Consider the following 55,902-nt stretch of genomic DNA (forward strand, 5'->3'; position numbering starts at 1 on the left):
GGGTGGAGCAACGCTCCACCCGCCGCATCGTGGTGCTGCCGGCTCGCCCTGCGAGCCGCCGGGGCTACTTCACGTTCACGCCGGCCCAGGCCGCGTTGACCGCGGCGAACTCAGGGCTGGTCGCACCGTAGAGGTCGGTGGCGGCCGAGAGGGTCGCCAGGCGTGCGTCGGCGTAGTTCGTCGACGACGTCATGTAGGTGGTCAGCGCCTTGTACCAGATCTGGACGGCCTTGTCCCGGCCGATGCCGGTGACGGTGGAGCCGTCGTAGGTCGGCGAGTTGTAGCTGACGCCACCGATGGTCTTGGCGCCACTTCCCTCCGAGAGCAGGTAGAAGAAGTGGTTGGCCGGACCCGAGGAGTAGTGGACGTTGAGGCGCTTGAGGCTCGTCGACCAGTAGTCGGCCGAGTTGCCGTCCTTGCTCGGCTTGTCCATGTAGCGCAGCGGGGAGCCGTTGCCGCGGATGTCGATCTTCTCCCCGATGAGGTAGTCACCGGCGTCGGCGGTGTTCGCGGCGTACCACTCCACGGCCGTCCCGAAGATGTCCGAGGTGGCCTCGTTGAGGCCGCCGGACTCGCCGCGGTACGCCAGGTTGGCGGTGCGCGAGGTGAGCCCGTGGCTCATCTCGTGCCCGGCGACGTCGAGCGAGGTGAGCGGGTGGGTGTCGCCGTTGCCGTCGCCGTAGGTCATGCAGAAGCAGGAGTCGGACCAGAAGGCGTTGACGTAGGCGTTGCCGTAGTGGACGCGCGAGTACGCCGCCTTGCCGTCGTTGGCGATGCCGTTGCGGCCGAAGGCCGACTTGTAGAAGTCCCAGGTCATCGCGGCGCCGTAGGCGGCGTCGACACCGGCGGTCTGGACGTTGCCCGCGGTGCCGTCGCCCCACTTGTCGTCGGCGTCGTTGAACAGCGTGCCGGTGCCCGTGGTGCCGTGGTTGAGGTTGTAGGTCTTGTGACCACCGCGCACGGAGTCGATGAGATCGAAGGTGGAGCCGTTGGCGGTGGTGCCGACGGAGACCGAGCCGCTGTACATGCTCTCGCCGGTGCCGGTCTCGATCTGCTCCTCGCTGTCGAGCACCTTGCCGGTGGCCGCGTCGGTGACCACGCGCAGCTCGCTCGGGGTGCCGTCGGGCTGGACGCCGTTGACGACCGTCTCGTAGGCGAGCACCGGCTTGCCGGCGCGAGCCCAGACGACCTTGCGCGGGGCCTCGGCGGCGGTGCCGGTGTTGTCGGCGGCGACAGCGGTGGCGGTCGCCTTCTTCTCGGCGGTCGCCGAGGAGACGGCGGCGGCGGTCGAGGAGACCGCGATCTTCGCCGAGGTCGCCTTGTCGACGCCGGCGACGGCGCCGTCAGGGGCGACGTGGACGATCAGGTCCCCACCGAGCACCGGCAGGCCGGCGTACGTCCGCTCGTAGCGGGTGTGGACGGTGCCGTCGGCATCGGTGATGACATCGCGGGCGATCAGCTTCTCCTGCGACCCGAGGCCGAGCTCCTTGGCGGTGGCACCGGCCTCCGACTGAGCGGCCCGGATGTCGGCGGTCCGCTGCGAGGGGCTGACGGCCGTCGCTGCGCCGGGAGCGGTCGACTCGGCGGCGCCGGCGCTGCCGGCCTGGAAGCCGAGGCCCACGGTCATGACCGCGGCGGCTGCGAGGGCGGTGGTGCGGAGCACCACCTTGCGAGAGGTGATGAAGGAAACGTCGTTCACTGAGGCTCCTTGGATCTCAAGGGTGGGGTTGGCCCAACCCTGAGACGTTGCCCCCCGAGTTGGGTGACGTGAGACTGCCAGGAGCCGAATGCCTCAGTACATACTCAGGTAATTAATTTACCCGAGTATGCAGAATCGTTACCCGTGGGGGGATCCCGGATCAGAGTCCGACGGGGAGCTCTTCGCGGGTGGCGAAGGCCTCGATCGCCCGTCCGGGGCCCTGCTCGTCGATCATCGTGATGAGGTCGGCGAGGGCGTCGCGGCGGTCCTGCCAGACCAGCCAGGCCATCAGGCGCTGGCCACGCGGGACGGTGGTCTCCTCGAAGGGGACGCCTGCGTCGTACCAGAACTCGTGGACGGCGTCGCGCAGCAGCGACCAGTAGCGGTCCGGATCCTCGGTGGTGGGGATGACGGCAGCACGGAAGTGCTCCCACATGTCGATCGGGAGGATCTCGGTACGCAGCGTGCGCATCAGCTTCCCGGACCCCGATCCGGCCACCAGCTCGACGGTCTGGCGTTTGGTGTCGATCCGCTCGATCAGGTTGGCGACCTGAGCGCGCTTCTGGGTCGCGGAGGACTGGTCGGACCGGACCCGCCAGTCGTAGACGACGTCGGTGAGCACGTCGAAGGTCTTGGCGGCCAGGAACGCCTGGGTCAGGGCCACCTGGTCCTGGTAGCGGGTGCGCTCGGGGAAGGTGATGTCGTTGTCGGTCCAGAAGGCGCGCTGGAAGATCTTGTTCCACACGAACACGTCCGCGAGCATCAGCGGGGCGTCCTCGATCCGGCACCGGAGGCGCGTCCGGGTGTGGTTGCGGCGCATCAGCGGGGTGACGTACCTCCGCTCCTCGCCGTTCACGACGGTGAGGCGCTCGGCGGAGCCGACCGCGAAGTCCGAGCCCGTACGCCGCAGCGACTTCACCATCGAGCTCCAGGCGTCGCGGGGCAGGATGTCATCGGGGTCGACGAAGGTGAGCAGGTCGCCCGTGGTGGCCTCGATCCCGGTGTGACGGGCGATGGAGACGCCGGAGTTGGGCTGGGTGATCAGGGTGACCCGGGGGTCCTTCGCGGCGACTTCCTTGACGATCTCGGCCGACCCGTCGGTCGAGCCGTCGTCGACCACGACGACCTCGATGGCGCAGACCTCGCGCAGCGGTTGATGCAGGATGCTGTGCAGGCTGTCGGCGACGTACTCGGCCACGTTGTAGACCGGCACGACGACGCTCAGCAGCCTCGGCTTCCTCCGTCTGAATCCCCCCACGCGCATCAACTCTAGAGGGGTCTCCATCAACGCGACCTAGCGATGGTGAGCGTGTCGACCGCGGAGCCGTCGGAGGCGATGACCTCGAGGTCGAGCCGGGCCTGCCCATGGGCGTCGCGGGGGTGCGCGTCGAAGAACGCGACCGAGTGGGTCGCGTCGCCGACGGCGCGGTAGGTGGTCGGCTCGGGGACCTTCAGGCCGTTCTTGTCGGTGTAGTAGGAGAGCACCGGCAGGACGTCGGGGTAGGTCGAACCGCCACCGCCGCCGGCGGTGATGTAGATCGTGCCCTGGTTGGTGCTGACCGTGGCGCCGCGCGGCGCCTCCTGGACCGGCTTGCCGCCGCGCATCAGGTGGGTGCGCTCGTAGCAGTGGTTGTGGCCGTTGATCACGACGTCGACCTGGTAGCGGTCGAAGAGCGCCTCCCAGCGGTCACGGATGCCGCCGTCGGAGGCGTGCGCGATGTTGGTGCAGTAGGCGCACTGGTGGAAGCCGACCAGGATGAAGTCGATGTCGTCACGCGCTCGGAAGGCGGCCAGCCGGTGCTCCAGCCAGCTGTCCAGGGTCGCGCCGAGGTAACCCGCGTTCCGCGTGTACTCGTACGTCGCGTCGTTGCCGTCGAGGGCGATGAAGGCGACGTTGCCGCGGACGAAGGAGTAGGTCTCCTGCCCGCCGCCAGCCCCGTTGCCGGGAAGGTGGAACCGGGCGCGGTAGCCGTCGTAGCCGAGCTCGCCGTTGCCGTTCTCCATCTCGTGGTTGCCGACGACGGTCATCCACGGGATCGTGTTGGCGCTGGGCTGTATCTGGTTGAGGAACTCGTCCCAGACGCCGAAGTCCTGCTGCGCCTCCCCGCTCTTGCCCTGGCCGCCGGTGTCGGCGTAGGCGATGTCGCCGACGACGAAGGCGAACTCGGCACCCTGCTGGCGGATCAGGTTGACGTTGCGCGCGGCGTCCTCGGCCACGCCCATGTCACCGAAGGCGGCGAAACGGAAGCTCCCGTCCGACTTCGGGGCGGTGGTGAAGGAGCCCCTGGTCGGCGTACCGCCGTCGTGGCTGAGCCGGTAGTAGTAGCGCGTCCCGGGCCGCAGGTCGCTGAGGTCGACGTGGTGGTAGACGCTGTCCACCCGGATCGAGGAGACCGACTCGGGCTGGAGGGTGAGGCCGTAGTCGGGCGTCACGCCGAGGTCGAGCCGCGGCGCCTGCACCGACCCGGCGGTCGACCAGGTCACGTTCATCTGCCGCAGCGGGTTGGTGCCGTAGGACAGGTGTACGCCGGCGGCCGGTGCGGCCGACCTGGCAGCCTGGGTCCACAGCATCGGGCCGGCGACGACGCCGGCACCACCGATCAGGCCGGCCTTGAGCAGCGTACGCCGGGACGGGGCCGTCCTGGACGGGGCCGTCGTGGTCGGGCCAGCGTGGGGGCTATCGGTCACGGGAGGATCAACGCATAGGTAGGCGAGACGTTAGGCCACGTCCGGTGTCTCCGGGATGAACGAGTGGTGGACGTTCCTCATATCGCAGCGTGGGATGCAGCCATTTGCGCACCGAAGGCCGCGTTGTCGCGTACCAGCGCGATGTTGGTCGCCAGCGAGTCACCGCCGGTCAGCTCGACGATCCGGGCCAGCAGGAACGGGGTGATGTCCTTGCCCCGGATGCCCCCGGCATCGGCGTCGGCGAGCGCCTGGTCGATGTGCGTCCCGATCACCTCGGCAGGGATCTCGTCGGCGACCGGGACCGGGTTGGCGACGACCAGGCCGCTGGGAAGGCCGAGGTCCCAGGTGGCCTTCATGACCTTCGCCGCCTCCTGGGGGCCGTCGATGCGCAGCGGCGCCGCGAACCCCGAGCTGCGGGAGTAGAAGGCCGGGAACTCGTCGGCCCCGTTGACCAGGACCGGCACCCCGTAGGTCTCCAGCGTCTCCAGGGTCAGGCCGATGTCGAGGATCGACTTCACCCCGGCGCTCACCACCGCGACCTGGGTGCGGGCGAGCTCGGTCAGGTCGGCGGAGATGTCGAAGGTCTCACTCGCACCCCGGTGTACGCCGCCGAGCCCACCGGTCACGAACGTCCGGATCCCGACCATGGCCGCCAGGCGCATGGTGGCCGCGACCGTGGTCGCGCCGTGGAGCCCACGGGCGACGACGTAGGGAAGGTCGCGGACGCTGACCTTGGTCACCTCGGGGTCGGAGGCGAGGAGCTCGAGGTCGTCGTGGTCGAGGCCGGCCCGGGGGATGCCGTCGAGCAGGGCGATCGTCGCCGGGACGGCACCGTTGTCGCGCACGATCTGCTCGACCTCGACGGCCATCTTGACGTTGTCGGGATAGGGCATGCCGTGGCTGATGATCGTCGACTCCAGCGCGACGACCGGGCGGCCCTCGGCGAGCGCCGTGGCCACCTCCTCGGTGAGCCTCACCTTCACGCGAGCTCCCGCACGAGGTCCTCGCTGAGGTCCATGCGGACCGTGTCGTGGGTGCCGCAGGTCAGCGCGGCCGCGGCGTGGCCGAACCGGGCCGCCTCGACCAGGTCGACGTCGCGGAGCACCTCGTGCATGAACGCGGCGAGCATCGCGTCGCCCGCGCCGGTCACGTCGACGACCTCGGTCGGCATGGCGGGAAGCTCCTGGTAGACGTCGTTGTAGCTGATCACCGAGCCACGGGCGCCGAGACGCACCCAGACGACGCCGACGCCGCGGTCGTGCAGGGCGTGGACGGCCTTCTCGATCTCCGCGTCGGAGCCGGCGGGCAGGTCGGTCAGCGCGGCCAGCTCGGCCTGGTTGGGCGTGACCAGGTAGAGCTCGCGGTCGGCGCGGATCAGGTCACGCGCCCGCTTCGCCTTCGGCACCGAGACCGGGTCGAACCCGACCGGCACGTCGAACTCGTGGGCCAGATCGATCGCCACCTCGGCCGTGCGGACCGGGATGTTGCCCTCGACGAGCACCCCACGGGCCGTCCTGATCAGGTCGCGCGCCGCCTCCACCACGAGCGGGGAGAACTCGTCGGTCGCGGCCATGTCGGCCACCGCGACCACCAGCTCACCGGAGGAGTCGAGCACGGCGTTGTAGGTGCCGGTGCGTACGTCTGCCCGGCGGCGCACATAGGTGCAGTCGACGCCGACGTCCTCGGTGTAGCTGATCACCTCGTCGCCGATCGGGTCGTCGCCGACGACCGAGACCAGCGCCACCGCGTCACCCAGCCGCGCGAGGTTCTCCGCGACGTTGCGGCCGACGCCCCCGGGCGAGAGGCCGGCGGATCCGGACATGCTCGAACCCATCACCACCTGCTCGTGTGCCCGAGCGTGGAGATCCATGTTGGAGCCGCCGATCACGACGATATCTGGCGGTATGTGCGGGTTCATCACCTGCATCGTAAGTGGGGTTCACAGATAGCGCCCCCTCATAAAGTATGAACTTGGCCCTGCGAGAGGACGATGACGCAACCACGTCGGGCTAGTACGTCAGCCGGTCGGCGCCGCTTCCTCCGGAAAGCTTGTCGGTTCCGGAGCCACCGATGAGCCGGTCCCGGCCATCTCCGCCGGACAAGATGTCGTTGCCGGATCCACCGGAGAGCCAGTCCCAACCGGCTCCGCCGAACACCTGGTCGGCGCCACCGCCGGCCTCGACCTCGTCGTTGCCACCCTCGCCCCAGATCCGATCAGCGCCGCCACCGGCGTTGATGGTGTCGCCGCCGGACGATCCCCAGATCCGGTCGTTCCCGTCCGCCCCGTTGATCTGGTCGGCCCCTGCGCCTCCGTAGAGCCGGTCGTCTCCCCCGAGGCCGGTCATCAGGTCGTTGCCATCGCCACCGTAGACGTAGTCGTGATCCGATCCGCCCACGAGGAAGTCGTCCCCGAGACCTCCGTAGACGCGGTCGTTGCCCGACCCCGCCCACATCGCGTCATTCCCGGCACCGCCGTAGACGAGGTCGTTCCCGGCACCGCCGTAGACGTCTCCGCCGCGGGCTCGGACGTATACCGTGTCGGCACCGTCGCCCGCGTTGATGTAGGTCCACCCATTGCTGCCGTAGATGGTGTCGTTCCCATCGCCACCGTAGATCTCGGGCCCGGAGTACTCAACGATCCCACCGTAGATGACGTCGTCACCATCGCCTCCATAGATCTTGCCGCGCGGGCCGTCCTCCACGCGACAGATCGTGTCGTCGCCCGCAAGACCATATGTCTCGTAGACGTCGTACCCGGTGAGGATCACATCGTCGCCATAGGTCGGCCTCTCGCCATACCTCATGTCGACGGTGACCGTCTTACCTCCGCAGGTCGCGCCCTCGGCTGCTGCGGCAGGTCCGAAGCCTCCGGTGACACCAGCAGCGGGAAGGATCAGGGCAAACCCCACGACGCGACACCAGCGCAGACGCATGAACGAACTCCATCTATCCGAACGAGCGAGTTGGGCAGTCACCTCGTCCCGGAAACGACCGAACTGCGAGCGGGAACGCTAGCAGCGTAGGTGTGCCCCTGGGGGTGAACCCGTCGTCCGTTCACGACCTGTGCCCGGCACGAGCAACGCCAGTGCCTCGTGTCAGCCGAGGAGCTCGCGGCCGATCTCGTCGACGGAGCGGCAGCCGACCAGACCGAGGGAGAGGTCGAGCTCGGCGAGCATGTGCTCCAGGACGGCCTGGACACCGGCGGCGCCGGCGAGGGCGAGGCCGTAGACGTACGGGCGGCCGAGGAGGACCGCGTCGGCGCCCAGGGCGAGTGCCTTGAGGATGTCGGCGCCGGAGCGGATGCCGGAGTCGAAGAGCACCGGGATACGGCCGTCGACCTCGTCGACGATGCTCGGCAGGGCGTCGATGGAGGCGATGGCGCCGTCGACCTGGCGGCCGCCGTGGTTGGAGACGATGATCCCGTCGACGCCGTGCTCGAGAGCGCGGCGGGCGTCCTCGGGCGCCTGGAGTCCCTTCAGCACGATCGGCAGGTCGGTCATCTCGCGCAGCCGATCCAGGTCGTCCCAGATCAGGTCGGAGCGGGAGAAGACGTCGAGGAAGGTCTCGACCGCTGCGCGGGCCTGGCCGGAGCGGAGGTTGTCGACGAGCTTGCCGGGGTGGTGCTGGGCCATCGAGGCGACCGCCCTCAGGGCCGCGGGGATCTCCCGGATGCCGGGTCGCACACCGGCGCCGCCGCCCGCGATCCGCTCCTCGACGAGGGCACGGAAGGCGGGGTCGGAGGTGTACTGGGCGATCCCGAGCCCTCTGGCGAAGGGCAGATAGCCCAGATCCAGATCACGCGTACGCCACCCCAGCATGTGCGTGTCGAGCGTGACGACCAGCGCGTCGGAGCCGATGGCTTCGGCACGGCGTACGAAGGACTCGACGATCGACTCGTCCTTCGACCAGTAGAGCTGGTAGAGCCGCGGGGTGTCGCCCAGGTCCTCGGCGACCTCCTCCATCGGGACGGAGGCCTGGGTCGAGATCACCATCGGGATGCCCGTCGCGCGGGCCGCCGCGGCGACCTCGTGCTCGGCGCGGGGGTGGGCGAGCTCGAGCACGCCGACGGGGCCGAGCATCAGCGGCGCCGGCATGTCCACCCCGAACAGGGTGGTGCGCAGCTCGCGGCTCTCCACGTTGGTGAGCATCCGGGGCACGAGCCGGTAGTGGTCGAAGGCCGCGGTGTTGGCCTCGACGGTGCGCTGCTGCCCGGCGCCGCCGGCGACGTACGCCCAGGCCTCCTTGCTCATCGCCCGATGGGCCGCCTCGGCGAGCGCCGACGGCTCCGTCGGCACGACTGAACGGTGGCCGAACAGGCCCTTGCGGAAGATCGCCGACTGGAGGTCTCTGCCGATGCTCACGCGCGAAGGCTACTCGCGGGGACCTGGCCGCGGCGGTGCCCTGCGGAGATTTCCCCACCGCAACGGAGGATCCCCACGCTCCGGTGAGTGGGGGACGTGCGGCTCGGTGGGGAGATGTCCGCAGAAGGTGGGAAAACTCAGCGCGCGGCCGGGTCCGCGACGATCTGGGCTGGCGGCTCAGCGCCGGAGAGCGCCACGATGAGCCGGTAGCAGCGCTCGGTCATCTGGCTCGGCGTCACCTCGGGATGGTCGAGCCACCAGGTGACCAGCGTGTCGACGACGTTCATCCAGACGGCGGTCATCGCCGAGACGTCGAGCGGGTCGTCGTCACCGACGAGCGCCATCAGCTCGCCGACGCCCTCCATCGCGAGCCGGGTGATCCGGTCGGTGTAGAACGCCCGAGCAGCCGCGACGTCGCCCGATTCCGGAGCGGTGCGGTCGAAGAAGAGGCGCCACAGCCACGGCTGGGGCTCGAGGATGCGGAAGATCCCGTCGAGGGTGCGCAGACCGCGCTCGAGGCCGACCGAGTCGTCGGCGGCGACCCGCTCCATGTCGCTGGCGAGCAGCTCGGCCCCGTGGGTGAGGCAGGCCGAGAAGAGGCCCTCCTTGGAGCCGAAGTACTGGTAGACCAACGGCTTCGAGATGCCGGCGTCGGCCGCGATCCCGGCGACCGACGCCTTGGCGAACCCCACGGTGCCGAAGACCTCGCAGGCAGCTCGCACGATCTGCAGCTCGCGATCGGCGCGTGGGACGCCCTTGGTTCCAGCGTTGGCCCGTGACATGACCTGGAGTCTAGCGGCGGCATATGACCTTGAGGTAACTTACCCAAAGGTCATATCCCTGGGAGGTCCCCCATGAACGACATGCTCGACCCGTTGAAGAACCCGCTGACGTACGCGATCCCGTTCTTCGCGATCTCGATCCTCATCGAGCTCGCGGCGCTGAAGTGGCTCGACCACGACGACAACCTGGCCGGCTACGTCTTCAAGGACGCCCGTACCTCGATCCTGATGGGCGCGGGGTCGATCGTCTCGATGACCGTGTTCAAGGTGCTGACCTTCGCGGTCTACTCGGCGATCTTCGCCTACGCCTCGCTGTGGCAGATCCCGGGGACGTGGTGGGGTCTGGCGATCTCGGTCGTGGTCGTCGACCTCGCCTACTACTGGAACCACCGCTTCGTGCACCGGACTCGCGTCGGCTGGGCGGCGCACCAGGCGCACCACTCCAGCGAGTACATGACGTTCGCGACCGCGCTGCGGCAGAAGTGGAACCCCTGGTTCGAGTTCTTCTTCTTCCTGCCGCTGCCGTTCCTCGGCATCTCACCGGCGGCGATCTACATCGCCTTCTCGATCAACCTGATCTACCAGTTCTTCGTGCACACCGAGACGATCGGCCGGCTCTGGACGCCGCTGGAGTGGGTCCTCAACACCCCGTCGCACCACCGCGTCCACCACGGCTCCGACCCCGAATACCTCGACAAGAACTACGCCGGCATCCTGATCGTCTGGGACCGCCTCTTCGGCACGTTCCAACAGGAGCGCCAGCGCCCGACGTACGGCCTGACCTACAAGGTCGACACCTACAACCTCCTCCGGCTGGAGTACGGCGCCTTCCGCGAGCTCTGGAACGACGTACGCAACGCCGACGGCTGGCGGCTCAAGCTGAGCTACGTCTTCCGGCCGCCGGGGTGGGCGCCGGAGGAGGCTACGCCGGCCGCCGTCGCCCGAGAATCTGCACGATGATCAGGCCGAGGAGGCCGACGACGACGAGCACGAAGCCCGGGGCGGCGACCTCGACCAGCTTCTGCCCCTCGGGGGACACGGGCTTGCTGAAGTTCACCTGCTGAGGCTCGGGGGCGATCACGTCGGGGAACTCCTTGGCGATCTCGGCCTGGAGCTTGTCGGTGTATTCGGCGACGCGCGGCGCGCTGCCGGCGGCGAGGAGGGTGTCACCCTTCGTCTGCACGAAGAAGTAGTAGTCCTCGTTCTCGGTCAGCGACTTCTTCTGGCACACGCCGGGGTTGAGCGTGACCTCGAGGCTGCTGCCGCTGGTGACGCCCTTGAGCGCCTTGACGACGGTCACCGGGTAGACCACCGGGCCCCCCTTCTTGGTCGCCTTCCCGGGGCCGGTCACCCGCGCGTGGAAGACCAGCGGCTCCTTGACCGCGTCGGCGAGCTTGAAGGTCGGGCACTTCGTGGGAGCCGTCACGGCCGAGGTGGCCGGGGCTGCGGAAGCAGGTGCGGGGCTCGTCGTGACCACCGCTGTCGCGGCAAGAGCAACGGCAGCGAGGAGCTGGGGGACGCGGCGCATGGCGAAGATCAAACCAGTCACAGGCCGAAGACTCCAGCCAGGACCCGCGCGACGCCGTCATCTTCGTGCCCGGGCGCGAGATGGGAGGCACAGGCGACCACGCTCGGGTGGGCGTCGGCCATGGCGTAGGACGTCCCGGCCCAGGTCAGCATCGGCAGGTCGTTGGGCATGTCGCCGAAGGCGATCACGTCCGCGTCGGAGATGCCGAGCTCGGTGCAGACGAGCTCCAGCGTGGAGGCCTTGGTGACCCCCGGAGCGCTGATCTCGAGCAGCGGGAAGGACGAGTGGGTGACGTTGACGCGGTCGCCGACGGCGGCGGTCGCTGCGGCGAGCAGCTCGTCGGCGTCATCGTCGTCATGGCGTCGGGCGAGCAACTTGATCAGCGGCTCGTCGGCGAGCTCCTCGATCGCGGCGACGCGCCTGGCGGGCCGGAGGGCGTCGGAGGTGTGGGTCGCGAACTCCGGCTCGCACGACCAGCCCTCGAGGGACTCGGTCGCGAAGACCAGGCCGGGCAGGGTGGCCGTCAGCGTCGCCGCCACCTCGGCGGTCAGAGCGGGCTCGATCAGCCGGGTGAGTCGGGGCTTGTCGGTGGCGACGTCCCAGACCAGCGCTCCGTTGGAGACGATCGCCAGTCCGACGCTGCCGATGTGCTCGAAGAGCTCGCGGGTCCAGCGCAGCGGCCGCCCGGTCACGAAGATGACCGGCACGCCGATCTCCTCGAGCTTCACGAGCACGTCACGAGTGAAGTCCGAGACCGAGCCGTCCGCTCTGACCAGAGTGCCGTCCAGGTCGGTGGCGACGAGCTTCGGCGTACTCATTCTTCCATTCTGCCACCGGGGACCGGCCTGGCCATCACCAGATGCCCGTCCTCGTCTGCGCCCCGGAGGTCGGTGAACCCGCACTTGGCGAGCACGCGGAGGCTGGCGGCGTTGGTGGGTTCGACCGATGCCCGGATGCGTACGCCCTCCTGATCCGCACACGCCAGCAGCGCCTTGAGCGCCTCGGTGGCGAAGCCCCAGCCGCGTGCCTCTTCGACCAGGCCGTAGCCGACCTCGGTCTCCGGGGTGCCGTCGGGTGCGGCGTCGGGCGGTCCGAAGAAGCCGATCGAACCGAGGACGGTCCCGTTGCGCACGATGTAGCGGGAGCTCCACAGGTCGCCCTCGACCCACATCGTGGCGGCGTCGCGGTCGTCCTCGCGCGGGAACTGCGGGTGCCAGCTCTGCGGCCGCCCGAGCTCGCCGTTCGAGTCGCGGATGGCCTCGACGTCGGCGCGGGTCCACAGGGGCAGCGTCAGGCGCTCGGTGGTGACGGTGGTGGGAAGGGTCACGGGGGCTGAGACTCTCAGAACCAGCGGGAGAGTTCCAGCGCCGCGCCGTCGTCGGCGACGTGGGCGGTGACGGCGTCGGCGACTTCCTGGACGACCTCGGGAGCGTTGCCCATGGCGACGCCCCGGCCGGCCCACTCGAGCATCTCGACGTCGTTGCGGCCGTCGCCGATGGCGAGTACGTCGGCAGGCTCGAGATCGAGCTGGTCGCAGACGTAGGCGAGGCCCGATGCCTTGGAGACCCCGACCGGGGTCAGGTCGAGCCAGGCGGTGTAGCCCACCACGTAGTCGATGCCGTGCAGGCCCAGGTCACGGCCGAGCGCGAGGAAGTCCTCCGGGGTCGCGTCGGGGTCGCGGATGATCACGCGGGAGACCGGCTCCGCCACCATCTCCTGGACCGTGGCGATCATGTTCTCGCCGCCGCCGAGCTCGCCCTCGGGGAAGGGTCGGTTCATCCGGTAGCCGACGCCCCGGTTCTCGACCGCGACCAAGACGTTCGGACGCCGTTCCAGGATCTTCTCGACGGCCGCTCGGGCGTCGAAGGTCTCCTCGTGCACGACATCCGTGGGCGGATAGCGGAGCACCACCGCCCCGTTGGACGCGACGATCCACAACCGCTCCGCACCCTCGTCGGGAATCCCCAGCAGGTCGGCGATCCCGGTCATCGAGTGGGCCGAGCGACCGGAGGAGAGCACCACGTGGGCACCGGCGTCGTACGCCCGGCGGACCGCGTCGCGCACCTTGTCCGAGAGCGCCTCGGAGGTCGTGCCGGTGCCCTCGATCCAGCGCAGCAGCGTCCCGTCGATGTCGAGCGCGACGAGCTTCGGCTGCCAGGCGGCCTCGCCGGGCCGCGCCGTGGTGCTCTCGGTGGCACTCACTTCTGGATCGGCTCCAGGACCTCGCGTCCGAGCCACTTCTGCAGCGCCTTCGGCACCCGCACGGAGCCGTCGGGCTGCTGGTGGGTCTCCAGGACGGCCACGATGGCGCGGGTGATCGCGGTCAGCGTGCCGTTGAGGGTGGCGACCGGGGTGGTGCCGTTCTCGGTCCGCTGCCGGATGTCGAGCCGGCGTGCCTGGAAGGTGGTGCAGTTGGAGGCCGAGGTGAGCTCGCGGTACTTCCCCTGGGTCGGGATCCACGCCTCGCAGTCGAACTTGCGCAGCGCGCTCGGACCGAGGTCGCCTGCGGCGACGTCGATGACCTGGTAGGCGAGCTCGAGCTTGTCCAGGAACGCCTTCTCCCACTCGAGGAGACGCTGGTGCTCGGCGTAGGAGTCCTCGACGGTGGTGTAGACGAACATCTCCACCTTCTCGAACTGGTGGACCCGGATGATGCCCTTGGTGTCCTTGCCCGCCGAGCCGGCCTCCTTGCGGAAGCACGACGAGAAGGCGGCGTAGCGGCGCGGGAGCGTGTCGGGGTCGAGGATCTCGTCGGCGTGGTAGGCCGCCATCGGCACCTCCGAGGTGCCGACGAGGTAGAGGTCGTCGTCCTCGATCTTGTAGACGCCGTCGTCGACCTGGTCGAGGAAGCCGGTGCCCTCCATCGCCTCCGGGCGCACCAGCGCCGGCGCGATGACCTGGGTGAACCCGGCCTCGCGGGCCTGCTCCATCGCCAGGTTGATCAGCGCGAACTCCAGCTCGGCGCCGACCCCGGTCAGGAAGTAGAAGCGGCTGCCCGAGACCTTGGCGCCGCGCTCGAGGTCGATCGCGCCGAGGAGCTTGCCGAGCTCGACGTGGTCGCGCGGCTCGAAGCCCTCGGCCGCGAAGTCGCGCGGCTCGCCGACCTTCTCGATCAGGACGAAGTCGTCCTCACCGCCGGCAGGGGCGTCGTCGGCGAGGTTGGGGATGGCCTTGAGAGCCTTCTTCCACTCCTCCTCGGCCGCCGCCTGCGCCGCCTCGGCCTCCTTGACAGCCTTCGCGAGATCCTTGACCTCGGCGAGGAGCCGCTGCTTCTCCTCACCCTTGGCCTGGGCGACCTTCTTGCCCATCTGCTTCTGCTCGGCCCGCTTGGCCTCGAAGTCCGCGATCGCCGCCCGGCGCGCGCTGTCCGCGGACAGCGCCCGGTCCACCACGTCGGAGGACGCGCCGCGGCGCTCCTGCGAGGCACGTACGCGGTCGGGGTCTTCGCGGAGGATGCGCGGGTCGATCATGCGGCAAGGCTAGTCGAACGGACCATCAGATCTCACTTCAGTAATCGAGCGTCACGGAATGCGCACGCGCCGCTCGACCGAGTACGAGCTGTCACGGCCGGTCCCGCCGTCCCCGTAGTCGCTGCCGCCTCCGCCGTAGAGCTTGTCGGCGCCGCCGCTGCCGTAGAGCTTGTCGCCACCGGCGTCACCGAAGAGCTTGTTCGCCGACCCGTTTCCCTTGAGGACATCGGCGCGCGTGGTTCCGATGACGTTCTCGACGTAGGTGATCTTGTCGTAGCCGGCGTTGGTGCGCTGCCGGGACGTCGCGGCGAGCGAGACCCGGACACCGACGCCGACGTTTCGGTAGCTGACCGTGTCCGCCCCGCTGCCACCGCTGACGACGTCGTCCCCATGACCGGGCAGCACGGTGTCGTTCCCGTAGCCGGCCGTGATCGTGTTGCGGCCCGAGTTTCCGGTGAGGCGGTCGGAGTAGGAGGTGCCGATGATGTTCTCGGTCTGGCTGACGGTCTCGTAGCCAGAGCTCCCCGTGTTCTGAGCTCGGGTCGTGGCCAGGCTGATCTGGATCGGCCTGTAATAGCCCTTGTAGCTGATGGTGTCCGTGCCGGCCCCGCCGATCACGGTGTCGTTGTCCTTGCCCGGCCAGAACGTGTCGTTGCCGCTCCCGCCGTCCAACCGGTCGTTGCCGTTGAGCCCGTTGACGTAGTCGTTGCCGCCACCGCCAAGGATCACGTTGCCGCTCAGATCCCCGATGAGGCTGTCGGCGTACGGACTTCCGGTGAGGTTCTCGACATCTTCGATCGTCTCGCGGCCGGCGGCGGCCCCGTAGTAGGCAGGCTGTCCGAGATAGATGCGTACGCCGCTGGTCATGTTGGCGTAGCTGACGGTGTCCACCCCCGAGCCGCCGGTGATCAGATCGGTCCCGGCGCCCGGCGCGAACCAGTCGTTGCCGGCACGCCCGTCGATGCTGCTGTTCCCCGAGTCACCGGTGAAACGGTCGGCGTAGTCGGTCCCCATCAGCTCCTCGATGCCGGCGAGGGCGTCGGTGCCCAGACCGCCGGTCACCTTCGTCCTCGTCGCGACGATGCCGCTTCCGGACTCGGCGTACGTCGCCTTGTCGGTCCCGGCTCCGCCGTCGATGGAGTCATCTCCCGAGCCCCCGGCGATGCGGTCGGCGCCATCCCCACCACGCAGGACGTCACCCTCGGATCCACCGGAGATGACGTCGTCGCCAATGCCTCCGTCCACCTCGTCGGAACCAGAGCCGGCGAGGACGATGTCGCCGCCCGCGTCGCCGGCAAGCACGTCGCTGCCTGTGCTCTCCTCGATCAGATCGTCACCGTCGCCGCCATGGACGACGTCGTCGCCTTCGCCCCCGTGAAGCCAGTCGCTGCCGCTGGATCCGAAGATGAGATCGTCACCCATCCCTCCGAAGATCTCGACGGTTCCAGCTCCGTACCCGCAGATCGTGTCGTTTCCGCCGAGGGCGTCCACCCTCACGCCCTCCGGGACAGCGATCACGTCGTCTCCCTCGGTCGGCGCCTGGCCCGCGACACTGAGGTCGACGGTGACGGGCTTGCCGTCGCACTCACCCTCCGCCGCAGCAGCGGAGCCGGCGAGGAGGCCACCGACGCCGAGGGCGACGGCGGGGACGGACAAGAGCCCGAGGAGGGCGTACGAGGACACGCGAGAGCGCATGAGAGAGACCTCACAACTACGAAGGACCGAGGGATGCTGACGCCGACCCGAATTCATGCGCGGAGAGCGAACGATAGCGCTCTCAGCCATGCCCTGCGCGCGCTTTTGGACGGCCCGTTCATTCACCGTGTGGATCACGTTTCGCGCATACTGACTCATCGTGCTTGACCTCTCGCGCCGTGCCCTGCTGCTCTGGGCGGCTTCGCTGTTCGCTCTGTGCGCCCTGATCGGGATCGCGGGGATCAACGCGTGGCCGCCGGTCTCGACGTTCGACGAGCTCGGCCGGGAGGCAGCGGCCGTGACGGCGGAGCACCGCTGGCTGCTCGACTTCTGGCACGTCGTCGAGGTGGTCACCGAGTGGTACTTCGCGGTCGGGGTCGCCCTCCTGGTCGCTGCCGGGCTGTTCCGCGCCTACCTGCGCGCCGCGGTCTACGTGCTCGGCGTCGTGGTGGTCACCCTGCTCGTACGCCGCGGGCTGGTGCTGCTCGTCGACCGCGACCGGCCGGAGTGGCAGCTGACGTCGTGGCTGCACGAGTCGCCGGCGTACCCCTCCGGTCATGCGACCGGGATCGCGGTGCTGGCGGGCGTGATCGCGGTGGTCGTGACGATGTTCGTACGCCGCCGCGGCATCCGTCGGCTGGCCTACACGGGCCTCGTCCTGCTGGTCGTGCTCGTCTCGGCCGACCGGGTGTTCCTCGGACGCCACTATCCCTCCGACGTGCTCGGCGGGATCGCGTTCGCGGCCGGGTTCGTCTTCCTCGGCATGGCTCTCTACACCCCGCTGCCCGCCTCCCAGGCGGTGGGACGACGGCCGCTGGTGGACTCGGTGCGCGGCAACCGGAGGATCGCGGTCGTCCTCAACCCGATCAAGGTCGAGTCGGTCGACCAGTTCAAGACCATGGTCACCACGATGGCCAAGGAGTCGGGCTGGAAGACCCCGACCTGGCACCTGACCACCGTCGACGACCCCGGCCGCGGGATGGCGCGCGCCGCCCAGGAGGAGGGCGCCGACCTGGTGCTCGTCTGCGGTGGCGACGGCACCGTACGTGAGGTCTGCTCAGCCCTCGCCGGCACCGGGATCGCGATCGGGATCGTCCCCGGCGGCACCGGCAACCTGCTCGCGCGCAACCTGTCGATCCCGCTCTACATCCGCGCCGCGATCGACGTCGCGCTCACCGGCCAGGACCAGGCGATCGACCTCGTCGAGGTCACCGGCGACAACCTCGAGGACACCAACTTCCTGGTCATGGCCGGGATGGGCTTCGACGCCGCGATCATGAGCGGCGTCAACGAGGACATCAAGAAGCGGATCGGCTGGATGGCGTACGTCCTCTCCGCCTTCAAGAGCCTGATGTTCCCGGCGATGCGGCTGGAGATCTCCATCGACGGCGGCGAGTTCACCAAGCACCGGGCGCGCACAGTCGTGGTCGGCAACGTCGGCTACCTCCAGGCGAACATGCCGCTGCTCCCGGCGGCGGCGCTCGACGACGGGCTCGTCGACGTGGTGCTGCTCTATCCGCAGCGGTTCTGGTCCTGGCTGCCGCTCGCGATCCGGGTCCTGAGCAAGCGGCCGCGCACCGACGACCTGGTCAACCGGATGACCGGTGCGAGCGTTGTGATCCGCACCAATCACGACCAGCCGCGCCAGCTCGACGGCGACACCATCTCCGAGGGTCGAGAGCTGCGCATGAAGTGCCTTCCCGGGCGCCTGCTCGTCCGCGTGCCACGCTGAAGACCGGTCCCGATTCGGTCCCGAATCTCAACGACACGCAGCCAAGCAAAAAGTCCCGGCAATCAGGGTCTAAGGTCCCGGATCAAGCGTATTTTGAGCGTGTTTTGGATCAATTTTCGTACGACTCGCCCGCGACTCGCGGGCCCAGATGTCTTGTTGATCAGTAAATGTTCATAAGGTGTCTGACACGACTCGGCGTGAGCTGAGTCGGCGTCTCCAGCCGGGCTCAAGCCTGACTCCGGCCGGTGACGTGGCAAGACCCACACACTGGTCGGAAATCCCCCGCGACCAGTGTTCGACTCCCGGGCCGTCCCACCCGCAGCCCGGGTTACAAAACCGGCACGCTCGGAACGGTTCCCCCGCCACGCCCGAGCGTGCCGGCGTTGTTTTGCGGGTGGATCAGCCGCCCCGGACGCGGGATCAGCTCCTCGGCTTCGCCTGCTGGACGGCCTCGGTCTCCTCGGGCGACATCAGCTGGGAGGACTTCCAGCCGCTGATGCTCTTCGCGTACGACCTCGCCTCGGTGCGACCGTGGATCGAGGTGAGCACCACGCCGTCGCCGTTGTCGTCGAGCAGGGCCAGGCACCAGCTCAGGTGGCCGCCGGCGTCGCCGAACGCGTCGAAGCGCACCACCGCGAGGTGGCGCAGGTTCATCGCCGACTCGGCGCGCAGGGCCGCGACCTCGGCGCGCAGACCGGCGACGTCGGTCGGCAGCGACTCGACGGCGGCAGGGTCGGGGCGACGTACGTCCTTCGTCTTCTGCCAGGCCGCCCCGGCGAAGACCAGAGCGGCGATTGCTGTCAGCAGACTGAGAATGGCAAGAGCGAGCACAACGGGCGAATCTAGACTGTCGTTGTGTCCGAGCCACATCGCATCGCCTATCAGGGCGAACCAGGGTCCAACTCACACATGGTCTGCCAACGGCACTACCCCGAGCTGGAGTCGGTGCCGTGCGCCTCGTTCGAGGACGTCTTTGCGACCGTCGAGGCAGGTGAGGCGTCGCTGGCGATGATCCCGATCGACAACTCCCTGGCCGGGCGGGTGGCCGACATCCACCACTTCCTCCCCGAGTCCAACCTGCACATCATCGCCGAGCACTTCCTACGGATCCGGTTCCACCTGCTCGGGCTTCCGGGCGCGCATCTCGACGACATCCGTACGGTCCACTCGCACGTCCACGCGCTCGGCCAGTGCCGCAACATCATCCGGGAGCACGGGTTCACGCCGGTCGTCTCCGGCGACACCGCCGGTGCCGCGCGCGAGGTCGTCGAGGCCGGCGACCCGACGATGGCCGCGATCTCCCCGCCGCTGGCAGCCTCGATCTACGGGCTGGACGTCCTCGCCACCGACATCGAGGACGCCGACCACAACACCACCCGCTTCGTGGTGCTCTCGCCCGACTTCATCCAGGCTCCCGTTGACCAGGGTCCCGTGGTGACCTCGTTCATCTTCAACGTACGCAACCTCCCGGCCGCGCTCTACAAGGCGCTCGGCGGCTTCGCGACCAACGGCGTCAACATGACCAAGCTGGAGTCCTACATGGTCGACGGGAAGTTCACCGCGACCCAGTTCCTCGCCGAGGTCGACGGCCACCCCGACCAACCGGGGCTGAAGCGTGCCCTGGAGGAGCTGGCGTTCTTCACCACCGACGTGAAGCTGCTGGGGGTCTACCCCGCCGACCCGGCCCGGTTCTGAGCGATGCGGGACGACCAGCCGACCGCAGACCTCGGCTTCGCCCGCGTCGACCTCGACCGCGAGCGGCGCACGGGTGACCCGGAGGTCGTGTACGCCGACGGCAAGACCCCCGAGCAGGTCGTCGCGATCCTGGCCCGCCTGCACGACGCGCACCCCACGCGCGCGGTCCTGGCCACCCGGGTCTCCGCCGAGGCAGCTGCCCTCGTCGCGGCCGAGCTGCCGTCGGCTGTCCATGATGCCGAGGCCCGTGCCGTCACGCTCGGGCCGCTGCCGACCCCGCAGGGCCGCGTCTGCGTCGTGGCCGCCGGGACGTCCGACGGGCCGGTCGCGGCCGAGGCGGCGCTGGCTGCCCACGTCCATGGGGCCGGCGTCGAGCGGATCACCGATGTCGGCGTCGCCGGGATCCACCGCCTCTTCGCCGTACGCGACCGGCTCGACGACGCCGACTGCCTGATCGTCGTGGCCGGGATGGAGGGCGCGCTGCCCTCGGTCGTCGGCGGTCTGGTGGGCGTACCGATGATCGGGGTGCCCACGTCCGTCGGCTACGGCGCCTCCTTCGGCGGGCTGGCCGCGCTGCTGGCGATGCTCAACTCGTGCGCTCCCGGGGTGACCGTGGTCAACATCGACAACGGCTACGGGGCCGGGGTCGCGGCGGCACGGATCGCGCGGCGGGCTCGATGAGCCTCGTCTGGGTCGATGCGTCGGCCGGGGCGTCCGGGGACATGCTGCTCGGGGCGTTGGTCGACGCCGGCGTGCCGATCTCCGTGATCGCGGGGGCGGTCGATGCGGTCGCCCCCGAGCCGGTCGATCTCGCCGCGGAACAGGTGAGACGCGGCGCGCTGGCCGCGACCCGGTGTCATGTCTCGATCGCCGACTCCGCGCATCACCGCACCTGGACCGACGTGCGTGCGCTGCTCACCGGCGCCTCGCTGGACGGCGCGGTGCGCGACCTGGCGCTGCGGGTCTTTGAGCGCCTCGCCGTCGCCGAAGGGGCCGTCCACGGGATCTCCCCCGAGGAGGTCCACTTCCACGAGGTCGGGGCGCTGGACGCCATCGCCGACGTAGTCGGGGTCTGTGCAGGGTTCGCGCACCTGGGTGCCACCGAGGTCGTCGTCTCGCCGGTCGCCGTCGGGTCCGGCTCGGTCCGGGCCGCTCACGGCACGCTCTCCGTGCCGCCGCCGGCCGTGGCGCGGCTGCTCACCGGCGTACCTTCCTTCGCGGGGCCTCCCGGGCATCCCTCGATGGAGATGTGCACCCCGACCGGTGCTGCGCTGCTCACCACGCTGGCCACGTCGTGGCGCGACCAGCCGCCGATGGTGACCCGCGCGGTCGGGGTCGGCGCCGGCGGTCGCGACCCGGAGGGCTGGTCGAACGCGATCCGGCTGCTGGTCGGGGAGGCGGCGGTGCGGCCGGGCGCAGAATCCCGCCATGGCGGGGAAGTGCGCGCGGATCCGGCGGTCGGGGACGGCATCTTCCCGCCATGGCGGGAAAGTGCGCCGACCGAGCTCGTCATCGAGGCGAACATCGACGATCTGGAGCCGCGGCTGATCCCGGGGGCGCTCGACTCGCTCCTCGCCGCCGGCGCACGCGATGCCTGGGTCACGCCGATCCTGATGAAGAAGGGCCGCCCGGCCTACACGCTCCACGCCCTCACCTCTCCCGCGGCCGCCGACGCGGTCCGGCGGGTGTTCTTCCGGGAGACCTCGACGATCGGCGTACGCGAGCACGAGGTCGTCAAGCAAGCGCTGCCCCGCGAGATGCGGACCGTGACCGTCGGCGGACACCCGATCGCCGTCAAGGCCGCCCTCCTCGACGGCGAGGTCGTCAACCTGCAGCCCGAGTGGGACGACGTCGCCCGCGCGGCCTCCGCCCTCGAGCGGCCGGCGATCGACGTACTCGCCGAAGCCAAAGCAGCTGCCGAGGCGTCAGCCCCGTCGGCCGAGGCGTCACGCCCGTCGGCCGACCGGGCATCTCAGTGACGCCTCGACCAGCGCAAGCGACGCTTCGGCCGACGTAGGCGACGCCTCGACCGACGGAGCCGGGTGCGAGGATGAGGACCGTACGTAAAGAACGGGAGCGGAAACCCTGATGGACATCACCGTCGTCGCGCTGGCCTTCGCCGCGATCTTCGTCGTCGAACTGCCGGACAAGACCTTCCTGGCGACGCTGGTGCTGTCGACGAAGTACCGCCCGTTCTTCGTGTGGCTCGGGGTGGGGGCGGCGTTCGCGGTCCAGACGCTCATCGCCGTGGCGGTCGGCGGCGTGGCGACGCTCCTGCCGGCCACCCTGATCCACGTGGTCGCCGCCGTGCTCTTCCTCGCCGGAGCGGTGCTGCTGCTCGTCGAGGGACGCCGTCACCACGGCATCGCGAGCGAGGAGGATGCCAGCGAGTTCGCCGAGAAGGCCAAGGACGTACGCGGCTTCCGCCAGGTCCTGGCCAGCTTCATGGTCCTCTTCGCCGCCGAGTGGGGCGACCTCTCCCAGCTGCTGAGCGTCTCGCTGGTGGCGCGCTACCACGAGCCGGCCTCGGTCTTCGTCGGCTCGTGGGCAGCGCTGCTCACCGTGTCGGGGCTCGCGGTGCTGCTGGGACGTACGCTGCTCCGGTTCATCAAGCTGCACGTCCTGCACTACCTCGGAGCCCTCGTCTGCCTCGTACTGGGCATCCTGACCTTGGTCGAGGTGTTCGCCTGAGCGACGGTCGCCTAGGCTGCGCGGCATGGTAGAACTTGGCGCCGACAGCGAGGTCGGACGACTGCGTACGGTAATGCTCCACCGACCCGGCCGGGAGCTCACCCGGCTGACGCCGCGCAACAACGACAAGCTGCTCTTCGACGGCATCCCGTGGGTGAAGCGGGCCCAGGACGAGCACGACGCCTTCGCGGCCGCGCTGCGCGATCGCGACGTCGAGGTGCTCTACCTGACCGACCTGCTCACCGAGACCCTCGAGGTCCCCGAGGCCCGGAAGCGGGCGCTCGACAACGTGCTCGGCTCGCTCACCCTGGGCGACACCCTGCGCGACTACCTGAGCGGCGCCCTCGCCGACGCCGGGCCGGCCGAGCTGACCGACCACCTGACCGCCGGCATCCGCAACGACGAGGTTCGCGGCGGCCACGGTCTGGTCACCAGCCTGCTCGCCCACGACGACTTCCTGATCGACCCGCTCCCCAACCTGCTCTTCACCCGCGACTCGTCGGTGTGGATCCGGGACCGCGCGACGGTCACCAGCCTGGCGATGCCGGCTCGCAAGCGCGAGACCGCGCTGACCGAGCTGATCTACCAGTTCCACCCGCGCTTCCGGGGCAGCCCGCGGCTGCACGGCTCCCACCTGGAGCACGTCGAGGGCGGGGACGTGCTCCTCCTCGCTCCCGGCGTCGTCGCGGTCGGCGTCGGCGAGCGGACCACGCCCGCCGGTGCGGAGCGGCTCGCGCGCCAGGTCTTCGCCGAGGGCCTCGCCCACACCGTGCTCGCGGTGCCGATCGCGCAGGAGCGCGCGACGATGCACCTGGACACGATCGCCACGCTGGTGAACACCGACAAGATGGTGATCTACCCGAACGCGGTCGACTCGCTGGTGGCGTACGCCGTCACGCCGGCGGACGAGGACGGCCAGCTGAACATCGCGGCCCCGCGCCCGTTCCTCGAGGTCGCGGCCGAGGCGATGGGCATCAACAAGCTCCACCACGTCGACACCGGTCTCGACCCGGTCGCCGCCGAGCGCGAGCAGTGGGACGACGGCAACAACACCCTGGCGCTGGCACCGGGTGTCGTGGTGGGCTATGAACGGAACACCCAGACCAACGAAGCGCTGGAGGCCGCCGGGATCGAGGTCATCGCGATCGCCGGCTCCGAGCTGGGCTCCGGCCGGGGCGGCCCGCGATGCATGAGCTGCCCGATCGCGCGCGACCCGCTGGGATAACTCGCCAGTAGGAAAGTCGTTGTCCTTGTGACCGTCCCCACAGCCGACCGAAGGAAAACCTCGTGACCGAGTCGTTCTTCTCCATGTTCACCCCCAAGGAGATCGCGCACATCAGCGCCACCGGCACCCGTGTGCATCTGCCGGAGGGCTGGTCGCCGATCTGGGAGGACACCCCGCCAGACAAGGCCTACATCATCCTCGACGGCACCGTCTCGGTCCGCCGGGACAAGGAGGAGATCGCCCAGTGCGGTCCCGGTGACATCATCGGCGAGGCGGCGATCATGCGGGGGTCGCTGCGTACGGCCTCCATCGTCGCCCTCACGCCGCTCGACCTGATCCACCTCAGCGCCGACAAGCTGCAGCAGCTCTCCGTCGAGATGCCGTCGTTCGCCAAGGCGCTGGACAAGGTCGCCAAGGACAGGTTCGGATCCTGACCCTCGACGACCAGGCCGAGGAGAGCCTCGACCCGGGCCGCAGCCGGGAGGCCGACATCGAGCTGACCGAGGCGCTGGCCGTGGTCGAGTCCTTCGTCCTCGGCCAGACGCCCACGCTGACCCGCGCCGATGTCGCGGGTGCGGTCGGCGTGCCCATGGAGGTGGCCGAGGACCTCTGGCACCACCTCGGCTTCCCGCACGCCGGCGAGGACGAGATCGCCTTCACCCAGGCCGATGTCGAGGCGCTGCGGATGACGCAGGAGCTCGTACGCCTCGGCGTGCTCAGCGAGGACCGGCAGGCGGCGCTCGTCCGCACCTGGGGGCGTTCCTACGCCCGCCTGGCCGAGTGGCAGACCTCGCTGCTCGCCGAGGTCGCCCGGGAGCGCGGCGGTGACGAGGTCGAGGACCTGGTCGCGCTGAGCGCGCAGGTGCTGCCGCTGGTCGAGTCCCTGCAGGACTACGTCTGGCGCCGCCACCTGGTCAGCGCGGCGCGACGGATGCTCACCGTCGCGGACGCGTCGGCGGTGCCGCTGGCGGTCGGGTTCCTCGACATCGTCGGCTACACCTCCCGCTCCAAACGGCTCAGCGACAAAGAGCTGGTCGACTGGGTCGAGGAGTTCGAGGACACCTGCTCCGACGTCGTCGTCGAGCACGGCGGACGGGTGATCAAATACCTCGGCGACGGGGTGTTCTTCACCTTCGAGGACGTCGAGGCCGCGGCCCGGACCGCGCTCGAGCTGGCCACGCTCGGAGAAGACCGCGACAGCGCGTTCCCGCACGTCAGGGCCGGGATCTCCTACGGCGACGTGGTGCTGCGGCTCGGCGACGTCTTCGGCCCCACGGTCAACATCGCGGCCCGGCTCACGACCGTCGCCCGGCCCTCGACGGTCGTCGTCGACGAGAACGCGGCGGCCGCGCTCGAAGGCGTCGACGGCTTCCAGGTCGAGAAGATGCGGCGTACGAGTGTGAAGGGCTACTCCCGCCTGCAGGCGTTCCGGCTGCGGTCCCGATCCGACTGAACCGGACCAGACTGAATCCGGCCAGGAAAGTCGGGCCCGGAGAGGTGCTCCCGAGCCAGGCTTGACGGCGAAAGGAGGACCACATGATCGGCACGCTCAACACCCTGGTCGACCTGGTCGAGGCAGAGTTCGGCAACGGGCTCGGCGACGGGCTCACCGGCGAGGTGGACGTGGCCCGGGTCGCCCGCGACCACGGCACCACGGAGTACCACCTGCGCCGGATGTTCTCGGCCCTGGCCGGGATGCCGCTGTCCGAGTACGTACGCCGCCGCCGGATGACCCTGGCCGCGGCCGACCTGGTGGCCGGCGCCCCCGACCTCCTGGAGGTCGCGGTGCGCTACGGCTACGGCTCGACCGAGGCGTTCGGGCGCGCGTTCCGTGCGGTGCACGGGACGGCTCCCGCCGACGTACGCCGATCGGGTGGTCCGCTACGCACACAACCCACGCTCAGGTTCCGCCTGAGCGTCGAAGGGAGCACCCCGATGGACGTCACCATCAACGACCTGCCCGAGCTGCGGCTCGTCGGCCACGCCGCGAAGGTCCCGCTGATCTACGAGGGCGTGAATCCGCACATCCAGGCCCACATCGCCTCGTTGGCGCCGGAGGAGCACGTCCGGCTCAAGGAGCTCAACGACACCGACCCGCGCGGCATCCTCGCGGTCACCGACTCCCCGTCGCCGGATGCGCCGGAGGGATCGATGGTCACTTATCTGCACGGGGTCGCGGTCACGCCGGAGGCCTCGGTGCCGGAGGGGCTCGATGTCATCACCGTGCCGGCCGGCTCCTGGGCGGTCTTCGCCTCCAGCGGCCCGCACCCGGAGGCGCTGCAGGAGCTCTGGGCCGCGACCGCGACCGACTGGTTCCCGTCGAACCCCTGGCGGCTCCGCCCCGGACCGTCGGTCCTGCGCTACCTCGAGCTCACCGAGACGTACGCGTCGTGCGAGCTGTGGTTGCCGGTCGAGCGGTGAATGTTCACCGAGGTGACTCGGTGAATCGTCGCTCCCCTCGCGGAACTCCACGAAGGAGGTGAGTGCTGACCGAGGTGACTCGGTCAGCATCCACCCCTCAGCGAATGGTGACCTGCCGGTTGGCGAGCCCGGCGCGCGCCGAGCGGACCTCGGGGGTGATCTCGGAGTCGTCGGCGAGAGCCTCGTCGAGCAGCTTCTTGAACGCCACCGCCGGCTCCTCGAGCGCCTCGGCGCCGGTGCCGACCGGCACGTCCCAGACCGGGGCGAGCAGGCCGTGGGCACGGAACATGCCGACGAACCGGGCGTCGGGGACGATCACGTCGTCGCCGGCAACGTGCAGCCGCGCGAGCGCGGTCAGCAGGGCGTCCTCGGGCTCGGGCATGACCCAGCGCAGGTGCTCCTTGGAGCCGACCGAGGTCCAGTACGCAGCCTCGACCGACGTCAACCGCTCGGTCGGCAGCACCGACTCGTTGGCGTGCTCGAGCGCGTGCTCGAAGTCGCCCTTGTCCTCCACGTCGGCGAGCCACCAGTCGAAGCCCTCGTGGACGGTGACGTCCAGGGACGCGTTGGTGACGATGTCCTGGAGCCGCGGACCGTCGCCCGGCGCGGAGGGGAGACCGAAGATGCCGGACTCGCCGGCAGCGCGCGCCTCGAGCGCCTGGAGCAGCGCCGCGGCCACGTCACGCGACACGTCGCCGTAGTTGTGCTGCACCTGCAGGCCGGCCCAGACCTCGCCCGAGTCGCGCGACATCGCCGGCGCGGCGCCGGGCAGCAGGGTGCCGAGCGTGACCGGGGTCGACTCGAAGCCCTTCACCTGCAGCGACACCGTCGCCGAGGGCACCAGCTCGCGCAGCGCGACCAGGTCGCACTCGCCGGGCAGGCCCTCGAACGGGCGCCCCACGAACGCGCCGCCGGCGGCACCGTGGCACGCCTTGTAGCGCTTGCCGGACCCGCACGGGCAGGCCGCGCGCGGGTTGGGACCGTCCGTCGGGGCCGCAGCCGCCTGACGGTTCTTGACTCGGGTCTTCTTGGCCACGGCCAAACCCTAACCTGCTGGGCCCCTGCCCCAGGTAACACGTCGTTCGTAGGACTGTTCGCCCCATCAGAACGACCGGAAAGTCCTACGAACAGCGTGTTACACCCCGGCTCAGCGGCCGAGCAGCTCCAGCATGAACCCCGGACGGTCGGTGATGACCGCCTTGACGCCGAGGTCGAGACAGAGCTTGAGCTGCTCCTCGGTGTTGACCGTGTAGACGTGGAGGTTGCGGCCCTTCGACGCCAGCCGTCGGGCGAGCTTGGGGTGGGCAGTGAGCATCTCGATCCCCGCGCCCAGCCACCAGTCGTCGCCGATCGCGTGCCGTACGAGCGACCAGTTGGCGGCACGGTCGATGAGCTGGACCAGAGGTACGCCGGGGGCCAGCCGCTCCACCCGCTGCAGCGCCGTGAACGAGAAGCTCATCACCCGCACCGGACTGCCCGGCCCCGCCCAGCCGAAGTCGTTGAGGACGTCGACCAGGCGGCCCTCGGTCAGCCCGCCGTAGCGGGTCGGGTGCTTGGTCTCGATCGCCATCTCGACGTGTCGGTCGTAGTCCCGCACGACCTTCAGCAACCGGTGAAGGGTGAGCACACCCCGCATGTCCCGGTCCGGCGGCTCGTCCTCGCCGTCCCAGAACCCGTTCTTCCACGCCGCGAAGTCGATCGCCTGGAGCTCGGCGAGGGTCATCTCGGAGACCAGACCGCGGGCGCCGATCCGGCGCAGATGCCGGTCGTGGACACAGACGAGATGTCCGTCCATGGTCAGGCGTACGTCGCACTCCAGGGCGTCCGCGCCCGCGTCCAGGGCCGCGACGTACGCAGCCAGGGTGTGCTCGGCGATCTCATGACTGGCGCCGCGATGCGCGACCACCTGGGGCCTCATGAGGAGATTGTGGGCCATCAGGCGAGCCGCGTCTCGCGACACGAGCGAGATGTCACCAACACCACTAGAGCGGCAAGATCTCCAGGCGTCCGAACGCGACGAACGCCGCCAGGCCCCAGAAGACGAGATCGCCGTAGAAGGCGCCCCACTCCCTCCGGATGATGCGGGTCGTCGCCGCGCCGGTCATCAGCAGCACCAGCCCGAGCGCGGCGAGCGGCACCAGCCACGTCGCGATGCCGGTCACCGCGGGCAGGACCAGCCCGGCGGCGGCCAGCAGCTTCATCACGCCGATGACCTTGAGGGAGCCGTCCGGGAAGTCATCGGCATAGCGCCAGCCGTCGAACGTGTTGCGGAAGCGCTCCTTCGAGAGCACCAGCATCGCCACGCCGCCGGCCAGGAACCCGGCTGCCAGAAAGATGGTCACGATCCACAAGATGATGTTCATGCCAACCAGGACGAGGTACGCCACCGTCCTGTGACATCACCGCCCGCCGGTCACCCGCAGCGTCGTCGCGGTGACGTAGGAGGCCTTGTCGCTCATCAGCCAGGCGACCGCCTCGGCGACCTCGTCGGGCGAGGACGAGCGGCCGAGCGGGATCTGGGGCGCCATCCGTTCGATCCGGCCGGGGTCGCCGGTGGCGGCGTGCAGGTCGGTCTCGGTGAGCCCCGGAGCGACCGCGACGACCCGGATACCGCGCGAGGCGACCTCGAGGCCGAGGCCCTTGGTGAGCGCGTCGATCCCGGCCTTCGCGGCGGCGTAGTGGACGTACTCACCCGGGGACCCGAGCGTCGCCGCACCCGAGGAGATGTTCACGATGACGCCACCCTCGGCGAGCGCGGACACCGCCGCCCGGGCGACCAGCGTGGGACCGACCAGGTTGACGTCGTATGTCCTCCGGATCTCGTCCGCGGGGGTGTCGACCAGCGGCGCATAGCGGTAGGTCGCACCGGCGTTGTTGACCACGCCGGTGATCGGGCCGGCGGCCTCGAAGAGCGCGGCGATCCCGGCGTCGGTGGTGATGTCCGCGGCCACGATCTCGCAGGAGACCCCGAGCGCCCGGACCTTGTCACGCGTCGCCGCGGCAGCAGCCTCGTCGGACAGGTAACCGAGGACGAGGTCGTGGCCGTCGGCGGCGAGCCGATGGGCGGTCGCGGCGCCGATGCCGCGGGTGCCGCCGGTGATGAGGGTGCGCAGGGATGAGTCAGTCACACCCGAAGCGTGTCACGCAGCCTCCACGCCACCAGCGCCAGTGCCAGGACACCGGCGAGCGCCCAGCCGGCGGGATAGTGCACCGCGGGCTCGTTCCAGCGCTCGTGGAAGTAGACCAGGTGGGAGGAGAGCAGCCCGGCATCGACCGAGCGGCCCTCCTGGATGAGTACGCCGATGGCCACCAGCACCGTCAGCAGCGTCTGCATCGCCCAGCCCAGGATCCAGGCGGGCACCCAGGCGACGACATCGACGGCGCGGCGTACGGACGTCACGAGCACCGTCACCAGGACGGCCGCCAGCAGCGCGTCGATGACCGACGAGGGCAGCTCGCCGGGGAGCATCCCGTCGAGCCAGAGAGGTACGCAGACGGCCGGTGCGGCCAGCATCGGCGCCCGCAGCACGCACGGCCCGAGGCTCGCCGCGATCCCGGCGGCGAGGCCGGCGACCGTCGTGATCGCGGCGACCGCGATCAGATGGATCAGCATCGAGGAGCTGGTCGCTGCCGGCCCCGCGGCGAACGTCATCCCCAGGACCGCGGCACCCACGACCCCGGCCCCGGCGAGGGTCGCGCTGAGCAGCCGGCGGTCCGGACGCAGTCCGGCAGCGAGCCCGCCGAGCGCGGCGGCGAGCAGCGTGAACGAGACCAGCTCGGCGACCATCGGGGCCAGCAGGAGCGGCTGGGGCTGGACCAGCTGCGGCAGGAAACCGAGGCCCCAACCCGCGGCCGAGACCAGCGGAACCATCCACAGACGCGTCCGTTCAGTCATGCCGTCCACGGTGACAGGCGCAAGGTGAGACCAGGCGGCGAACCGGGGAACACCAGCCCAACGTCAGATGGCCCGACCGTTGACGTTTCACCGCCGGAGGCCGGATTTCTTATTGCCAGGCGCCGGATCGGGATACCTGGGTAGGCTCTGGAGACGTACACGTCCCCCACGCGTGGATGAGGTGAGACCGGCATGACCAGAGCACCCCGAAGAATCTGGGCCAGAAGCATCAGCACAGCGGCGCTGACCAGCCTCGGGCCTCGGGCCGTGGCTGCCGTCGCTCTGACCGCTGCCTTCGCTGTCCTGGCCCCGACCGAGGGGAGCCTCGACACCGGTCATCAGCAGCCCGAGCTGCCCGACCCAGGTTCTCTGCAGGACCCCTTGGGCATCGCCAACGGCCTGGGCGGCGTGAAGAACCTGACCCCCACCGACGCCGTCAGGCTCGCCTCCAACGCCGAGGAGCTGTCGATCCCACCGGTCGCCCTGGCGGCCTACCAGCGCTCGGCCACCGTGCTCAACGAGGCCGATGCCTCCTGCCGCCTCGACTGGGCGCTGATCGCCGCGATCGGCATGGTCGAGAGCAACCACGGCCGCATCAGCGGCAGCCAGCTCGACTCCAACGGTCTCGCCCTCCCCGCGATCATCGGCCCGCAGCTCAACGGCGCGGGCGACTACGCGGCGATCCGCGACACCGACAACGGCCTCTACGACCACGACACGGTCTACGACCACGCGGTCGGGCCCATGCAGTTCATCCCGTCGACGTGGACCTTCGCCGGCGCCGACGGTGACGGCGACAACCGCCGCGACCCCCAGGACGTCGACGACGCCGCGGTCGCCACCGCGGCCTTCCTCTGCGCGGGCACGGAGGACGTCAGCACCGACTCCGGTGCCAACGCCGCGGTCTACCGCTACAACCAGAGCGACACGTACGTCGAGGCCGTGCTGAAGATCGCCGACCAGTACCGCAACGGGGAGTTCCCGGGCTCGCCCAGCGTGGACGGCGGCTCGCTCCCCTCGAAGAATCCCCGCACCTCCGTCCTCCCGCGCACCTCGAACCCCGTCACCCCGAAGACAGACGACAACGCCACCGACGGTGCCACCAAGACCCCGGTCTCGCCTCCGCCCGCGGGCTCGGGCGACAACGAACCCGACCCGTCGACGGACCCCAGCACCGAGCCGAGCACCGAGCCGAGCACCGACCCCAGCACCGAGCCCACCGACGGCACGGACCCCGGCGACGGCGAGGCCAGCGAGCCGGTCGACCCCACGCCGACTCCGACGCCCACCCCGACGCCCACGCCGACTCCGACTCCGGAGCCCGTCGACGCGACCACGGCCGAGACCCTGACCGAGCCCAGCCGCAAGGCGATGGAGGACGTCTACGGCACCACGCTCGAGGCGAGCATGCAGGAGCAGATCATCAACGACTGCATCGCCGAGTTCGAGGACTACGCGGCGATGCCGACCGACCTGGCGCTGCGGGAGTTCGTACGCAGCCTGGCGGGCACCACTGGCTACGAGACCCTCCAGCCGGGCGCGACCGAGGAGGAGATCGCCAGCCGAGAGACGACCGTGCCGGAGACCACCGACGGCGACGCTGCGCCGACGGCCTGAGCTCGATCAGACCTCGACCACCGTCTTGCCGAAGTTCTGACCCCGGAGCATCCGGTTGAACGCGGCGGGCGCGTTCTCCAGACCCTGGGTGACGTCCTCGCGGTAGCGGAGCCTGCCCTCGGCCAGCCACCCGGTCGCCTCGGCGAGGAAGGTCTCCTCGTGATCACGGACGAACTCGGTCTGGATGAAACCCCTGATCAGCAACGACTTGTTGAGCACGTGCCGCATCAGCGCCGGCGCCCGGTCGGGCCCTTCGGGAGCGGCGGTGTCGTTGTAGTGGGCGATGAGCCCGCAGACCGGCACCCGGGCGAACTTGTTGAGCCGCGGCAGCACCGCGTCCCACACGTGCCCACCGACGTTCTCGAAGTAGACGTCGATCCCCTCGGGCACCGCCGCCTTCAGCTGCTCCTTGAAGTCCGGCGCACGGTGGTCCACAGCGGCGTCGAAGCCGAGCTCGGTCAGGTGCGCGACCTTCTCCGGCCCGCCGGCGATCCCCACGGCCCGGCAGCCGAGGATCTTGGCGATCTGCCCGACCGTGGCGCCCACCGGGCCGGTCGCGGCCGCGACCACGACGGTCTCGCCGGGCTTCGGCCGGCCGATCTGGGTCAGCCCCGCGTACGCCGTGAACCCCGGCATCCCCAGCACACCCAGCGCGGTGGAGACGGGTGCGGCGGACGGGTCGAGGCGACGGGTGTGGCTCGCCGGCGCGACCGAGAAGGACTGCCAGCCGCCGTACGCCAGCACCACGTCACCGACCTGCCGCGACGGATCCCGCGACTCGACCACCTCGGCGACCGTGGCGCCGGGGAGCACGTCGCCCAGCGCCGTCGGCGCGGCGTACGAGGGCGCATCGCTCATCCGGCCCCGCATGTAGGGGTCGAGCGAGAGGAATTTCGTACGCAGCAGCACCTCGCCCTCCGCGGGCGACGGCACCTCGGAGTCGACGATCGAGAAGTCCTCGGCGGTGGGCTCGCCGACCGGGCGTGCGCGGAGCAGGATCTGGGTGTTCGTGTCGGTCATCCGGCCATCGTGCCTCACCGGCGGGTGGGCTTGCTTAATCACGACTAATCTTATTGACTTAGCCCATGAAGCGCCCGATCGACGTCCACCAGCACCTGTGGCCGCCGGCACTGATCGAGGAGCTGCGCAGCCGCCGGCAGCCTCCCTGTCTCGACGGCTGGGTGCTCCACCTCGACGGCGAGCCGCCCTACTCCGTGAACCCCGCGGACCACGACCTCACCCGGCGCACGGCCCAGGAGGACGGGCTCGTGCTGCTGTCCCTCTCCAGCCCACTGGGGATCGAGTCGCTCTCCCCGGACGACGCGCACGGGCTGCTCGACGCCTGGCACGGCTTCGCCGACGACCTGCCCGGGCTGTGGGCGGCGCCGGGGCTCGTCGAGCCCGACCTCGACGGCCTCGCGGCGACCCTCACCCACGACCGCGTGCACGGCCTCCAGGTGCCGGCGACGGCGCTGGCGACCCCGTCCGCGCTGGAGGCGCTCGCCGCCGTGCTCGCCACCGCCCAGCAGGCCGACCTGCCCGTCCTCGTGCACCCGGGACCCGCCGTCCCACACCCGGCGGACGACGACGTGCCCGGCTGGTGGCCCGCCCTGACCTCGTACGTCGCCCAGCAGAGCGCCGCGTGGCACTCCTGGCACGTCGCGGGCCGGTCGCTGCTGCCGACCCTGCGGATCGCCTTCGTGGGGCTGGCCGGACTGGCTCCGCTCCACCACGAGCGCCTCGCCCAGCGCGGCGGCCACCTCGGCGCGATCGACCGGCACGTCTACTACGAGACCTCGTCCTACGGCACCCAGGCGATCGACGCGATGTCGCGCGTGGTCGGTGTCGACCCGCTGGTCAACGGCTCGGACCGGCCGTACGCCGAACCGTCCGATCCGGGACTCGGCGACGCGCTGACCCGGGCGATCCTCGTCGCCAACCCGCGCCACCTGCTCACCGGAGGAGACCGATGACCGTCGCCGAACCAACCGTCGACAGCGTCCTGAGCGCCGCGGACCTGCCCGCCCTGCCGGGCCGCACCCTCACCCCCGGTGAGCTGCGCGCCTGGGTCGACGAGCTCGCCGCGCACCCCGAGCGATGGGAGCACCTGCTGCGCCACGACACCGGCGGGCGCCACTACGTCTCGCTCTACCGCGACAAGGACATCGACGTCTGGCTGCTGTGCTGGAACACCGTCGACGACACCGGCTGGCACGACCACGACATCTCCTCGGGCGCGGTCGCGGTGACCCACGGAGCGGTCGTCGAGCAGCAGCCGCGGTTCGGCGGGGAGCCCGTGCAACGGGAGATCGGCGCGGGTCGCAGCTTCGGCTTCGGACCCGACCACATCCACCGGATGAGCGGCGCGGTCGACGGCTCGGCCTCGATCCACGCCTACTCGCCGCCGCTGTGGCGGATGGGGCAGTACGCGATCAGCGACGAAGGCGTGATGCGCCGCGTCTCGGTCTCCTACGCCGACGAGCTGCGTCCGTTGGAGGACTGAGCCACCGCTGCCGCGGCGACATCTCGGGCGCCGCGTCCCGGTTGACCGACAGGCCGCAGCGAATGTGGCACATTTCAATCATCGAGGCCGAGAGCCGGACGCCAAACCCGAGTTTGCCCATCCCTTTAATATCTTCTGTTCCTCCCCGTGATCTGGCAGGCTGAGGATCTTGTGCAACGGCGTCCGCAGGCGGAGAACGACAGACAGGAGCGGTGGCTGTGATCGAGTTCGAGGGCGTCACCAAGCGCTATCCGGACGGCACCGTTGCCGTGGAAGACCTCTCCTTGAAGGTCGAGACCGGCCAGATCACCGTGTTCGTCGGGCCGTCCGGCTGCGGCAAGACCACCGCGCTGCGGATGATCAACCGGATGATCGAGCCGACCTCCGGCCGCATCCTGATCGATGGTGACGACGTCACCAGCCGCCCGGAGGCACTGCTCCGGCGCGACATCGGCTATGTGATCCAGGCGGCCGGGCTCTTCCCGCACCGCACCGTCCTCGACAACGTCGCCACGGTGCCGGTCCTGCAGGGCGTCTCCCGCCGTGAGGCGCGCGCCAGCGCCCGCGGGCTGCTCGAGCGCGTCGGCCTCCCGGCGAACCTCGGCGAGCGCTACCCGGCCCAGCTCTCCGGCGGTCAGCAGCAGCGCGTCGGCGTCGCCCGGGCGCTCGCGGCCGACCCGCCGGTGCTGCTCATGGACGAGCCGTTCTCGGCCGTCGACCCGGTCGTGCGCGACGACCTCCAGCAGGAGCTGCTCAGGCTTCAGGGCGAGCTCGGCAAGACGATCGTCCTGGTCACGCACGACATCGACGAGGCCATCCGCCTCGGCGACAAGGTCGCCGTCTTCGCGAACGGTGCCCGGCTGGCCCAGTACGCACCGCCGGCCGACCTCCTGGCCGCCCCGGCCGACGACTTCGTCTCCTCGCTCGTCGGCCGCGACCGCGGGTTCCGCGGCCTCTCGTTCACCGACGGGAGCCAGGTCGCGCTCAAGCCCGTCGACCACACGGTCGACGGGCTCACCCTCGAGGTCGACCGCGACGGCCGGCCGCTGGGCTGGCGCGGTCCCGACGGGCTCCTCCCGACCGAGGGCACCTTCGGTGACGGGGCCAACCTGCGTACGGTCACCGACCTGGTCATCCTCTCGCCCGCCGGCGCTGCGGTGCGGGTCGACGCCGAGGGTCGTGCCGACGGGCTGGTCCTCCTCGAGGACCTGGCCGGCAGCGTACGTTCGCAGCAGCGGGAGCGGCTGGCAGCCCTCGCCACTCCGGAGGAGGCCGGGTGAACGAGCTCTGGAGTTATTTGGAGACCAACGGCGGTAACGTCCTCACCGCGCTCCTCCAGCACATCTGGCTGGCGCTGCTGCCGGTGGCGATCGCCTTCGTCCTCTCGCTGCCGCTGGGCGCCCTGGCCCACCGCTACGGCCCAGTGCGCCACGTCGCGCTCACCACCGGCAGCGTGGTCTACACGGTGCCGTCGCTGGCCCTGCTCCTGCTGCTCCCGGGCATCCTCGGCACCAGCGTCCTCGACCCGCTCAACGTGGTCATCGCGCTCACGCTCTACTCGCTGGCCCTGCTCGTCCGCACGACCGCGGACGGTCTCGACGCGGTCGACTCCACCGTCCTCCAGGCGGCCACCGCGATGGGCTATCGACCGTTGCGCCGCTGGTTCGCCGTCCAGCTGCCGCTGGCGATGCCGGTGATCCTGACCGGCCTGCGGGTGGCGACGGTGGCCAACGTGAGCATGGTCAGCGTCGCGGCCCTGATCGGCATCGGCGGCCTCGGGCAGCTCTTCACGCGCGGGTTCCAGCTCGGCTTCTACCTGCCGCCGATCATCATCGGCCTGGTCCTCTCGGTCACGCTCGCGGTGATCGCCGACGTCCTCATCGTCGCCCTCCAGCGCGGGCTCACCCCGTGGTCGCGAGCGGGTGCCCGATGACCCTCGACTACCTGCTCGACGCCGCGAACTGGTCGCTGACCAGCCCCGACGGCTTCCCTCAGCGCATCCTCGAGCACCTCGGCTACACCTTCCTCGCGCTGGTGATCGCGGCCGTGATCGCGTTCCCGATCGGGCTGCTGATCGGCCACACCGGCCGTGGTGCGCTGGTCGCCATCAACCTCGGCAACGCCGGCCGCGCGCTGCCGACCCTGGGCGTACTCATGCTCGCGCTCGCCCTGGTCGGGATCGGCCTGGTCCCGGTCACGTTCGCCCTGGTCGTGCTCGCCATCCCGCCCATCCTGGCCACGACGTACGCCGGCATCCAGTCCGTCGCCGACGAGACCGTCGACGCCGCGCGCGGGGTGGGCATGACCGAGGCCCAGATCGCCTGGCGCGTCGAGGTCCCGATCGCGATGCCGATCATCATCGGCGGCCTGCGCAACGCGTCCCTCCAGGTCGTCTCGACCGCGACCATCGCCGCGTACGCCGGTCTCGGCGGTCTCGGCCGCTACCTCTTCGACGGCCTGGCGACGCTCCAGTACGACAAGGTGGTCGCGGGCGCGATCGTGCTCGCCGTGCTCGCCGTCGCGATCGACCTGGCGCTCGCCGGGGCACAGCGACTCCTCGTCTCGCCCGGCGTCGACGGCCGCGGCGCCGGCAACCGTCCCACCACCGCCCGCCCCGCCGGCCGACCCGCTGGCGCCGGCTGATCAACCCAGCAACCCGAGAGGTATATCGATGTCCCGCCGAACCCGCACCACCGCGTACCTGTTCGCGACGCTCGCCGTGGCAGGCAGCCTGACCGCCTGCGGCGGTGACCCGCTCGACTCCGGATCCGACTCCGGCTCGGGCGGCGACACGATCGTCGTCGGCTCCGCCAACTTCCCCGAGAGCGAGCTGCTCATGGAGATGTACGCCCAGGCTCTCGAGTCCGAGGGCGTCAAGGTCAAGACCAAGCCCAACATCGGTTCCCGCGAGGTCTACATGGAGGCCTTCAAGAGCGGTGACATCGACCTGCTGCCCGAATACAACGGAGCGCTGCTGGCCTACCTGAAGCCGGACGGCGTGCCGGAGAACGTCTCCGCCCCCGAGGACGTCTACGAGGCTCTTCAGGACGTGCTGCCGGAGGGCAGCGAGACCCTGCCGCAGTCGGAGGCCGAGGACAAGGACACCCTCACCGTGTCCAAGGAGACGGCCGCGAAGTACTCCCTGACGAGCATCGAGGACCTCGCGCCGGTCGCGAAGAACCTCACCCTCGGCGGCGCCCCGGAGTTCAAGGAGCGCCACCAGGGCCTGCTCGGTCTCGACGAGGTCTACGGGGTCACGTTCAAGGAGTTCAAGCCGCTCGACGCCGGCGGTCCGCTGACGACCAGCGCGCTGAAGAAGGGTGACATCGACGTCGCCAACGTCTTCTCCACCGACTCCGCGATCCCCACCAACGGCTGGGTCGTCCTGGAGGACCCGAAGAACCTCTTCCTCTCCCAGAACGTCGTCCCGCTGATCCGCTCCGAGGCGCTCACGGGCGACGCCGAGTCCGCGCTCAACGCGGTCTCCGAGGCCCTGACCACCGAGAACCTGACCGAGGCCCTCGCGAAGGTCCAGGTCGACAAGGCCGACCCGGCCACCGTCGCGAAGGAGTTCCTCGCCGACAACGGCATCAAGTGACGCCGCTGCTCGCCTACCCCAGTCCGCTGCGGTAGGCGAGCAGTCCCTCGAGACCACGCAGGAAGGTCTCGCAGACGGGGGCGGGATCGGTGAGGCAGCCGGCCGCCATGGCACCGTCGCGCAGCATGACAAAGTGACGTCCGGCGAAGTCCGAGTCGGGCTTCCCCGTCTTCGCGAAGAGCTCGGTGACCGTGCTCAGGAACCACTGCCGGTGCTCGAGCACCGCCTGATGCACCACGTGTTCCGGGTCCGGGTATTCGGCCGCGGCGTTGAGGAACGCGCAGCCCCTGAACCCCTCGCTCCGGATGTCGTCGGCGATCGACCGGCCGACGGCCCGGATGAGGTCGTCGGGGTCCGCCACCTCCGCCCGGGCAGCCTCGAGGCGCGCCCGGATCGCCTCGTCGGCCTGCGTCAGGTACGCCACGACGAGCTCGTCCTTGCTCCGGAAATGGCGATAGAGCGTCGCCCGCGTGACCTGCGCCTCGGCGATCACGCGATCGACGCCGACCGAGTGCAGACCCTCGGTGTAGAAGAGCCGGCTTGCCGCGCTGAGCAGTCGGTCCCGGGCCTCGGACATCCGTCAATCCTCTCGTTCTCGTTGTCTCGACGGTAGCAGACAGAACGATCGGTCTTGCATTTGTCGGAAGGCTGGTGCACACTCTCGAATCAGGTAGAACGACCGTTCTATCTCCTGGCTTGACCCGAGAAAGGGATCCGATGTCCACCTCCGTTGAGGCCGGCCGCTCCGGCACACTGAACACCCCCTCCGGCGGGCTGCCGAAGCTCTACTTCGTCCGCTTCGGGTTCGCGATCGTCTGGGCCGTCCTGGTCGCCCTCACCGCCTCGACGCTCGGCCCGGTGAGCATCGCGCTCCTGGTGATCTATCCGCTGTTCGACGTGGTGGCCGCCGTGGTCGACTTCCGCACCTCGGGCGCCAGCGGACCGCGCGTCCTGCTCTACGTCAACATGGCGCTCAGCCTGCTCACCGCGGTGGGTGTCGCCGTCGCCGCGGCCTCCGGCATCCCGGGCGTCCTCCGCGTCTGGGGCGCCTGGGCCATCACGGCCGGCCTGGTCCAGCTCTTCGTCGCCGTGCGGCGCTATCGCCTCGGTGGCCAGTGGGCGATGATCCTCAGCGGCGGGATCTCGACCTTCGCCGGCACCGGGTTCATCCTGATGGCCGCCGGCCCGAAGGCGTCGCTCACCGGCCTGGCGGGCTACGCCACCCTGGGCGGCATCTTCTTCCTCATCTCTGCCATCCGGCTGCGCCAGCGCGCGAGTAAGGTCAACTGACATGACCAGCACCAGCCAAGATCTCACCGTCGACGTCATCATCATCGGCGCCGGCCCGACCGGCGAGAACGTCGCCGACCGCGCCGTTCAGGGCGGCCTGACCGCGGCGATCGTCGAGCGCGAGCTCGTCGGTGGCGAGTGCTCCTACTGGGCCTGCATGCCGACGAAGGCACTGCTCCGGGACGCGGCCGCGCTGCGTGCCGCCCGCGCCCTTCCGGCCGCCGGCCAGGCGGTCACCGGCACGCTCGAGGCCGCCGCCGTGTTCGCCCGGCGCGACGAGTTCACCTCCCACTGGAAGGACGCCGGTCAGGTCGAGTGGCTGACCGGGGCCGGGATCACCCTGATTCGCGGACACGGGCGCATCACCGGCACCCGCACGGTCACGGTCACCGCCTCCGACGGCACGACCACCGACCTGGAAGCACGCCACGCCGTGGTCGTCGCGACCGGCAGCGCTGCCCTCATCCCGCCGATCCCGGGGCTGGAGGAGGCCCGCCCCTGGACGAACCGCGAGGCAGCCGGCGCCCAGTCCGTCCCCGAGCGCCTGGCGATCATCGGCGGCGGGGTCGTCGGCGCCGAGATGGCGACCGCCTACAGCGCCCTCGGGTCCCAGGTCACCCTCATCTCGCGCACCCGGCTCCTGCCGAGCGTCGAGAAGTTCGCCGGCGAGCAGGTTGCCGAGGCACTCCGGACATACGGGGTCACGCTTCATCTCGACCTCGGCGCGGACGAGGTCCGGCGCGACGACTCCGGCGAGGTGCACCTGACCCTCTCCGACGGCACCGAGGTGACCGCCGACGAGGTCCTCGTCGCCACCGGCCGGGTGCCGAGCACCAAGGACCTCGGGCTCGAGCAGGTCGGCCTCGAGCCCGGCAGCTGGCTGAAGGTCGACGACGCCCTGGCGGTGATCGACGACAACGGACAGCTGGAGGCCGGCTGGCTCTATGCCGCCGGTGACGTCAACCACCGAGCGCTGCTGACCCACCACGGGAAGTACCAGGCCCGAGCGCTGGGCGACCTGATCGCGGCCAAGGCCCGCGGCGAGGAGCCCGACCTGAGCGTGTGGGGGCGTCACGCCGCCACCGCCGACGAGCGCGCCACCACGCAGGTGATCTTCACCGACCCCGAGGTCGTCGCCGTCGGACACTCCGCCGAGTCGGCCGAGGCGGCCGGCATCGAGGTCGGCGTCGTCGACTACGACCTCGGCTCGGTCGCCGGCGCATCGCTCCACGCGGACGGCTACCACGGCCAGGCGCGGATGGTCATCGACGAGCAGCGCAAGGTGCTGGTCGGCTTCACCGCGGTCGGCCCCGACATCTCCGAGCTCCTGCACGCGGCCACGATCGCGATCGTCGGCGAGGTCCCGCTGGACCGCCTCTGGCACGCGGTCCCCGCCTACCCGACGATCAGCGAGATCTGGCTCCGTCTGCTCGAGACCGCCGGGCGCGATCGCTAGAGGCTAACCGTCCTGGCCGGCGGCGAGGCCGGCCAGGACGAGATCGACCCCGGCGAGGAACTGCTCCCGGTCGTCGTGGTGGCGCAGCTGTCTCGCGACCCGATGAAGGAAGGGGTACGACGCAGGGCTCAGCTGCTCCCAGCGGTCGGCCGTCTCGGCCATGAACTCCTCGCGGCCCGCCCCGGCAACCCGGGTGCGGGCGTTGGCGGCGTTCTGGGCCGCGACACCGAGGATGTAGTTGAGCAGCGCCGAGGCGGCGTTGAACTGGGCGGATTCGGGGACGCCGAGGGAGTCCAGACGGCCACCGATACTCTCGAAGAGGCGCACCATCCCCGGTTGCCACGGCACCACCGGGAGGTGCGCACCGACCCAGGGATGCTCGTCGATCGCGTCGAACATGCCGAGCGCAATGAGCGTGATGGCTCGGGCGCCCTCCTCCGGCGTGGCACTGTCGGGCACGTCGGCCAGGACTCGCTCGATGACACCGGTGGTGGCCTCGGTGAGCAGCTCCTCCTTGCTCGCCACGTGGTGGTAGATCGCCCCGGCCCCGGTCGACAGTCGCGCCGCGAGCGCACGGAAGGTCAGGCCGCGCTCGCCCTCGGCGTCGAGGATCTCGATCGCCGCCTCGACGATCCGGTCCGTCGACAGTGCATCGGCCCGGCGTACGGATCGCTGCCTCGGAGGTGTCATACAGGTCATATTGACACATTTGGAACGGCGTTCCAAACTGGACACATTGGAACACTGTTCCATCGTCTACTCTCGAACGGAGCTCACCCATGAAGGAAGTCACGATCATCGGCGCCGGCCTCGGCGGTCTCGCCCTCGCCCGCGTACTCCACGTCCACGGCATCCCGGCCGTCGTCTACGAGGCGGACGCCTCGGCCGCCACGCGCACGCAGGGCGGCCAGCTCGACATCCACGAGCAGGACGGTCAGGTCGCCCTCGAGATGGCCGGGCTGACCACGGAGTTCCGCGCGCTCATCCACCGCGGCGGCGAGGCGACACGCGTGCTCGACCGCAACGGCACCGTCCTCCTCGACGAGCCCGACGACGGCACCGGCGGCCGGCCGGAGGTGCTCCGCGGCCAGCTTCGGCAGATCCTGCTCGACTCGCTGCCCGCCGAGACCGTCCGCTGGGGCAAGAAGCTGGCCACCGTCACCTCGCTCGGCGACGGGCGCCACGAGCTGTCCTTCACCGACGGCTCGACCGTGACGACCGAGCTGCTGGTCGGGGCCGACGGCGCGTGGTCGAAGGTGCGGCCGCTGCTCTCCTCCGTCACCCCCACCTACACCGGGACCACCTTCGTCGAGACCTACCTCCATGATGTCGACTCCCGCCATCCGGCGACCGCCGAGGCAGCAGGCGGCGGCGGGATGTTCGCGCTCGAGCCGGGCCAGGGCATCTCGACCCACCGCGAGGAGGGCGGCATCCTGCACGCCTACGCCCAGCTCGTACGCCCCATCGACTGGCTCACCGGCCTGGACCACACCCAGGTGACCACCGAGGTCGCGGCCGCGTTCGAGGGCTGGGCGCCCGAGCTGCTGGCCCTGGTCACCGACGCCGACACCCCGCCGGTCGTACGCACCATCCACGCACTCCCCGACAGCCACCGCTGGTCCCACGTCGACGGCGTCACCCTGGTCGGCGACGCCGCCCACCTGGCGATGCCGGCCGGCGAGGGCGCCAACCTGGCGCTGTACGACGGCGCGCAGCTCGCCCTCGCGATCGCCGCCGCCGTCGAGTCAGGCGACGATCTGGAGACGGCGGTCGAGGCGTACGAGCTGGAGATGTTCGCACGCAGCGCCGAGTCGGCGAAGGGAGCGCGGGAGGTCGTCGACCTGTGCCTGGGCGAGTCGGCACCCCACGGGCTCGTGGACTTCTTCTCGGGCCACCGCTGAACCCGGCGGCGGACTGCGGCCGTCCAACGACGACCGCAGCCCGCCGACCGGGTGATGGGATCAGCCTCCCGGCTGGGTGACGCCGTTGACCGTCAGGGTGTAGCGCGCCGGGTCGGGCACGCTCTCCGTCGGGTCGTCGAACATCACGATCGCCGCGACCGTCTGGGCACTGTCACCGATCGCCGCCTCGAGGTCGGCACCACTGACCGTGCCGTCGAACGAGTCGTCCAGCGCGAGGGTGTGCACCCATGCGGGCGAGCCCGCCGGGCCGTACGCCACCAGCTGGACGGTCCAACCCTCGACCGGGGTCGGGTGGACCTGCGACGCCGACTGCCATCCGCTCAGGGTGTCGCTGGGCAGCGCGGTGCCTCCGACAGCGATGTTGCGTACCCAGAAACCGGACTCGTCGACCCCAGAGTCGGTGACGTAGCGGAACGCCACCAGCACGCTCTGCCCGCCGTACGCCGACAGGTCGGCGCTCTGCGAACGCCAGCCTCCGGAGTCGCCGGAGAAGCCGGGCAGGTTGTCGACCACGGTCGGGATGGCACCGGGGTCGTGCTCGCTGGTCGTGTCGGCGGTGGCCAGGCTGTGCCAGCTCGCGCCACCGTCGGTGGAGACCTGGACGAAGCCGAAGTCCCATCCGGGCTCGGCGTCCCAGAGGGCGTCGAAGGTCAGCGACGCCCCGCCGGCCGGCACGTCGACCGACCGCACCACTGCCCGGTCGAGGTTCGGCCCGCAACCCGAGTAGAGGGCTGCCGCCCCGGTGCCGTCGGCAGGCGGCGAACCGCAGCTGCTGTCGGCCGTGGTGGCCGTCGGCGGGGTCGTGTCGACCGTCCATTCGACCGGCTTCGGCTCCAGCGACGTCGCGCCGTCGAAGCTCAGCGAGTCGATCTGGCCGGCGGAGAGGTAGGCCCCGCCACCGTCGCGCAGGCGTACGTAGTCCGAGCCGTTCGGCGGTGCGCCGTTCTCGTTCCACGCCTCCGGGTTGTCCCAGTTGATCTTCGCCGAGAGCGAGCTGGCCCGGAACCGCGCCGCGTCGCCACCGGTCAGGTTGCCGCCGTTGGCGTCCAGCGCCGCATCGAGAGCCATCGCGGCCGCCCAGTCGTGCACCGTCTGCTGAGCAGAGACGCCGGCACCGAACTGGTCGAGCACGGCCTGGAGCCCGGCGAGACCGCCGGCATCCTCGCGGTGCAGCGCGCCGAGGAAGTCCGACCCGTAGTGGCTGGCCAGATACTCCATGAACGAGTAGACCGCGCCGTAGTCGCACAGCGTCTCCGGCCCACCCTGGTCGCCCCAGCCGGTCAGCGAGTTCTCCGGGCCACCGAACGCCGGATCGAGATAGCCCATGAAGCAGGCCAGGTGCGAGTCCGCTCCGGGATCGTCAGGCGGCGTGCTCGGGTCGACGAAGCCGACCAGTGTCTGGGCGTAGTCCGAGAGCCCCTCGTTGACCCAGGAGACCTCGTCGGGGTCCTCGTAGTACTCCAGCAGGTGCTGGTACTCGTGCGCGAACGTGCCCTCGTAGAGCAACGGCCGAGACGCTCCGATCTGCCGTCCGGCAGCGGTGTTCAGCTCCTGGTTGCAGGCGACGTACGCCGGATCGGTGCTGTCGTCGGGCGGGTTGGTGCCGGTGCGGTGCAGCCAGTCGAAGACGTCGATGCTCATCACGTTGCGGTCGAAGTACTCGTTGAAGACCGAGTAGAAGAAGCCCGCGATGTAGGTCTGCCCGTCAGGGCTGGTCGGCTCGTAGAAGTTGGCGTCCCGGACGTTGTCGACCAGCACCACGATGTTGTCGCCGTCGCCCTTGTACTCCGAGGACGGCAGGTTGGGGATCAGCCCTGGCAGGACGGCCTGCTTGCCGTCCCGGTCCGGCGGGACCGAGAACTCCCTCGACTCGATCGGGTAGATCGTGTCGTCGAACTCCGAGATGAAGTTCGAGATCTGGGCGTCGGTGACCTCGGTCAGGCCGAGGTCGTTGCGGCAGTCGCCGGCCGGGAACGCCCGGTCGTTGGCGACCCACACCTCGATGTTGTCGCCGACACCGCGCAGCGTGTAGTCCTTGAGATAGAGACTTCCCTGGAAGTCGTCGAGCCCCAGCCAGGTGCGGCTCTGGCCGACCTTCGCGGGTCCCTTCGGCGGCTGACCGTGCACGTCGCCCCGGTGCCTCTCGATGCCGAGGCGCTTGCCGTCGTTGTAGTCGGACCCGGTCTGCTTGAGCTCCTTGGCGGCCCGGCCACGATCGTCGTCCGAAGGCGGCGCGCTGCCGGCGGGTGCGCCGGGCAACGTCAGACCGAGGACGAGCGCTCCTGCGGCTCCGATGGTGAGGAGCCGCCCTCTCTTCCAACCCCGCATGCGTGGTTCTCCCTCCACTCGTTCATGCTGCGCCCGAGATCGCTGCGGGAGTACGGTCCGATGTGATGTGCGTCACGGACCTGGAAGCAGTCAAGCACCGGGCGAACGCGAAGGGAAGATCGAATTTCGGCATGTTTGCGTGGAGTGGCGTGGCCAGAACGAGCCGGCGAGCGTGTCGACAACGTGTCGACAAATCGGTGAGACCACATGTCGCCGAGTGGAGTCCGGCGAGGGCGATGCCGATCGCCCGGTCACTCCCGGAACAGGCCGATGATGTTGCCGCCGGGGTCGCGGAACATGGCGAAGAACCCGGCGCCCGGGATCTCGGTCGGCGGCACGACGGTCTCACCGCCCAGCTCCCCGACGCGCTCGAGCGTGCCGTCGAGGTCGTCGGTCGAGGCGTACACCGTGACGTAGGCGGGCATCTCGTCACGCGTCTGCATGATGCCGCCGCCGATGCCGCCCTCCGCGGCTGTCACGAGCCAGTAGTCGGGGCCGGCCCCCTGGATGTCCCAGCCGAACAGGTCTCGGTAGAACCCGATGAGTCGCTCGCCGTCGGCTCCGGCGATCTCGAAGTGCACCACAGGATGTGCCATGACTGTCTCCTTCCGTCTCGGTCGAGCATCCGACGAGCCGGCGCGGAGACCACAGGGGCGAAGTGCCGCTACGGCCGGTCCTTGGTCCCCGACCGGCGGAGGCTCGAGAACCCCAGACCCACCAGGGAGATCGCGACCACCCCCATGACTCCCTGAAGCGGATCGAGCCCGACGAACGGCACCTGGACCAGCAGCTCGACGGCGAGCAGTGCGCCGGCTCCGATCGCGGCGGGTCCCATCCAGTACGACCGGCGCCACGCCAGGGTGGCCGTGCCGGCGCAGGGCGCCGCGACGCTCGCAGCCAGCCACAGCCCAGGGATCACCCACGAGTCCAGCCCCAGTGGTCTCAGGTCGCTCACCGGCGGGGTGAAGGTGCCGGTGAGGAGCTGGACCGATCCGACGGCCGCGGCCGCGGCGGTCAGCGCGGAGACGACACCGACCGTACGTCTCCACGCCGGCGCCGGCGCGATCACGCCAGCGCTCGGTGCACTCACCGCTCTCGCCTCGACGAGACGGTTCCCGCGTGCGACCCGCCGAGGTCCAGAGCGATCGCGAGGATCAGGGTGCCGGTCCAGACGTTGACCGGGTCCAGTTGGAGGGGTTCGTGGGCTCCCACGATGTTCGCGATGAACCAGACGATGAACCAGATGATCGTCATGGAGATCCCACCTTTCCGCTGCGTACACGACTGCGCCTGCCGTCGACGCTAGGTGCTCCCGCACCCCGCCGGGAGGGACGAACTTCCCGTACGCGGGGACAGTGGTCCTCGACCCGGACGCAGAGCCGGCACGTCACGGGCCGCCCGGGGCCGAGGACTCACCGAAGGGGGCCTTTGGACCGCTGCACCCGGCATGGCCGGCTCCTAGCGTCGAGGACGAGGGGACAACCGACCTAAGGGGGACGTCACCATGGATGACCGGAACATCTCGGCTGAAGAGCGGACCGAACCGCCGGCGATCACGTCGGAGGAGGAGCTCCGCCTCGCCGCCGTCAAGCGCCTGAAGAAGCGCCGAGACCTGGCAGGTCACGTACTCGTGTACGTCCTGGTGAACGGGGCGCTCGTGGGAATCTGGGCGATCCTCACGCCGGATTCGTTCTTCTGGCCGCTGATCGTCCTGCTCCTGTGGGGGATCGGCCTCGTGATGAACGTCTGGGACGTGTACCTGGCAGCCGAGCCGAGCGAGGCCAGCATCGCGCGCCAGATGGACCGGCTGCGCAAGCGGACCTGACAAAGGACGGAGACGAAGATGATGTACGCAGCAGTAGGTGACCGGCTGGTCGTCCGTGGCCACAACGTCGGCGAGCCGGTCCGTGACGCCGAGATCCTCGAGGTCCACCACGAGGACGGCAGCCCGCCCTACGTCGTACGTTGGTCCGACACCGGCCACGAGGCGCTGGTGTTCCCCGGCTCGGACGCCTTCGTGGAGCACTTCGAGCACGAGGCCCGCCCGCACGAGCATCGGTGAGACCGACCGGGCATCAGGAGCCCAGGAGCACCCGTTCCCCCAGCCGGGGAACCACGGCCACGATGCCGAGCTCGTCCTGGATCCGGTCGGCCAGGGCTCGCGACGACGTGGGCTCGCCGTGCACGACATAGACGGTCTGCGGGAGCTCGGGCGCCGAGGCGACCCAGGCGACCAGCTCGTCGGCGTCGGCGTGCACGCTGAAGTCCAAGATCGCGACCACCTCCGCGCGGACCGGGACGTACCGGCCGTGCATCTTGACCGCCCGGGCACCCTCGACCAGCTGTCTGCCGCGGGTGCCCTGCGCCTGGTAGCCGGTGAGCACGACGCTGTTGCGGGGGTCGGGAAGCTGGCGGAGCAGGTGGTGGACGACGCGGCCGCCGGTGGCCATGCCGGAGGCGGAGATGATGATGCACGGACCCTTGGGGCGATTGAGCTGCTCGGAGGCGGCGGCGTCCCGGATCCGGTGGACGTCGAGGTGCTCGAGATCCCGCAGCGGCGCCGCCCGCTTGCTGTCGAGCTCGTCGCTGTGCGCGCTCAGCGCCGCTCGGTAGACGTCCAGCGCGGCCAGGGCCATCGGGCTGTCCACGAAGATCGGGACCTGTGGGATCCGGCCGGCACGGCGGAGCCGGAGCAGCTCGAGCAGCACCAGCTCGGTCCGGTCCACCGCGAACGCCGGGATCAGCACGACCCCGCCACGGTCCATCGTGCGGCGTACGGCGTCGGCGAGGGCGTCAGGATCGGCCGGCGGATGCCGTCGGTCGCCGTAGGTCGACTCGAGCACCATGGCCGAGGCGGCGGGCGGCTTGACGGGCGGCCGCAGGATCGGATGACCCGGCCGGCCCAGGTCGCCACTGAACACCACCCGCTCACCACCGATGTCGACGACCGCCACCGACGAGCCGAGGATGTGGCCGGCGCGCTGCAGCGTCACGTTCATCCCGTCGACCGGCCGGGGCTCGCCGAACGCCACCGGGTGCAGGTGCTCCAGCGTCCGTTCCACGTCGGCCGACGTGTAGAGCGGCAGGGCCGGGTCGTGCCTCGACCAGCCGCCCTCGTTGGCATAGCGCGCATCCTCCTCCTGGAGGTGCGCGCTGTCGCGGAGCACGATCGCGGCGAGCGCGGCGGTGCCCGGCGTGCACAGGACCTCACCGGCGAACCCCTCGCTCACCAGCCGGGGCAGGTAGCCGGTGTGGTCGAGGTGGGCGTGGGTGAGCACGACGGCGTCGATGTCCGCGGGTGCCACCGGGAACGGCGCCCAGTTGAGCCGCCGCAGCTCGCGCAGGCCCTGGTAGAGGCCGGCATCGACCAGCAGCCGATCGGAACCGTCCGTCACCAGGAACCGGCTTCCGGTCACCGTGCCGGATGCCCCGAGGAACACCAGCGCGGGATGCGTCGAACGGGATGCGCCGGAGTCGATGTCGCCGACGGCAAGGGTCTCGGAGTGCGCCATCGGGCTTCCCTTCGCAGGTGATGGTGTCACCACGCTGCGGCATCCGTCAGGCCGCGGGGAGGGCCATACGGCCTTCGCGGACGTGACCGATGACCTGATCGTCCTCAGCCCTGCTGACGGAGGTAGCGACCGAAGTGAGGGACGGTGAAGGCGATCCGGCCGCGTTCACCCGAGTAGATCAGGCCCTTCTTCATCAGCGCGTCGCGCGCCGGGGAGAGCGACTGCGGCTTCTTGTTGAGGAACGCGGCGACGTCGGCGGTGGCGACGGTGCCGATGTCGTCGGCGCCCAGCTCGACGGCGGCGTCGGCCATCGCGCGCAGGTAGTCCCGCTCGGCGGGCGTGGCGCGCTCGTAGCGGGAGCCGAAGAAGCCGACCGCGAGCTCCCGCTCGGCCTCGGGGGCGGCGACCTTCACGTCCTCGACCGTGATCGGGGAGCGGGGCGCCTGGTCCCACACGGTCTTGCCGTAGGCCTGGATGAAGTAGGGGTAGCCGCCGGTGGCGGCGTACATCTCGGCGAGGGCGTCGGGCTCGAACTCGGCCTCCTCCTCGCCCGCCGGGGCGGCGAGGGCGCGGTCGGCGGCCTCGCGCTCGAGGCGGTCGATGCGCTGGTAGGAGAAGAGCCGCTCGGAGTAGGACTTGCTCGCCGAGAGCACGGCCGGAAGGTGTGGCAGGCCGGCACCGACGACGATCACCGGCAGCCCCGACTGACTGATCTCGTGGCAGGCCGCGCACATCGCCGAGACGTCGTCCGGACCGAGGTCCTGCATCTCGTCGATGAAGACACCGACGCCCTTGCCGACGTCCGCGGCGAGCCCGCCGACGTCGGTGAGCAGCTCGACCAGGTCGATCTCTATGTCACCGGAGTCGGCCCGCCCCCGCACCGCCGGGGCCTCGATGCCCGGCGACCACTGCTCGCGCAGCTTGGCGTTGGGCCCCGCCTCCCGCTGGGCGAAGCTCCGGATCACACCGAGCACGTGGTCGACGTCGTCGGCGTTCGGATGGCCCAGCTCCCGCACCGCCTGGTGGAGTGCGCTCGACAGCGGCCGGCGCAGCGACTGGTCGGGGCGTGCCTCCATCTTCCCGGTGCCCCAGCCCTTGCGGACCGCCGCGGAGCGCAGGGTGTTGAGCAGGACCGTCTTGCCGACGCCGCGGAGTCCGGTGAGCACCAGCGACCGCTCCGGCCGACCGCGCGCCACCCGCTCCAGCACCACGTCGAACTGCCCGAGCTGCTCGTCACGACCAGCGAGCTCCGGGGGCCGCTGGCCGGCGCCGGGAGCGTACGGATTGCGGATGGGGTCCATGATCAGACGATATCCACATCTCTAGGACGCGTCTTAGATTTCCCTAGCGAGCCAGATCTTTCACGAACGTAGGTCTCTATTCGTCTTTCTAGGATTCATCCTAGAAAGACGCAGACTCTTACATCGACCGCTGGCCTCGAACGTGTGTTCGAGGATAGTCGGATTCCCTCCCGTGTGCAAGCCACACGATCTAGACTCGCGGACATGCCGGAACTCCCCGAGGTGGAAGCGCTCGCCGAGGACCTGCGCGGGCGCCTCGACGGCCGTGCGATCACGAAGGTGCACGTCGCCCAGTTCAGCGCCCTGAAGACGTACGATCCGCCGCTGACCGCGGTCGAGGGCACACTCGTCGACAACGTGACCCGCCACGGGAAGTTCATCGACATCGAGGCCAGCGGCGTCCACCTGGTGCTCCACCTGGCCCGCGGCGGCTGGATCCGGTGGCGCGACGAGATCCCCGCCGCGCCGCCGCGGCCCGGCTCCAAGTCGGGGCTGGCGATCCGGATCGTGCTCGACGACGACACCGGGCTGGACATCACCGAGGGCGGCACCAAGAAGCGTCTGGCGCTCTACGTCGTCCACGACCCGCAGGACGTACCCGGCGTCGCCTCCCTCGGACCCGACCCGCTCGCCGACGACTTCACCCTGGACCGGTTCCGCGAGATCCTCGCAGGTCAGGGCCGCAAGCAGATCAAGGGTGTGCTGCGGATGCAGTCGATCATCGCGGGCATCGGCAACGCCTATTCCGACGAGATCCTGTGGGCCGCGAAGATGTCGCCGTTCAAGCCGGCCGAGATGACCGAGGAGGAGTCGGAGAGCCTCTACACGGCACTGCGGACGACGCTGAAGGAGGCCGTCGAGCGCGACTCCGGCCTGGCGATGAGCGAGCTCAAGGGCGAGAAGAAGAGCAACCTCGCCGTCCACGGCAAGGCGGGCAAGAAGTGCCCGGTCTGCGGTTCCACGATCCTCGAGGTGAGCTTCGCCGACTCGAGCCTGCAGTACTGCCCCACCTGCCAGACCGGCGGGAAGCCGCTCGCCGATCGCCGGATGTCCCGGCTTCTCAAGTAGGCTTGTCGGGTGAGCATCCCCACCGTCGAGATCGCCGGCGTGCCCGATCCCCTGCCCGTGGCAGTCCTGGATGTCCGCGAGGCCGACGAGTGGGCCGCGGGCCACATCGAGGGCGCGACCCACATCCCGCTCCAGGAGCTCCCGGCGCGCCTCGGTGAGCTTCCCGAGGGCCAGACCCTGGTGGTCTGCAAGGTCGGCGGCCGCAGCGCCCAGGCGGTGAACTACCTCGCCCAGCAGGGCTACGAGGTGGTCAACCTCGCCGGCGGCATGCTCGACTGGGCCGCTGCCGGGCGGCCGATGGTCAGCGAGACCGGCGCCGAGGCGTACGTCCTCTAGGACCCTTCTGCGGGAGGGCCGCCGAACGCCTCCGGGAGCGGCAGCCTGAGCGCCTTCTCCAGGCGGTCGAGGTAGTCGTTGCGCGCCACCTCGACGACGCCGAGCGAGGCGAGGTGGTCGGTGCGCCACTGCACGTCCAGGATCCGCTGGTCGATCGAGCCCGCCTCGCGCAGTGCGGAGACCAGCCCGACCAGGGCGACCTTGGACGCGTCGCGGACCCGGTGGAACATCGACTCCCCGGCGAAGAGCCCGCCGATGGCGACCCCGTAGAGGCCGCCGGCCAGGCGTCCGTCCTGCCAGGCCTCGACCGAGTGTGCCCAGCCCAGCTCGTGCAGCCTGCCGTACGCCCGGCGGATCCGCCTGTCGATCCAGCCGTGGGGCCGGCGCGGATCGGCGCACGAGGCGACCACCTCGTCGAAGCTGGTGTCGATCCTGATCTCGAAGTCCCGCACCGACCGTCGCAGGGATCGGGAGACGACGAGCCCGTCCAGCGGAAGTACGCCGCGCCTGACCGGCGAGAACCACATCATCGGATCGCGCGGGGACTCACCCGGCATCGGGAAGATCCCGTGACGGTACGCAGCCAGGAGTGTCCCGGGCGCGACGTCCGCGCCCATACCCACCAGATCGTCCAGCTCCGCCCCACCATGGGCGCCCGCGCCGGGGTCCCGAAGGTCGGCGAAGGCCCACGGCGACGGTTCCGGTTCGATCGGACCCCCAAGATTCGCCACGACGAAACGTTATCGCCCCCGGCGGCTCCAACCACCACACACTTAAGATTTGCCTCATGATCGGTCCCAAGTCAGTGCTCACCAGTGCGGCGGGCCGCCTCGCGCCCAAGGTCATCCAGTCCGCGCCGGGCGTGACCACCAACGTGGTCCGGCAGGCGCTGCACCACGCCATCGTCGGCGTCGGCCCGCTCCCGGCGGCCGCCGCGGCCGCCGAGAAGCACCTCGAGGACCACGACGGCGACGTCGAGCTCGCCGTGAAGCACGTCATCGACAACCATGTCCGGCTCGCCGGCGTGGGCGGCTTCGCGACCAACATCGGCGGTCTGGTCACCCAGGCCCTGACCCTCCCGGCCAACATCACCGGGATGGCGATCATCCAGTGCCGCATGGTGGCCGCGATCGCGCATCTGCGTGGCTATGACCTGACCGATCCTCGCGTACGCAACGCCATCCTGCTCACCCTGCTGAGCGAGGAGAAGGTGAGCAAGCAGATCAAGGAGCGGAAGATCCCCGCTCCGCCGATGGCCGTCGCGACCGCTCCGGCCTACGACCGCGCGATCGACGACCTGGTCGCCGCCGAGGTGGCCCAGGAGCTGATCGGCCGGGTCGCCGGCAAGCGCATCGTCTCGATGGTCGCCAAACGGGTCCCGCTGGTCGGCGGCGTCGTCGGGGCCGGCACCGATGGCTGGATGACCTACCAGATCGGTCGCTACGCCTCGCGCGAGCTGCTGCCGCGCCGCCGCGAGATCCGCTAGCGACGCACGAAGCGGTAGACCTTCAGGATCGCCCGGCCCCACCAGCGACGCTCGAGGCCGTGGAGGGCGCGCTGCTTCGGCACCAGCGACCGGGCGTGGTCCAGCTCGGCGCGCAGCCCGGCGACCTCGTCCTCGAGCCGGGCCTCGGACTTGCGCAGCCGGATGGCCTCCTGGAGCAGCGCGTCGATGGTCGCGACGCCGGCGTCGAGGACCTCGCGCGAGGAGATCGTGTCGGGGTCGACGAACGGCTTGCCCGCCAGGTCGGCAGGGACCAGCAGCTCCTCCAGCCCGCCGACCACGTCGTAGCCGCGTCCCGACAGCGCCTTGACCCAGCTCTCGGAGAGCGACTCGACCCAGGGCAGGATCGACGGGGAGAGTGCCAGGCGCGCGGAGTCGCGGCGCTTGGCCAGCGTGCGGTGGGCCAGGAACTCGCGTACGAACGGCCGGTAGTCGGCCGGCTCGAGCACCGGCACGACCGCCAGGTTGATCTCGCGGAGCAGGGCCGCCTCGGGTACGCCGAGGGACGGGTTGCCTCGATCGATCCCCTCGAAGTCGATGGTGAGGTCGTCGAGGCCGAAGGCGGTGGAGAACCGCTCCCACAGCAGCGTCGACGGCGACCCCGGAGGCGGGACGGTGATCAGGTGGACGCGCTCGGGCGCGATGCCCTGGGTCCACCGGTCGAGGATGTCGGGCAGCTCCTGGACGCCCCAGAACCACGACCCGATGCGTCCCTCGCGGGCAGGGTCGCGGATCTCCTCGAGGAACTCGGCGTAGGTCACGACCGAGCGGTGCTTGACGTTCTCCTGCCACTCGGCCGGGATCTGCCGGGCCAGGTCGCGCGCGGAGAGCATGATGTGGATCTCGGAGTCGCCCAGCGAGTCCAGCGCGTGCTTGGCCTGCTGCCACGACGCGCTCGCCAGGATCTCGTGGGAGATGATCACGGTGCCGTTCTCGACGGCACGCACCTTCTCCGCGAGCGCGTCCCAGGCCCCGGTCGCCTCCTCCTCGATGCCGCCCCAGGGCAGGTCCATCAGGTCGAGGGCCGCCAGGAAGTGGGCGTCGAAGCGGTCGGCGAAATAGTGGACCCCCTGCTCGGCGAGGGACTCCCGGTTGTGGAAGAGGACGTCTTGAAGATAGGAGGTTCCCGTCTTCGGGGTGCCGACATGAAGCAGCACGCGCCGCCCAGTCTCCAACGTTCTACTCCTCTAGGAACGCCCCGCCATCAATGACAACGCGAGCGCCAGCGCCCGGCGCTCATCGGGACCCTGTGTCGCCTTCCCCGAGGGGAGCAACAGGTCAGGGTCTCCGTGGAGAGCGTATCCGGCTTCCACCAATGCATCACGTTGGGCCCGCGCCTGTGTTTCGACCCAATCAAAACTTTCCGCGGGCACGCCGACCTCCCGAGCGTCCGGGACGAGGAGCTCGAGCTTCTCCAACCGTGGCCTGAGCTGGTCGACCAGCAGCGTGCGCTGGGTCTCGAGATCGGTTCGTACGCTGAGCACCTGCCCGATCACGCGCGCGATTTCGTTGCCCTCGGCCGAGATCGGCCAGGGGCCGGGCACGCTGTCGACACCGAGCAGACCGGGCAGCAGGGCGGGGTCGGTGACGATCTCGACACGGCCCTTCCCGACCCGGTCGGCCCACCAGCGGGCGATCCGGGGCAGGTCGGCCCGGGGACCGAGCCAGCCGCGCCACTGCGCGTCGCGGATCCAGATGTTCCACGGGTTGACGCGGTTGGTGAAGGTGCGGAACTTCCAGGCACCGGCGGCGACCTCGTCCAGCGGGCCACCGAGGACGTAGACGATGAAGCCCTTGCCGCCGGGCAGCCTCCCCTGCCGCTCCAGCTCCTCACGGATGGGCAGCGTCAGCCACGGGGAACCGACCAGGCGGTAGGGGAATCTCTGCTGGTCGGGCTCCACCTTCGGGCGTCGGCGGCGCCACCGTCGCGGGCGCGGCACCGGTGTGGTCTCCACGGTGTCCAGCAGGTCCTCCGCGAGCCGTACGCTCGCCGCCCTCAGCAGCTCCCGCGGCGACAACGTCGCCGGATCCACCGGCAGCGGGCCGTACGTCCTCGTCTCGGTGTCCCCGAGCAGCGGAAGGTCGCGGCGGCCGCGGCCGGGAGGGCTCGTGCGCAGCAGGGCATCGACCCGGCCGACGTCCGATGGGCCGGTCTCGTTGAGCCGCCGCAGCAGCTCGAGCATCTCGGCACCCGGCAGGTGGTCGGTCGTGAAGGGCGTGGCGGGCTCGGACCAGGATGTCCACGGAGTCGTCCCACCCTCGCGCAGGTGCGCGGCCCAGCCCCAACCCCTGGTGGGTGTCGGCATCAGGAGCGTCGCCCCCGGACCCGGCGCATGACCCTGGCCGCACGGGAGGCGACCGGCCCCTGCGGCGGGTCGGTGCGGGCTGCCTCCACCACGACGGCGACCAAGGCGTCGATCGCCGCGTCGGCGACGTCCTTGGTGCGAGGCGCGTCCGGGTCGACCCACTCGACGCCGGCCTCGGGCCGCTGCGGACGGAGATCGTCGAGGTCGCCGGCGATGTCGACCTTGGCGAGCTCGGCCCACTCGATCCAGGAGTCGGCCACCTCGTCGGCCCAGTCGAATGCGGTCGGCGGCATGGTGACCCGCTCGCGGCCGTCGCGGTGGGCGAGAGTGCGCTTCGCGATCACGTCGGTGACCAGGTGGCGGTAGTCCTCGCGGGTGAGCTCCTGCGACTCGAGACGAGCGTTGAGCCGGCGCAGCAGGGTCGCCTCGGCGCGGCCGAGGGACTGGTTGTGGCGGTCGCTGTCGATCGGGGTCCACGACTCCTCGATCCCGACGACCTCGCAGAACCGCCGCCACAGCACCTCGCTCGGCGCCCCGTCGTGCGGCACGGTGATCAGGTGCACCCGCTCCGGCGGCAGGTTGCGACCCCAGCGACTGAGCACGTCGGGCAGGCCGTGCGTACGCCAGAACCAGGCGGCCGAGCGCGACTGCTTCGCCGTCTGCATCCGCTCGAGATAGCGGGCGAAGGTGACCTTGCGCTCGCGCTGCATCTGGTCCTGCCACTCCGCCGCCAGCACGCGCGCGATGTCGCGGGCGGTGTAGACGATGTGGACCTCGGTGCGGCCGCCCTCGCCGAGGTCGGTCATCGCCTTCTCGACCCGGTCGGGCCGGGCGCCGGCGAAGAGGTGGTGGCTGATCAGGATCGTCTCGGACTCGTGGCGGCGCACCCGCTTGACCAGCGTGTCCCACTCACCATGGACGGTCTTCCTCATGCCGCCCCACGGCCGGTCGATCAGGTCGAGCGCCGGCCGGAAGAAGTCCGGCTCGTTCCCGACCGGATAGAAGACGCCATGATTCTCCAGGGACACCCGGTTGTGGAACAACCTGTCCTGGAGGTACGTCGTGCCCGTCTTCGGAGCGCCGACGTGGAGAAAGACTTTGCGCGCCATGATCCCGCTATTCTGCACCAAGTTAGTAGAGATTGTCGCGGCGGTCCGTCTTTTTGTCACCCGGCCGTCACTCTTGGGTGCAGTCTAGGCCGTGTCACCACCTACGAGCGCAGGGCACGTACGACGGCCGAGGGACTCGGTCTGCCGAGGTGGCCGGCGAGCCAGCTGCT

59 protein-coding genes (1 of these 59 only partly in view) are annotated in these 55,902 nt (G+C 70.2%); 25 read left to right on the plus strand and 34 right to left on the minus strand.

All coding sequences use genetic code 11. From position 1 onward, the window contains the following. Positions 1–64 precede the first annotated feature (64 nt). From UG56_RS15460 to UG56_RS15495, 8 genes are all read right to left on the minus strand, one after another. A complete protein-coding gene (locus UG56_RS15460; RefSeq protein WP_045548264.1) occupies positions 65–1,699 on the minus strand; it encodes a M4 family metallopeptidase in 1,635 nt (544 codons plus the stop codon). A 160-nt stretch (positions 1,700–1,859) separates the two neighbouring features. After that, positions 1,860–2,963: a glycosyltransferase family 2 protein gene (locus UG56_RS15465; protein ID WP_045548263.1), complete on the minus strand. Its 1,104-nt coding sequence runs from the start codon at positions 2,961–2,963 to the stop codon at positions 1,860–1,862. Between the two features lie 20 nt (positions 2,964–2,983). Further along, on the minus strand, positions 2,984–4,387 hold the full coding sequence (locus UG56_RS15470; protein WP_045548262.1) for a metallophosphoesterase: 1,404 nt from the start codon (positions 4,385–4,387) through the stop codon (positions 2,984–2,986). A gap of 77 nt (positions 4,388–4,464) precedes the next feature. Then, the gene (locus UG56_RS15475; protein WP_045548261.1) at positions 4,465–5,370 is read right to left on the minus strand and encodes a pseudouridine-5'-phosphate glycosidase; all 906 of its coding nucleotides are present in this window, start codon (positions 5,368–5,370) and stop codon (positions 4,465–4,467) included. Then, positions 5,367–6,305 carry a carbohydrate kinase family protein gene (locus UG56_RS15480; protein WP_256206657.1) on the minus strand — a complete coding sequence of 313 codons (939 nt, stop codon included), beginning with the start codon at positions 6,303–6,305 and terminating at the stop codon, positions 5,367–5,369. The genes UG56_RS15475 and UG56_RS15480 overlap by 4 nt, the downstream gene beginning before the upstream one ends. Positions 6,306–6,396: 91 nt before the next feature. After that, positions 6,397–7,320 carry a calcium-binding protein gene (locus UG56_RS15485; protein ID WP_084101110.1) on the minus strand — a complete coding sequence of 308 codons (924 nt, stop codon included), beginning with the start codon at positions 7,318–7,320 and terminating at the stop codon, positions 6,397–6,399. A 162-nt stretch (positions 7,321–7,482) separates the two neighbouring features. Next, positions 7,483–8,748: an alpha-hydroxy-acid oxidizing protein gene (locus UG56_RS15490; protein ID WP_045548259.1), complete on the minus strand. Its 1,266-nt coding sequence runs from the start codon at positions 8,746–8,748 to the stop codon at positions 7,483–7,485. Between the two features lie 137 nt (positions 8,749–8,885). Beyond that, positions 8,886–9,530, minus strand: coding sequence for a TetR/AcrR family transcriptional regulator (locus tag UG56_RS15495; protein WP_045548258.1), 645 nt, complete (start codon positions 9,528–9,530; stop codon positions 8,886–8,888). Positions 9,531–9,602: 72 nt separating this feature from the next. Here UG56_RS15495 and UG56_RS15500 point away from each other — a divergent pair, with 72 nt between their 5' ends. Then, entirely contained in the window at positions 9,603–10,490 is an 888-nt protein-coding gene (locus UG56_RS15500) for a sterol desaturase family protein (protein ID WP_045548257.1), read from the plus strand. Here UG56_RS15500 and UG56_RS15505 read toward each other — a convergent pair. The 6 genes from UG56_RS15505 to UG56_RS15530 are packed head-to-tail and all read right to left on the minus strand — an operon-like array spanning position 10,453 to position 16,223. Beyond that, positions 10,453–11,079, minus strand: a complete 627-nt coding sequence (locus UG56_RS15505; RefSeq protein ID WP_143055058.1) for a hypothetical protein — start codon at positions 11,077–11,079, stop codon at positions 10,453–10,455. The two genes, UG56_RS15500 and UG56_RS15505, sit on opposite strands and share 38 nt — an antisense overlap. Beyond that, positions 11,076–11,876, minus strand: a complete 801-nt coding sequence (locus UG56_RS15510; protein WP_045548255.1) for a Cof-type HAD-IIB family hydrolase — start codon at positions 11,874–11,876, stop codon at positions 11,076–11,078. Before UG56_RS15510 ends, UG56_RS15505 begins: the two co-directional genes overlap by 4 nt. Next, positions 11,873–12,385, minus strand: a complete 513-nt coding sequence (locus UG56_RS15515) for a GNAT family N-acetyltransferase (RefSeq protein ID WP_045548254.1) — start codon at positions 12,383–12,385, stop codon at positions 11,873–11,875. Before UG56_RS15515 ends, UG56_RS15510 begins: the two co-directional genes overlap by 4 nt. Before the next feature lie 14 nt (positions 12,386–12,399). Next, positions 12,400–13,260: an HAD family hydrolase gene (locus tag UG56_RS15520; protein ID WP_045548253.1), complete on the minus strand. Its 861-nt coding sequence runs from the start codon at positions 13,258–13,260 to the stop codon at positions 12,400–12,402. Beyond that, entirely contained in the window at positions 13,257–14,528 is a 1,272-nt protein-coding gene (gene serS, locus UG56_RS15525; protein WP_045548252.1) for a serine--tRNA ligase, read from the minus strand. The genes UG56_RS15520 and serS overlap by 4 nt, the downstream gene beginning before the upstream one ends. A gap of 51 nt (positions 14,529–14,579) precedes the next feature. After that, entirely contained in the window at positions 14,580–16,223 is a 1,644-nt protein-coding gene (locus tag UG56_RS15530; RefSeq protein WP_071327117.1) for a calcium-binding protein, read from the minus strand. Between the two features lie 160 nt (positions 16,224–16,383). Here UG56_RS15530 and UG56_RS15535 point away from each other — a divergent pair, with 160 nt between their 5' ends. Next, complete coding sequence (locus UG56_RS15535) at positions 16,384–17,955, plus strand: YegS/Rv2252/BmrU family lipid kinase (RefSeq protein WP_052693425.1); 1,572 nt, start codon at positions 16,384–16,386, stop codon at positions 17,953–17,955. Positions 17,956–18,375: 420 nt separating this feature from the next. On the opposite strand, the gene UG56_RS15540 is transcribed toward UG56_RS15535, so the two are convergent. Beyond that, positions 18,376–18,786 carry a DUF4446 family protein gene (locus tag UG56_RS15540; protein WP_256206658.1) on the minus strand — a complete coding sequence of 137 codons (411 nt, stop codon included), beginning with the start codon at positions 18,784–18,786 and terminating at the stop codon, positions 18,376–18,378. Between the two features lie 24 nt (positions 18,787–18,810). On the opposite strand from UG56_RS15540, the gene UG56_RS15545 reads away from it, so the two are divergent. From UG56_RS15545 to UG56_RS15580, 8 genes are all read left to right on the plus strand, one after another. Beyond that, positions 18,811–19,650 carry a prephenate dehydratase gene (locus tag UG56_RS15545; protein ID WP_084101112.1) on the plus strand — a complete coding sequence of 280 codons (840 nt, stop codon included), beginning with the start codon at positions 18,811–18,813 and terminating at the stop codon, positions 19,648–19,650. A gap of 3 nt (positions 19,651–19,653) precedes the next feature. Beyond that, the gene (larB, locus tag UG56_RS15550) at positions 19,654–20,331 is read left to right on the plus strand and encodes a nickel pincer cofactor biosynthesis protein LarB (RefSeq protein WP_071327118.1); all 678 of its coding nucleotides are present in this window, start codon (positions 19,654–19,656) and stop codon (positions 20,329–20,331) included. Then, entirely contained in the window at positions 20,328–21,629 is a 1,302-nt protein-coding gene (gene larC / locus UG56_RS15555; protein WP_045551274.1) for a nickel pincer cofactor biosynthesis protein LarC, read from the plus strand. The genes larB and larC overlap by 4 nt, the downstream gene beginning before the upstream one ends. Before the next feature lie 109 nt (positions 21,630–21,738). Then, entirely contained in the window at positions 21,739–22,341 is a 603-nt protein-coding gene (locus tag UG56_RS15560; protein ID WP_045551273.1) for a TMEM165/GDT1 family protein, read from the plus strand. Positions 22,342–22,366: 25 nt separating this feature from the next. Next, positions 22,367–23,566 carry an arginine deiminase gene (locus UG56_RS15565; RefSeq protein WP_045551272.1) on the plus strand — a complete coding sequence of 400 codons (1,200 nt, stop codon included), beginning with the start codon at positions 22,367–22,369 and terminating at the stop codon, positions 23,564–23,566. A gap of 62 nt (positions 23,567–23,628) precedes the next feature. Continuing rightward, positions 23,629–24,000, plus strand: a complete 372-nt coding sequence (locus UG56_RS15570) for a cyclic nucleotide-binding domain-containing protein (protein ID WP_045551271.1) — start codon at positions 23,629–23,631, stop codon at positions 23,998–24,000. 80 nt (positions 24,001–24,080) lie between these two features. Continuing rightward, a complete protein-coding gene (locus tag UG56_RS15575; protein WP_052694099.1) occupies positions 24,081–25,019 on the plus strand; it encodes an adenylate/guanylate cyclase domain-containing protein in 939 nt (312 codons plus the stop codon). Positions 25,020–25,102: 83 nt separating this feature from the next. After that, positions 25,103–25,987: an AraC family transcriptional regulator gene (locus tag UG56_RS15580; protein WP_045551269.1), complete on the plus strand. Its 885-nt coding sequence runs from the start codon at positions 25,103–25,105 to the stop codon at positions 25,985–25,987. 97 nt (positions 25,988–26,084) lie between these two features. Here the strand turns inward: UG56_RS15580 and UG56_RS15585 are convergent, their stop codons facing one another. The 5 genes from UG56_RS15585 to UG56_RS15605 all read right to left on the minus strand — a co-directional run bounded on the left by UG56_RS15585 (position 26,085) and on the right by UG56_RS15605 (position 29,882). Further along, positions 26,085–27,023 carry a DUF5926 family protein gene (locus UG56_RS15585; RefSeq protein ID WP_084101135.1) on the minus strand — a complete coding sequence of 313 codons (939 nt, stop codon included), beginning with the start codon at positions 27,021–27,023 and terminating at the stop codon, positions 26,085–26,087. Positions 27,024–27,134: 111 nt separating this feature from the next. Beyond that, entirely contained in the window at positions 27,135–27,905 is a 771-nt protein-coding gene (locus UG56_RS15590; protein ID WP_256206661.1) for a glycerophosphodiester phosphodiesterase, read from the minus strand. A gap of 64 nt (positions 27,906–27,969) precedes the next feature. After that, positions 27,970–28,329, minus strand: a complete 360-nt coding sequence (locus UG56_RS15595) for a DoxX family protein (protein WP_256206662.1) — start codon at positions 28,327–28,329, stop codon at positions 27,970–27,972. A gap of 57 nt (positions 28,330–28,386) precedes the next feature. Next, a complete protein-coding gene (locus UG56_RS15600; RefSeq protein WP_256206663.1) occupies positions 28,387–29,115 on the minus strand; it encodes an SDR family NAD(P)-dependent oxidoreductase in 729 nt (242 codons plus the stop codon). Further along, the gene (locus tag UG56_RS15605) at positions 29,112–29,882 is read right to left on the minus strand and encodes a hypothetical protein (protein ID WP_143055060.1); all 771 of its coding nucleotides are present in this window, start codon (positions 29,880–29,882) and stop codon (positions 29,112–29,114) included. Before UG56_RS15605 ends, UG56_RS15600 begins: the two co-directional genes overlap by 4 nt. A 192-nt stretch (positions 29,883–30,074) precedes the next feature. Between UG56_RS15605 and UG56_RS15610 the strand changes: the two genes are divergently transcribed. Beyond that, on the plus strand, positions 30,075–31,499 hold the full coding sequence (locus UG56_RS15610) for a lytic murein transglycosylase (protein ID WP_084101114.1): 1,425 nt from the start codon (positions 30,075–30,077) through the stop codon (positions 31,497–31,499). Positions 31,500–31,505: 6 nt separating this feature from the next. Here the strand turns inward: UG56_RS15610 and UG56_RS15615 are convergent, their stop codons facing one another. Beyond that, complete coding sequence (locus UG56_RS15615) at positions 31,506–32,519, minus strand: NADP-dependent oxidoreductase (protein ID WP_045551976.1); 1,014 nt, start codon at positions 32,517–32,519, stop codon at positions 31,506–31,508. Positions 32,520–32,584: 65 nt separating this feature from the next. Here UG56_RS15615 and UG56_RS15620 point away from each other — a divergent pair, with 65 nt between their 5' ends. From UG56_RS15620 to UG56_RS15645, 6 genes are all read left to right on the plus strand, one after another. Next, positions 32,585–33,472 (plus strand): amidohydrolase, encoded by an 888-nt coding sequence (locus UG56_RS15620; RefSeq protein WP_071327122.1) that lies wholly within the window; start codon positions 32,585–32,587, stop codon positions 33,470–33,472. Then, positions 33,469–34,002 (plus strand): cysteine dioxygenase, encoded by a 534-nt coding sequence (locus tag UG56_RS15625; RefSeq protein WP_045548685.1) that lies wholly within the window; start codon positions 33,469–33,471, stop codon positions 34,000–34,002. Before UG56_RS15620 ends, UG56_RS15625 begins: the two co-directional genes overlap by 4 nt. A 218-nt stretch (positions 34,003–34,220) precedes the next feature. After that, positions 34,221–35,282, plus strand: coding sequence for an ABC transporter ATP-binding protein (locus UG56_RS15630; RefSeq protein WP_045548686.1), 1,062 nt, complete (start codon positions 34,221–34,223; stop codon positions 35,280–35,282). Further along, positions 35,279–35,935 carry an ABC transporter permease gene (locus UG56_RS15635; protein WP_045548687.1) on the plus strand — a complete coding sequence of 219 codons (657 nt, stop codon included), beginning with the start codon at positions 35,279–35,281 and terminating at the stop codon, positions 35,933–35,935. The genes UG56_RS15630 and UG56_RS15635 overlap by 4 nt, the downstream gene beginning before the upstream one ends. After that, on the plus strand, positions 35,932–36,645 hold the full coding sequence (locus UG56_RS15640; RefSeq protein ID WP_045548710.1) for an ABC transporter permease: 714 nt from the start codon (positions 35,932–35,934) through the stop codon (positions 36,643–36,645). The genes UG56_RS15635 and UG56_RS15640 overlap by 4 nt, the downstream gene beginning before the upstream one ends. Before the next feature lie 28 nt (positions 36,646–36,673). Next, positions 36,674–37,600, plus strand: coding sequence for an ABC transporter substrate-binding protein (locus UG56_RS15645; RefSeq protein ID WP_045548688.1), 927 nt, complete (start codon positions 36,674–36,676; stop codon positions 37,598–37,600). A 13-nt stretch (positions 37,601–37,613) separates the two neighbouring features. On the opposite strand, the gene UG56_RS15650 is transcribed toward UG56_RS15645, so the two are convergent. Beyond that, a complete protein-coding gene (locus UG56_RS15650) occupies positions 37,614–38,177 on the minus strand; it encodes a TetR/AcrR family transcriptional regulator (protein WP_045548689.1) in 564 nt (187 codons plus the stop codon). A 140-nt stretch (positions 38,178–38,317) separates the two neighbouring features. Here UG56_RS15650 and UG56_RS15655 point away from each other — a divergent pair, with 140 nt between their 5' ends. Next, a complete protein-coding gene (locus tag UG56_RS15655; protein ID WP_045548690.1) occupies positions 38,318–38,890 on the plus strand; it encodes a hypothetical protein in 573 nt (190 codons plus the stop codon). A 1-nt stretch (position 38,891) separates the two neighbouring features. After that, a complete protein-coding gene (locus tag UG56_RS15660; protein WP_045548691.1) occupies positions 38,892–40,346 on the plus strand; it encodes a dihydrolipoyl dehydrogenase family protein in 1,455 nt (484 codons plus the stop codon). Between the two features lie 3 nt (positions 40,347–40,349). Here UG56_RS15660 and UG56_RS15665 read toward each other — a convergent pair whose 3' ends face one another. Next, the gene (locus tag UG56_RS15665) at positions 40,350–41,036 is read right to left on the minus strand and encodes a TetR/AcrR family transcriptional regulator (RefSeq protein ID WP_218145226.1); all 687 of its coding nucleotides are present in this window, start codon (positions 41,034–41,036) and stop codon (positions 40,350–40,352) included. An 89-nt stretch (positions 41,037–41,125) separates the two neighbouring features. Between UG56_RS15665 and UG56_RS15670 the strand changes: the two genes are divergently transcribed. After that, a complete protein-coding gene (locus UG56_RS15670; RefSeq protein WP_045548693.1) occupies positions 41,126–42,247 on the plus strand; it encodes an FAD-dependent oxidoreductase in 1,122 nt (373 codons plus the stop codon). 60 nt (positions 42,248–42,307) lie between these two features. On the opposite strand, the gene UG56_RS15675 is transcribed toward UG56_RS15670, so the two are convergent. The 4 genes from UG56_RS15675 to UG56_RS28415 form a co-directional block, all read right to left on the minus strand. Further along, a complete protein-coding gene (locus UG56_RS15675; RefSeq protein ID WP_256206664.1) occupies positions 42,308–44,596 on the minus strand; it encodes an immune inhibitor A domain-containing protein in 2,289 nt (762 codons plus the stop codon). A gap of 251 nt (positions 44,597–44,847) precedes the next feature. Continuing rightward, the gene (locus tag UG56_RS15680; RefSeq protein ID WP_045548694.1) at positions 44,848–45,192 is read right to left on the minus strand and encodes a VOC family protein; all 345 of its coding nucleotides are present in this window, start codon (positions 45,190–45,192) and stop codon (positions 44,848–44,850) included. A 68-nt stretch (positions 45,193–45,260) separates the two neighbouring features. Continuing rightward, on the minus strand, positions 45,261–45,686 hold the full coding sequence (locus UG56_RS15685; RefSeq protein ID WP_143055061.1) for a hypothetical protein: 426 nt from the start codon (positions 45,684–45,686) through the stop codon (positions 45,261–45,263). Next, entirely contained in the window at positions 45,683–45,850 is a 168-nt protein-coding gene (locus tag UG56_RS28415) for a hypothetical protein (protein ID WP_008355889.1), read from the minus strand. The genes UG56_RS15685 and UG56_RS28415 overlap by 4 nt, the downstream gene beginning before the upstream one ends. A gap of 250 nt (positions 45,851–46,100) precedes the next feature. Here UG56_RS28415 and UG56_RS15690 point away from each other — a divergent pair, with 250 nt between their 5' ends. Beyond that, positions 46,101–46,421 carry a 2TM domain-containing protein gene (locus UG56_RS15690; protein WP_045548696.1) on the plus strand — a complete coding sequence of 107 codons (321 nt, stop codon included), beginning with the start codon at positions 46,101–46,103 and terminating at the stop codon, positions 46,419–46,421. A 21-nt stretch (positions 46,422–46,442) separates the two neighbouring features. Further along, complete coding sequence (locus tag UG56_RS15695) at positions 46,443–46,658, plus strand: DUF1918 domain-containing protein (RefSeq protein ID WP_045548712.1); 216 nt, start codon at positions 46,443–46,445, stop codon at positions 46,656–46,658. A 13-nt stretch (positions 46,659–46,671) separates the two neighbouring features. Here UG56_RS15695 and UG56_RS15700 read toward each other — a convergent pair whose 3' ends face one another. Beyond that, positions 46,672–48,108, minus strand: coding sequence for an MBL fold metallo-hydrolase RNA specificity domain-containing protein (locus UG56_RS15700; RefSeq protein ID WP_084101118.1), 1,437 nt, complete (start codon positions 48,106–48,108; stop codon positions 46,672–46,674). A 104-nt stretch (positions 48,109–48,212) separates the two neighbouring features. Next, the gene (locus tag UG56_RS15705) at positions 48,213–49,409 is read right to left on the minus strand and encodes an ATP-binding protein (protein ID WP_045548697.1); all 1,197 of its coding nucleotides are present in this window, start codon (positions 49,407–49,409) and stop codon (positions 48,213–48,215) included. A gap of 204 nt (positions 49,410–49,613) precedes the next feature. Here UG56_RS15705 and UG56_RS15710 point away from each other — a divergent pair, with 204 nt between their 5' ends. After that, positions 49,614–50,477 (plus strand): Fpg/Nei family DNA glycosylase, encoded by an 864-nt coding sequence (locus tag UG56_RS15710; RefSeq protein ID WP_045548698.1) that lies wholly within the window; start codon positions 49,614–49,616, stop codon positions 50,475–50,477. A 9-nt stretch (positions 50,478–50,486) separates the two neighbouring features. Then, positions 50,487–50,813 (plus strand): rhodanese-like domain-containing protein, encoded by a 327-nt coding sequence (locus tag UG56_RS15715; RefSeq protein WP_045548699.1) that lies wholly within the window; start codon positions 50,487–50,489, stop codon positions 50,811–50,813. On the opposite strand, the gene aat is transcribed toward UG56_RS15715, so the two are convergent. Continuing rightward, positions 50,810–51,544 (minus strand): leucyl/phenylalanyl-tRNA--protein transferase, encoded by a 735-nt coding sequence (aat, locus tag UG56_RS15720; protein ID WP_045548700.1) that lies wholly within the window; start codon positions 51,542–51,544, stop codon positions 50,810–50,812. The two genes, UG56_RS15715 and aat, sit on opposite strands and share 4 nt — an antisense overlap. Before the next feature lie 56 nt (positions 51,545–51,600). Between aat and UG56_RS15725 the strand changes: the two genes are divergently transcribed. Continuing rightward, positions 51,601–52,299: an EcsC family protein gene (locus UG56_RS15725; protein ID WP_045548701.1), complete on the plus strand. Its 699-nt coding sequence runs from the start codon at positions 51,601–51,603 to the stop codon at positions 52,297–52,299. Here UG56_RS15725 and UG56_RS15730 read toward each other — a convergent pair. The 4 genes from UG56_RS15730 to UG56_RS15745 form a co-directional block, all read right to left on the minus strand. Next, positions 52,296–53,474 (minus strand): hypothetical protein, encoded by a 1,179-nt coding sequence (locus UG56_RS15730; RefSeq protein WP_045548702.1) that lies wholly within the window; start codon positions 53,472–53,474, stop codon positions 52,296–52,298. The two genes, UG56_RS15725 and UG56_RS15730, sit on opposite strands and share 4 nt — an antisense overlap. A gap of 30 nt (positions 53,475–53,504) precedes the next feature. Next, on the minus strand, positions 53,505–54,623 hold the full coding sequence (locus tag UG56_RS15735) for a hypothetical protein (protein ID WP_143055062.1): 1,119 nt from the start codon (positions 54,621–54,623) through the stop codon (positions 53,505–53,507). Further along, on the minus strand, positions 54,623–55,732 hold the full coding sequence (locus UG56_RS15740; protein WP_045548704.1) for a hypothetical protein: 1,110 nt from the start codon (positions 55,730–55,732) through the stop codon (positions 54,623–54,625). The genes UG56_RS15735 and UG56_RS15740 overlap by 1 nt, the downstream gene beginning before the upstream one ends. 101 nt (positions 55,733–55,833) lie before the next feature. Beyond that, a protein-coding gene (locus tag UG56_RS15745) for a hydroxymethylglutaryl-CoA lyase (RefSeq protein ID WP_045548705.1) crosses the window boundary here: on the minus strand, positions 55,834–55,902 show its 3' portion. It continues 894 nt past the right edge of the window; the window shows 69 of its 963 coding nt (coding positions 895–963); its start codon lies beyond the right edge, outside the window — the gene reads right to left on this strand; it ends in the stop codon at positions 55,834–55,836.

The sequence above is a fragment of the Nocardioides luteus genome (assembly GCF_000960475.2).
GTDB classification, from domain to species: domain Bacteria; phylum Actinomycetota; class Actinomycetes; order Propionibacteriales; family Nocardioidaceae; genus Nocardioides; species Nocardioides luteus_A.

Bases quoted from the DNA above. Each gene is read 5' to 3' on its own strand.
- UG56_RS15675 (WP_256206664.1), bottom strand. From the start codon at position 44,596: ATGCGGGGTTGGAAGAGAGGGCGGCTCCTCACCATCGGAGCCGCAGGA.
- larC (WP_045551274.1), top strand. From the start codon at position 20,328: ATGAGCCTCGTCTGGGTCGATGCGTCGGCCGGGGCGTCCGGGGACATG.
- UG56_RS15615 (WP_045551976.1), bottom strand. From the start codon at position 32,519: ATGACCGACACGAACACCCAGATCCTGCTCCGCGCACGCCCGGTCGGC.
- UG56_RS15625 (WP_045548685.1), top strand. From the start codon at position 33,469: ATGACCGTCGCCGAACCAACCGTCGACAGCGTCCTGAGCGCCGCGGAC.
- UG56_RS15700 (WP_084101118.1), bottom strand. From the start codon at position 48,108: ATGGCGCACTCCGAGACCCTTGCCGTCGGCGACATCGACTCCGGCGCA.
- UG56_RS15620 (WP_071327122.1), top strand. From the start codon at position 32,585: ATGAAGCGCCCGATCGACGTCCACCAGCACCTGTGGCCGCCGGCACTG.
- serS (WP_045548252.1), bottom strand. From the start codon at position 14,528: ATGATCGACCCGCGCATCCTCCGCGAAGACCCCGACCGCGTACGTGCC.
- UG56_RS15670 (WP_045548693.1), top strand. From the start codon at position 41,126: ATGAAGGAAGTCACGATCATCGGCGCCGGCCTCGGCGGTCTCGCCCTC.
- UG56_RS15560 (WP_045551273.1), top strand. From the start codon at position 21,739: ATGGACATCACCGTCGTCGCGCTGGCCTTCGCCGCGATCTTCGTCGTC.
- UG56_RS15695 (WP_045548712.1), top strand. From the start codon at position 46,443: ATGTACGCAGCAGTAGGTGACCGGCTGGTCGTCCGTGGCCACAACGTC.
- UG56_RS15660 (WP_045548691.1), top strand. From the start codon at position 38,892: ATGACCAGCACCAGCCAAGATCTCACCGTCGACGTCATCATCATCGGC.
- UG56_RS15590 (WP_256206661.1), bottom strand. From the start codon at position 27,905: ATGAGGCCCCAGGTGGTCGCGCATCGCGGCGCCAGTCATGAGATCGCC.
- UG56_RS15510 (WP_045548255.1), bottom strand. From the start codon at position 11,876: ATGAGTACGCCGAAGCTCGTCGCCACCGACCTGGACGGCACTCTGGTC.
- UG56_RS15605 (WP_143055060.1), bottom strand. From the start codon at position 29,882: ATGACTGAACGGACGCGTCTGTGGATGGTTCCGCTGGTCTCGGCCGCG.
- UG56_RS15580 (WP_045551269.1), top strand. From the start codon at position 25,103: ATGATCGGCACGCTCAACACCCTGGTCGACCTGGTCGAGGCAGAGTTC.
- UG56_RS15705 (WP_045548697.1), bottom strand. From the start codon at position 49,409: ATGGACCCCATCCGCAATCCGTACGCTCCCGGCGCCGGCCAGCGGCCC.
- UG56_RS15710 (WP_045548698.1), top strand. From the start codon at position 49,614: ATGCCGGAACTCCCCGAGGTGGAAGCGCTCGCCGAGGACCTGCGCGGG.
- UG56_RS15665 (WP_218145226.1), bottom strand. From the start codon at position 41,036: ATGACACCTCCGAGGCAGCGATCCGTACGCCGGGCCGATGCACTGTCG.
- UG56_RS15735 (WP_143055062.1), bottom strand. From the start codon at position 54,623: ATGCCGACACCCACCAGGGGTTGGGGCTGGGCCGCGCACCTGCGCGAG.
- UG56_RS15680 (WP_045548694.1), bottom strand. From the start codon at position 45,192: ATGGCACATCCTGTGGTGCACTTCGAGATCGCCGGAGCCGACGGCGAG.
- larB (WP_071327118.1), top strand. From the start codon at position 19,654: ATGCGGGACGACCAGCCGACCGCAGACCTCGGCTTCGCCCGCGTCGAC.
- UG56_RS15645 (WP_045548688.1), top strand. From the start codon at position 36,674: ATGTCCCGCCGAACCCGCACCACCGCGTACCTGTTCGCGACGCTCGCC.
- UG56_RS15495 (WP_045548258.1), bottom strand. From the start codon at position 9,530: ATGTCACGGGCCAACGCTGGAACCAAGGGCGTCCCACGCGCCGATCGC.
- UG56_RS15655 (WP_045548690.1), top strand. From the start codon at position 38,318: ATGTCCACCTCCGTTGAGGCCGGCCGCTCCGGCACACTGAACACCCCC.
- UG56_RS15640 (WP_045548710.1), top strand. From the start codon at position 35,932: ATGACCCTCGACTACCTGCTCGACGCCGCGAACTGGTCGCTGACCAGC.
- UG56_RS15530 (WP_071327117.1), bottom strand. From the start codon at position 16,223: ATGCGCTCTCGCGTGTCCTCGTACGCCCTCCTCGGGCTCTTGTCCGTC.
- UG56_RS15725 (WP_045548701.1), top strand. From the start codon at position 51,601: ATGATCGGTCCCAAGTCAGTGCTCACCAGTGCGGCGGGCCGCCTCGCG.
- UG56_RS15500 (WP_045548257.1), top strand. From the start codon at position 9,603: ATGAACGACATGCTCGACCCGTTGAAGAACCCGCTGACGTACGCGATC.
- UG56_RS15740 (WP_045548704.1), bottom strand. From the start codon at position 55,732: ATGGCGCGCAAAGTCTTTCTCCACGTCGGCGCTCCGAAGACGGGCACG.
- UG56_RS15565 (WP_045551272.1), top strand. From the start codon at position 22,367: ATGGTAGAACTTGGCGCCGACAGCGAGGTCGGACGACTGCGTACGGTA.
- UG56_RS28415 (WP_008355889.1), bottom strand. From the start codon at position 45,850: ATGACGATCATCTGGTTCATCGTCTGGTTCATCGCGAACATCGTGGGA.
- UG56_RS15610 (WP_084101114.1), top strand. From the start codon at position 30,075: ATGACCAGAGCACCCCGAAGAATCTGGGCCAGAAGCATCAGCACAGCG.
- UG56_RS15465 (WP_045548263.1), bottom strand. From the start codon at position 2,963: ATGCGCGTGGGGGGATTCAGACGGAGGAAGCCGAGGCTGCTGAGCGTC.
- UG56_RS15485 (WP_084101110.1), bottom strand. From the start codon at position 7,320: ATGCGTCTGCGCTGGTGTCGCGTCGTGGGGTTTGCCCTGATCCTTCCC.
- UG56_RS15480 (WP_256206657.1), bottom strand. From the start codon at position 6,305: ATGAACCCGCACATACCGCCAGATATCGTCGTGATCGGCGGCTCCAAC.
- UG56_RS15690 (WP_045548696.1), top strand. From the start codon at position 46,101: ATGGATGACCGGAACATCTCGGCTGAAGAGCGGACCGAACCGCCGGCG.
- UG56_RS15650 (WP_045548689.1), bottom strand. From the start codon at position 38,177: ATGTCCGAGGCCCGGGACCGACTGCTCAGCGCGGCAAGCCGGCTCTTC.